A 57671-nucleotide genomic window follows, 5' to 3' on the forward strand; every position below is an offset into this window, starting at 1 on the left:
CTTCAACAAGTTCAAGGTGGCTAAATAATGACATAATTAACAAGTAGATGGTGATAAAAGTGGGCGTTATTAGATCAGAAAAGCGGCGGGTGTTAAAGCCTTTTTACAAAGTGTGATCCCGCCGTGCTACACCGATAGCCTTGAAGTGTGTCAAAGCTGTTCCCTAGCAAAACATCATATAGGAATATACTCAATTACAATCAATGTAGAAAAACAAACCAAACATCTGACAAATCGACTAGTCTACTTGCCTGGCAACAAGGTTCAAGCAATCTAACACGACGCACAAATGTTGGTTAGCGCTGGCCCACGGAAAGCCAGCAGCATAAGTGGTGAAATTTAGCAGTTAAGGAGCATTCAAATCAGACCTTATCTCTGACTAAATAAAATCGATTAATGACGCTCATAATAAACAGGTAATACAGTCTCATCTACATCAATTAAAAGCACCTTCCTGGGAATCTTCAATAGGAAAAACTACCTCTTCCATTATATGCCTACATAAAACTGTTTTAACGCCCCCGATCAAGTCTTTCTTAAAGTTTGAATAGTCTGATATAACAGAATCAGGCCTCTTTTTATATAGAATTAACTGTATCAAACACTCAAGCGAATCTAAGTCCCTTGCTATGCAAGTATTAATATCTGGTAAGTCATCATCTTCGAAAAAATTCCTATTGAATTTTAACCAAGGCTTGTACACCGTTTCGTACGGATCAGCAAGCAACTCCGAACCTCCGCACGTTGTTGTAAGTGCTATTTTTAATACCGCGCCATGCTCTCTCTCATTCGACTCTTCAGTTCGTTCAAAATCAACAACATCTCCGGCATAATACTCTCCCAAATCATGATTTATCAACTGGATAATGATGTCACTTTTATCATAATTTAAGTACTTATTATCTGTGATTTTTCCACTTTTAATCAGTTTTTCCATTTGCTGATTAGAAGGCAAATAAATTTGTGCTAACCTAACGGCAAAGTCTGTATGAGATGAAACAGACTCTGCCCCCCTAATTCTTCGAACAATTTTATCGCTCAAAACCTCTTTATTCCATCCCGTCCTTGGAGTTTCTTTCAGTTTGTACATTTGAACCAGAGATTCTGAAAATGGAGGTAGACTACTATTGTAGTAGAATAAAAAAGCCTTCAAAACACTTCGATTAAAATCAAGTAGCCCATCAATTTTAAGAGCTATTTCAGCAAGCTCTTTTAACTTCCCATTATTGTCCGTTTGACTCAGCGTGCGCCTTTGCAGCCTGCCAAGTGCGAGAGAAAACAGAGTATAAACAACCAGGTTAAATAGAGATTCAGCATTCCCATCTTTGGCAATATAGATTTTTTGTTCTATTTGGCGCAAGGTGTTTTTAAAGCTCTGATTGGCGTCTTTAGCGACCATATCATTATCCTGGATATAGTCCCCATCACCATAATAGGACAAATGAAAACCCTTATTAACAGAGTCAAGCAACTTACTTGAAGCTATCAACTTTATATATTCTTCATCAGACTTTTGATTTAGATATATCAAACTGATATATATCGTTCTATGCAACACTAAGTCTTCATCTTTATAATCACCGAGAACCATTCTTTTTTCGATGTTTTTCAACTGGTTTTTAGCATTTAAAAGAAACTTCGTTGCCTTTTGCTTTAAGTCTACTTTGGTGACTCGACCCAGCAAATAGCACAAAAATGCCTGAAGCCGCTTACCTGAAAAGTCATAAATAGATATAATTGCATCAACAAACTCACTTTGATTTTCTCTGAGAATGATATTTTTGGCATGCTTATTTATTAAGTAAGGATATACATTCTCTAACTCCATATAACGAGAGCCACTTCTTATTCCGTTTAGGCTCTCTTTATACATCTTTTTTATTGCATCACAAATATGACTAGCACATAACCAACCCAGCATTTCAAAGCTCTGTGTGGCTATACGTTTAATGAGTAAATTATTCCTCCCTCTTGATTGACTGGGATCTTTTGTAACCAGAAAGCGATATGCAAAATTGGCAGCATTCTTCATATTTTCATCTGCCGAGTCAAAGTGCTCACCAAAGCGCTCAACATAATCTCTAAAGAAACACTCCAAAAAAAGCGAGCCATTATATTTATCAGAATTATTAAAGTCGTCAAAATCTGAAACCCCAGAATCTTGAACATACTTTATCAACAAGTTGAGCAGTCGAATATTATTTCTACTTTCGAAAAACCAACGAATCAACAGCTGGGCCGCGACAAATACATACTTCTCATTATTAATGTCTTGACAACATGAGAAATCAGTAAGTAAGTTTAACTCCAACTCATTAATCTTATCTATTGGAAGACCAACCTCAAATGGGTAATGCCTGGAAAATATACATTGAAAACCTACTCGATCATTGCAGTGAGATATACCTTTGTAACTTCTTTTGAAAATAATAACATTGCAGATAAAGTCGTTCGATATAAAGTCAAAAACAACTTCTGACAATTCTACTTTTTCATCCACACCGTCAAAGATATAAATAGCATCTTGGGATGTATTACCTAATAAATTTAGAGACCTTTCAAACCTTTCTTTTGTAGTTAATTTTAAAATTATATCCTTCTCGATACTCATTAGATCGATGAAATGAACTTGAGATTCACTACTATTTTTACAGTAGTGATATATATAAGAAGCAACGACTGACTTTCCAACACCGGGAAGACCAGAAAACTCAATTAAGGTCTTACTTGAACAATCATTGTTAATATCAACCAGATTGTGTCGAAGTTTTTTAAAATTTTCACACCCAAGAAGCCGCTTAGAAAGTTCAGCATTATTGTTACTCTCAAACACATTCTTTTCAAAAGTTTTGCCAACTAGCATACATTCTAAATTAGGCTCATCAATCTCATCTAAAAACTTCATCAGGTACTCTGAAGATACACCATATGGGTTAACACTGTTCTCCAAATGTAGATTACAGCTCAGAACCCCAATAACATTTTTCTTGTCTACACAAAAAATAGGGGAGCCACTATAACCAGGCAAAAACTCTTCATTCGATGTCAACTTCAGATAATTAATTTCATGTCCACCATCCTTACATATAACAACATTACTATTAACTCGCACAGTGGAAGAAACTTCTTTTTTTTCTATCTGATTACCATTAAATGAACACCACCCACACACTCTAGCCTCAGCTTCCCCATCAACCCGCGTATGTGCCAACGGAATCGCCCTAATCTTACAATTTGGTAAAAATAATACGGCAAGGTCAACGCCTTTTTCATGAAATGACGAAACCAAATCGCACGCAATACCATTAACAATGGGGGCTAACTGTGATTTTAGTATTTTCTCAACAGTGTGGTAGCACGTGGCGACGTAGCTTCCATTTTCAACCTCTTTTATAGAAAAACCTGTGCCTGTAATTGTTTTGTTCTCATCATGTACCATCACAACTGAGTCATTCATTTTCATGATCACAAGCCTTAAACGTCATTGATACTTTTACGTGTCCTTCCATTGCACTTTTCGCGACAATAAAATTCCCCTCTCCAGTTACTTTCATTCCAACTTCTACAATGGCTGACTCCATTGCTATATCTTTGTTCAACTCTTTGAATGTGTTCACTACGGGGATCATTACTGTCTCAAGAGCATTCTTCAGCTTATTCACTGTACCCACGGAATTGGATTGACTATTAATGTCGGAGAAACCAGATTCTTTTGTGTCCAATTCAAACTCAATTCCTTCATCAAACCTAAGTGTAGTCATTCATCTCTCTCCTTAGCATCGTGTTCAAATATTTGAAATATTTACCAGAAAAACATCTACCCAACACAATGAATGATTAAGTTATAAATCAAAACTTTGTTGGGGTGTAAAAACCAATGTATCACAATTAACAATCTGAAAACTTTTCTGGTTTAAAAATAGACAATTAAGTTCTTAAGTCAAGGGAATAAAAGTTTACAAAGTAGACGGATGATGTATCTCAAGTGGTGCTTTTGAAAAAGCCACTCTGTATAGAGTGTAAGCAAGCAGTAGTTGTATACTTACTGCCTGCAATCGGAAGTTCAATTGTAACTTAACCCTTCCATTTTCGCAGATTACCTGTTGTTGCAAACCCTTGGTATGCGCTGTGATTCATTGCGAATCAGTACTCAGATCCCGTCAAAGTTAAAACTTGATAAATGAGTTAATATAGAATCCACTAGCCCGGTTTCTGGAACCTGATTCAATTGAGAAGCTGCGCGCGAAAGTCGCCATGTAAGCTATGGAGAAACTTTTTGGTCGGTATAACACTGCGAGAGTCATGCCTCGGGTAATCCAAAATGCATTGACGCGAGCTACAGACGCGCTGTGGTAAATCTTGTACTCGCGCCATCGACAAAACTTTGAATATCGGTGCTATATTGTGAGTGCCTGACTTTCAGGCACTCACAAACATTATTGGTATTTGAACACCCATTTCGCGTTGTCATTGCTGGCCTTACCATGACGGTTCAGGTGCAGTTGCTGCGAACTGCTATCAAGCCAGACATATTGCTCCCAACGCGTGCTTTTGAGATTCCACACACCACCTTGATCGATCAGGTCAAACCCCGAGTCTTTTGCAGAATCCCAAAGCTTTACGTAGCCGCTTGAAGAGGCACTGTAACTTAGGAACAGACCTGCATTTTCTCTGGCGCGAAAATACACTTGCTGGTTTTTACCGGTCACACCAATGAATTCGACAGGCGTATTGCCACTGGCCTTAAGTCTGGCATGATTCTCCAGACCTGACTCGCTTGATACCGCCAGCCCTGTCTCTGCACTTTTCAGGATCATGGCCTGGCCCGCATCCGCAGGTAAGTCTGGGGCTTGCCAGCCTTCAGGGGCTGTTTTCCAGAAAGTTGATTTCCATTGCCAGTTGTAAGGTATATCCATCAGAGGATCGTTAAGGTCTTCATAGCCCTCTACGGCTTCAACATTATACAAGCACTGACGGCGCTCTTCATCCAACTGAGCGACACGCTCTAGCTGGCTGACGGTCCCAACATTCAGCTCTGCCATACACTGTTCAAGAGACTTCCCTTTGCCAGATTCCCCCGGTGCCAGTACATAAGTGTTATCGCGACGGCTTTCGTCATCATACCATTGACGCATGGCGGTTTCGTCAAATGATAACCAGGCATCAACCAGCATCTGAGCTTGCGTACGTGCATACGTTTCACGTTGTTCAACCGGCGTTGCCATAGTGCGGATAAATGCTGCCCACAGATCTTTACTGGCTTCCAGTGCCACCAGCGCTACGGGCTTCATATTGCTGGGCCTATAACCATCCCAGCTGCCATCTGTACGCGTGCCCGGGTACCAGATCACATCGCCACTTTCATAACTGATGGCGTCGCCGGTGGCATGGGTATGCTGCTCAGCTCCTTCGGAGCACAAATAGGCTTTTACTTGCCAGACTTTTTCATAGTTGTCTTCAGGCAGACGTACCGTATGCTCAGGGCTAAATGAGTCCTGAAACAAGTGCACAGCCCGACCAAACAGGAAGTAGTTATGATCCACCTCTACCGCGCTGGCATAGCCTCCCCCATCCCACACTTTAATCTGCTTGCTCTGCGCCATGGCAGCATTGACGAAATGGTCAATAAACCGGGCTTGTCCGCGCTTTGCGGCATCTACACCACCCGCTCCACCCACATCGTCATAGCGACGCATAAAGTGATCCTGCTGCAGGTCAGCAGGCTCCTGAGCGACGGCATTAAAACAGTTTGGACCTGTGGGATCGATACTGGCATTGGTGACATTAAAACCGGCAATATCCACCCAGCGCTCACCGACTATCGCCGCGAAGATTGCGTCATATTCTGAGTAATAAGTGTTGTCATTACGACGACTGGCAAGAATTTTTGCGACTTCAGTTTGCGCGATATTGAGCTCTGTTGATTTTGCTAAGCCTTTGTTCCAGCTCAGACGAGGGTCATTGGCATCTTCTACCTGAGTGTTTTGTGACAAAAGCTCAAGAGCTGAGGTTCGGGTTAACCATTCATGGCCAATGGGCATTACCCCGCTGCCGCCCAGCTGGGTAAATGCCGTGACTTGAGCGCTTGCGGCAATGGCAACAAAACAGGTAAGAGATTTTAACTTCATAATTACTCCTTAATTAATTTAGCCGCATCATTGTCACACAATTGAAATATGAAATCTTTAATAAAAACATAAAAAATTCATATAAAGCATAAAAATAAGAATAATTAGTGACCTAAAACTCCGTGTTCAGTATATAAATCCATCAAATAGCGGGAGAAGAAATGGCTTATTATTGAAAGCAGCAATGGTAAGTCACTCGGTCCACCCGTTAGTTGGGAGCCGGACCGATATTAGCGAGTGTCAGGAATATCACACTAAGTGGAGTCAGGAGGTCGGCAACTTTGTGCGTCTTACCAACCTCATGCAGATGGAATCGAGTAAAACCCCGAGGTATCAGCGTAAATCTGCCGGTGTAGGGTAATCCGGGTGTTCAACATTTTGATGAGACCACACGGCTGGGATTGCCGGTTCCCATCTATCTTTAATCAAGTTAACCAGGGTTGTCAGGTCATGCTCAGGTTTACCATAATAGTCCAGCCAACCTGAAGGCACATTTTCCGGCGCAGTCGCCTGAATCACATGTGCCATCCATTGCTTTCTGAGCTCAGCCCATTGTGCAGATTGCTTTTCACTTTCGGCGATGCCGGCAACAGGCCGCAACTCGATATAGATAGTGCGCCGTGGCCCTTCACTTCTTTTCGGTTCAGAACTATGCAGTATCATCATATCCTGCACCAAAATATCCCCCGCCTTCGCCGGTTGCTGCACGACGCCGGGAATGTTCCAGCCATACTGACTTGAAAGCTCATAGATATCTAAAATCTCATGTTGCGAGTCCGGAATATAACGCAGACAGCCATCATCCAAATCCGCATCATCCAGGTAAACGCCAACATTGAGATACGGATAATTTCTGGGATGTGGTGCACCGTGGTGCCAGGAAATATGTGGATGGGGATGCTGATATTTGTATACCAAATCAAGCTGCATAGGCACACAGCCCTCACCCACCATTTGCTCACAAATCGCCATCATAGTTGGGCTGGCAAGCAAATCTAAAACAAGCTCAGGGTCATCAAACAGCAGATCATTGTAACGAAATAGTTTCGGTTCGCCAGATTCAGTAGACAAATAGTACTGATTGCGTAATGCCCCTTTTGCCAAATCTTCCTTTGCCGACGCTTCCAATTTGACAGACAAATCTCTCAAGCGCTGCAACAAGTCTTGTGACAACGCCTGCTCAAAGCGAACAAACCCATTTTGTGCATAAAAGCTCAGCTTTTGTTTTTCTATTGATGCCATAACCTGACTCTTTCTTTGTCCTTTAACCAATAACTTAGCATTACTTATCATCACCAAAATAGCAATTACGCTTTATTACGCCTTTGTACTCGTGTTTTACGACCCTGGGCTATGATTGTTCTGGTTCAAGCGATAAATTAAGCGCACTTCGTACATGCAGACTCGTGGTATCGTAAAGCGGTATTTCCAGATTTTCATCGCCAATAAGCAGGGCTATTTCAGTACAACCCAAAATAACCGCTTCGGCACCGGCGGCTTTCAGTGCCGCGATGATTTTTAAGTACTCGTCCCGAGAGCTGTCGTATATTTTGCCCAGGCACAGTTCCTGATATATCACATCATGAACGCGCTGCTGATCGGCACTATCTGGCACACAGACTTCCAGAGCGTACTTGTCTTCCAGCCGCTGACGATAAAAAGTCTCCTGCATCGTAAAACGTGTACCGAGCAGCCCGACTTTCTTTATGTTATCTCGTACCAGCGCCTGGCCGGTTGCATCGGCAATATGTAACAAGGGGACGGAAATCGCCTGCTGAACCTGATCTGCTACTTTGTGCATAGTATTGGTGCATATCAACACGAAGTCAGCCCCCGCAGCTTCGACAGACTGTGCCGCCTGAGCCAGTAACTCAGCCGCACCGTGCCAGTCACCTTTGTGCTGCTGCGCTTCTATCTCTGCAAAATCAACGCTGACCAAAACAATTTTGGCCGAATGTAAGCCCCCCAGCTGTGCTTTTACCCCTTCATTAAGCAAAGTGTAGTAACTTAACGTTGACTCCCAACTCATACCGCCTATCAATCCGATTGTCTTCATTGTTGCTATCCCATTGTGTTTGTTCTGATATTGCCAGACTCTCACAAATGAACGGAGTAATGCAGCTTTTTTATATCAGCCGCAGCTCAGCCCGTGCCAGCGGTATTTTCTTCAGGCCTGTCTCACCGCTCGTCAATATATCAATTGTTTCAATGCTCTGGCTAAGTCCTGTCATCAATTCGTTATTGTACCCGTTTAGATTGTTTTGTATTCGCCCCAAAACTCAATCAGCCAGAATGTGCAAACTCTGGCGACAATCATTAAAAGGATTCGACAATGAAACCTAGTACAAAACCCCTGCTGGCTTTATCGGTGATATTCGCCCTTGCGGCCTGCGATGGTGATAATGGAAAAGACGGGCAGGCTGGAATTAACGGTGAAGATGGCATCAACGGCGTAAATGGCAATACCGGTGCGAAAGGATTGACCAGCCTGTTAAGTCAGGTATCCCTGCCCATGGGTGATCCCCAATGCTACTTTGGGGGCATAGCGTTGCACTCAGGTGTCGACATTAACAGTGATAACCAACTCAGTGGCGTGGAAGTCACCCAGACTAATTATGTGTGCCAACCATCTCCGCTTTCAGCACAAGGTTCTGCATTGCCTCATACCGCGCTACGCAGTGATCTGCAAAACGGCGATATTGCAGGCAGCACCTTCGAAATCCGAAATGGCGGTTATGGTTCGGATATGGTAGCCCACCCAACCAACAAAACGCAGTTTTATGCTTTGACTGACCGCGGACCCAATGCCACATATACCGGGGAATACGGTAAAGGTAAGAAGTTTCCGACCCCCGACTATACGCCCCGCATCGGCTTATTTGAGCTGCAAAGCAACGGTCGCGTAGTCAAGTTAAAAGAAATTTTACTCAAGCGCCCTGATGGCACACCAATTACCGGTCTGCCTAATAGTTCTGATCTCGGGGGCACAGGAGAAACCCCCTATACAGCAGAAGGAGCGCCCATTTTGGTTGATAACTCTCAGCCGTATCATGAGCAGGATAACCCGCTCAAACTAGACGATTATGGCCTGGACGGAGAAGGCCTGGTTGCCTTAAAAGATGGTAGTTTTTGGGTCAGTGATGAATATGGCCCACATATTGTCCACTTTGATGCCAACGGCGTTGAACTGGCAAGAATTAACGCATTCGCAGAAGATAACCGGGTTGCACTACACCTGCCAGCTGAATTTGCCAATAGACGTGCCAATCGAGGCATGGAAGGCCTGGCAATCACACCAGACGAAAAAACACTGGTAGGTATAATGCAGTCTACCCTGTATAACCCCTCCAAGACTGTCAAAGATTTAGATATCGTTCGTATTGTAACCGTCAACCTGGAAACCAAAGCAGTGGGACAATACCTGTACAAACAGGAAAAGAACCAGAATTCAAATTCTGGTATCGTTGCGCTATCTGACTCTGAGTTTCTGGTTATTGAGCGAGATGGCGCATTTTATGGCACCAACCCGGATGCCATGAAACGCATTTATAAAATCAACCTCAGTGACGCCACTAACCTGGAAGAAATCGCTTCATCGCCGTTGATAACGCAAGATAACGCGCTCGGTTTGGTTATTTCAGGCAAAACACTGGAAGAAGTGATCATGGAACAAGGCTGGGAAGCACTGAGTGACGCTGGGATTGTGCCTGTCACTAAATCTCTGGTACTCGATCTGATTGATCAGGTTGGTTATCCACACGACAAACTCGAAGGCATGTGGCTGATTGATAACACAAGGCTGGGTGTACTAAACGATGACGACTTTGCGACTTGGTCCACCGATGGTGTACTTGAGCAAAAATACCTGGATACAGGCAAAACACAAGTAGACAGTAATCGACTTTTTTTATTTGAAAACCTTACCCTGGTGACCAATTAACTTGCTACCGAATTTACACGGCTCCAATAACGTTAAAAGCCAGGATTTCCTGGCTTTTATTATTTAGTTTTTGAACAATCAGATGCTTGGATCGGGGCAGTTCATAAACTCATTTGAATAGCAGTTTCCATTAGTCGGGCAACCATAAAAGACCGCCGTATTACAATGCGGTTGCATAGTTGGTCCACATAAAGGTGCAAAATCGGTCGGATAACCGCCGGCTACTTTTGGTGTCATATTGTTTGGCAACGACTTGTCGTCAGCTGTCAAACCCTTGAGCTTCTTCTTGTTAAGTGTCAGTTTCATGGCTTATTTTCCTTATACTATATATTGAGTTTATGCGGGGATCCGGCAGTACTGATCTCCATACGCGGTATAGCAGTCACCATTGGTTGGGCAACCCTGCTGTATGTCGGTATTGCAGGCAGGGTCAATCGTTGGGTAACACAGGATCGGATGGTTGGTATACGTACCACCCGCAACCTCAGGTGTCATTTCACCAGGCAAAGCATTGCTGTCAGCTGTCAGGCCTTTGAGTTTTTTCTTGTTGAGAGTCAGTTTCATTACAATGTTCCTTATATTAAAACCCATTGTTAACACAATAAAAACAACTAATCAACAAAACAACCATACAACAACCCAGTATCTGGAGGCTACTGCGCTTTGAGCACCTTAATTAGGGTATCTATATCTGCACGGCTAACACCCAGGTGGGTCACCAGCCTCATCCCCTGATATCCTGGGGTAATTTGGATCCCCTGCTCGACCAGCTTTTTAGCAATCTTATGAATATCAATTTCACTGGCAACATCCACGTAGACCAGGTTGGTTTGCACCTGATAAGCCGAAGTATTGAATCCATCCACTTCATTAAGTCGCTCAGCCAGATAACGCGCATTTTGGTGATCTTCACATAAACGCTCGACGTTGTTTTCCAGTACGTACAAGCCTGCTGCAGCGAGTATACCTGCCTGGCGCATACCACCTCCCAACATTTTTCTCAGGCGTCTAGCCCTGTAAATCAGCGCCTTACTTCCCAATAGTAAAGAGCCAACTGGAGCGCCCAGGCCTTTTGACAGACAAATTGTCATAGAATCAAAATGCTGAGCGATTGCCCGAATGTCGACCTCTAATGCTACTGCCGCGTTATATACCCGGGCGCCGTCAAGATGTAGCTGCAGTTTGTGTAAATCACAAAAGGCACGTGCCTGTGCCAGATAATCCAGGCTGAGAACCTTACCGCCAATGGTATTTTCCAGGCTAAGCAGCTTGGTACGGGCAAAATGAAAGTCATCCGGTTTTATATACGTTGTCAGCTTTTTCAGGTCTAAACTGCCATCAGATTCGTTTTCAACAGGTTGCGGCTGCACCGATCCCAGTACCGCTGCACCACCCGCTTCATAGCGATAGTTATGCGCACTTTGCCCACACAAATACTCATCACCACGCTCACAATGCGCCAAAATGGCCAACAGGTTAGCCTGTGTGCCGGAACTCACAAACACCGCCGCTTCAAACCCGTGGCGCTGCGCTGCAAACTGCTCAAGCTGGTTTACCGTCGGGTCATCGCCATATACATCGTCCCCTACTTCTGCCTCCAGCATAGTTTGAAGCATGTTTTTACATGGTTTGGTCACGGTATCGGATCTGAAATCTATCATTGTCGTTTTTCCTGTTTGCAGCGATAAACTAAAGCGCCAGTAGAAAACATTTTTACCCTTTATACAAGTCAGAGGCTGTTACACAGATCGCTGTAACGCTTTTCTACCCGCCATGGCGGATTAAGGCGATTCTCACCAGCCCAGTATAATTTGATTTTATTACCTGATGGATCTGCCACAATGGCTTCGCGCCAGAGGTATGACTCTTCGGTGGGTGCCTGCAACAACGCAATGCCCCGCGATTCAATCAGTGCGACCCATTCATCCAGTGCCTGATGCTCAAAATAAATGGTGGTGTTATGAATGATTTCGTCTGCACTCAGGGACAAAGAGAAAGTCGCATCTCCCTGTGGACACGCAAAGCGTGCATAATGGGGCGTATCAACAATTTGTATAAAACCCAGCTTAAGATAAAACGTGACAGCATCATCCATATTGTTAACGCTCAATGTGACCTGATTTAAGTTCATATTTTTTATCCTTTTTTATTTTTCATACGCGGTATTGCGCTGAAAGTGCAGCAAAGATAAAACCTCAACTTAGATTTAGGTCAATGACTTTTTATAAACTAAGTGGCTCTTTTATTGATGACCGCGTATGGGGTCATTTCGGAGTTAGATTGGTCGCCAATACCAAAGCGTCCCCATGACGAAGTATGCGCTCATTCCGGTATTAGATTGGCTTCCAGTACCAATTCGTCCCCAGATCCTCACCTTCCCTCGTCATCCCGGCCAACGAGCCGGGAACCATTCGGTAGTCAATTAAAGTGCTACAGATAATAATGCTGACTGTCAGATAACGAGATACAGTACGCTTTTTACTGAGTAAAGATTGCCAAACCGAACCGCCGGTAAGTAGATCCCGCATCAAGTGCGGGATGACAGGGGGTTGTGCGGGATGACCGGGAGTTGTGCAGAATGACCGCGTATGAGCTCATTCCGGTATTAGATTGGCCTCCAATACCAATTCGTCCCCATGACGAAGTATGCGCTCATTCCGGTGTTAGATTGGCTTCCAGTACCAATTCGTCCCCAGCTCCTCACCTTCCCTCGTCATCCCGGCCAACGAGCCGGGAACCATTCGGTAGTCAATTAAAGTGCTACTGATAATAATGCTGACTGTCAGACAACGAGATACAGTACGCTTTTTACTGAGTAAAGATTGCCAAACCGAACCGCCGGTAAGTAGATCCCGCATCAAGTGCGGGATGACAGGGGTTTGTGCGGGATGACCGGAAATTGTGCAGAATGACCGGGAGTTGTGCGGAATAACAGGGAGTTGTGCGGGATGACCGCGTATGGGGTCATTCCGGTGTTAGATTGGCCTCCAGTACCAAAGCGTCCCCATGACGAAGTATGAGGTCATTTCGGTATTAGATTAGCCTCCAATACCAAAGAGTCCCCAGTTCCTCACCTTCCCTCGTCATCCCGGCCAACGAGCCGGGAACCATTCGTCAGTCAATTAAAGTGCTACAGATAATAACGCTGAGTGTCAGATAACGAGATACAGTACGCTTTTTACTGAGTAAAGATTGCCAAACCGAACCGCCGGTAAGTAGATCCCGCATCAAGTGCGGGATGACAGGGGGTTGTGCGGAATAACAGGGAGTTGTGCGGAATAACAGGGAGTTGTGCGGAATGACCGCGTATGGGGTCATTCCGGTGTTAGATTGGCCTACAGTACCAAGTACGGTAATCAAATGAACAACCTAAGCTCTTACCTGCGATTCAGTCAGGTGATGTTGTGCCGCCAGCCCTCGGTCTTCAAGGACCACATACAGACAGGGCAAAATAAACAACACCAGGAAAGACGAAGCCGCAATACCAAAGAGCAAACTCACCACCAGCGGCTGTAAGATTTGCGCCTGCAAGCTGGTTTCCAGTAGCAACGGTAGCATGCCTGCGACTGTGGTTGCGGTGGTGATAAATACCGCTCTGAACCTTTCTAGTGCGGCCTGCACCGCAGCCTGGTGGGCATCCAGCCCCTCCTTTTGATGTTCCTTAATATAGGTGACCAACAAAATGGAGTCATTCACCACAATGCCCGCCAGGGATACAAACCCCATCATGCTGGGAATGGTAAAATCGTAGCCCAGTAACACATGCCCCCAAAGTGCGCCAATCAGAGCCAGTGGTATAGCCAGCATGACCATCACAGGCTCCATATAACTTCTGAACTGAAAACTCAAAATGATAAACACACCGACCAGACCCATCAGGAACTTCTTACCGATAGATGAACCTGTACTGCCCCCTTCTTTCACCTCACCTTCATAGCTTACTGACAGAGACGGATACTTATCCAGCAGCTGGGCAACGACAGTTTTGTCGACCGCGGCAATTATCTCGCCGGTATTGGCAATCGCAGCATCAACATCACCAATGATGGTCACCGAACGTTGACCATCAACCCGATTAATCCGTGCATAGCCCCGGGCCGGGATAAGCTCTGCCACTGCCGATAACGGGATCTGCCTGCCATCGGCCAGTGTGATTGGGTAATTCTGTAGCTGCCACCAGGATGCCTTATCTTCTTTTCTTAGTCGTACGTCCAGTTCAATAGTTTCGTCTCCACGCTGAAACTCATCGGCCTTTTGACCGAAAAAAGCGGTTCTGAGCTGGTTGGCAATCGTTGCCCCATCAACACCCAAAGACATAGCCCCCGGCAACAGACGCACCAGCCACTCCTCCTTACCCGGGCGCAGATCATCCATCAGATTTTGCACACCATCATACTCGGCCAGCGCCTGCTGGATTTCAAACGAGGCACTCGATAACATGGCGAGATCATTGCCATACAAGCGGATCTCTATTGCCCGCCCGGCTGGGCCAACTGCTGGTTGCTTAAAGGCCAGCGCCAGCGCGCCCGGGATTTCACCGACTGCATCACGCCAGCGATCCTGAAGTACCAGCAGGCTGGTATTGCGCGTTTCAGCCGTGAGCAAATCGGCACGTACAGTGGCAACATGGGTCCCTTCTTCACCGGCATCCTGATTGTTGTTGTATTCAACTATCACATTTTGCACCAGCGCCTGCTGCTCAGGTTGCACTGGTGTAAGCTCCTGATTTAGTTTGTTAAGTTCATCTACTGCGTGGGCAACCAGCTGTTCAGTCTCGTATAACGGCGTGCCTTGCGGCATCAGCAGTCTCATTTCAAGAATATCGCCTTCCAGCTCGGGGAACGCTTTGAACTTTAAAAATCCCCCCGCCATTAAAGAAATACTGAGGAAGAACAGCGCCAGTACCCCACCAACTGCGGCATAACGGTAAGTCACCACACGTTCAACCCATTCAACCAGTACCTCTGTGCGAAAGCGTTCAAAGCGCTGATTAAACCGAGCTTTGAATCCAGACTCCGGCTCATCCTGTTTTTTATGCAGTGAATGCAACAGATGATTGGGCAAAATAAGGAAAGCCTCGACCAGACTCACCACCAGCACAGCCAGCAGCATTTGCGGAAACACCTTCATGATTTGACCAATATCACCGGCGATAAAGGCCAGCCCGACAAACACTGATGCCGTGGTTAAAAAAGACGACAGTACGCCAGGCGCTACTTGTTTTACGCCTTTAATCACCCCGTCATCAATGCTTTCACCTCGCTCAACATGGCTGGCAATACTCTCAGCAATCACTATCGCATCATCCATCAGAATACCTATGGCCATGAGCATGCCAACCATAGAGATCATATTGATACTCACGCCCAGCACAGTCATCAGCCAGAATGCCCCAAGAAAGGAAATAGGTAGCCCCATCGACACCCAAAAAGAATAACGCCAGGTGAAAAACAGCCACATTACCGCAAAGACAAGCAGAAAACCTTGCCAGGAGTTAGTCGTCAACATGGCCAGGCGATCAGAGACAATTTTTGCCTGATCAGAGGTCAATGCCATCTCAATACCTGCAGGCAGTAGCCGGCGTTCTGACTCAACAAATTTATACACTTGCTCGACCAGATCGAGCGCATCCTGTGCTTTGGTTTTCTTAATTTTCAGCAGTGCAGCAGGTTTACCATTAAACTCAACTTTCGCCTCATCCAGTTCAAACCGCTCCGTGATCTGACCAAGATCTTTCAATTTTAGCTGGCCGCCAGACTGAGTGCTGGCAATCACCAGCTCGCCCAACTCTTTGGCCGTCACCCCTTGCTGGTCAAAGCGAATTTGCAGAGTTTTTCCCTGAGTCTCTAAATTACCTGCCGGCAGTTTGATATTTTGCCGTTCAATATGGCTTACGACATCATTGATGGACAATCCATATTGACGCAGTAAAGCCAGCGACAACTCAACTCGTAACTGTCGATCTGAAAAACCATGAATTTCTACCAAAGAGATATCGGGTAATCGCTGCAACTTATGCTTAACTGACTCAGCATAATCTTTGAGTTCCGCAGAAGGTAAATCTGCACTGATGGCCAAAGTGATCAGGGACTCGGTACGGCCAAGTTCCTTAATGACCGGGCTTTCAGCCTTGTCCGGAAACGTGTCGATGGCATCTACCTCGGTTTTTACATCCGACATCAGTCGGGTGATATCACCACCTTCTTGCATCTCGACTATCATTTTGGCCATGCTTTCGCGCGCTTCACAGCTGATCTGCTCTATGTCGCTGAGCCCATCCATTGCTTCTTCCAGTGGCACACATAATGCCAGTTCCGATTCCTCCGGATTGGCCCCGGGATATGGCACACTGACCTGAATTTGACTGGGTGCAATTTCCGGAAAAGTTTCCCGCTTAAGCTGTGGCAGTGCGCTCAGCCCAAGTACAATAATGGCCAACATAAGCAAGTTGGCTGCCGTCGGGTGACGGGCAAAGTAGGCAATCATAACGTCTGCTCCTCGCTCACCTGATTTTGAGTGCGCAATGCACGACCCGGCACAGCGGGGATCACATCACTTACGACTATCACTTCACCTTCACGCACACCGCTTCTGATCACAGTTCGGCCATTGGATTCAAATGCCACTTCAACGTGACGGATCGTCAGTTTTCCGTCTTCGAGCAGATAAAGTCTGCGACCATGAAGTGCGTCGGAAGGCACCGACAACAGCGGCCTTGGCGCACCTTTTACTTTAACCTGCACATACATATCGCTGATCAAAGGTGGCCGTTTGCCAGGCTCAAAAGCTTTGTAATCAAACGCTACGTCGACAATCAAGGTGACCGTATTACCTTCAGGGTCAATACTCTCACCCACACTGGTTAACTTGCCCTGCCAGCTATACTGTTTATTACCAATATATAAACTGGCCTCAGCTTCGAGGTCCCAGGTTTGTACATCCGGAAACTCCCCTTTAATCAGTTGAGGAGACAGGTATTGTCCAAAATGCCGCATATCGCTGAGTGCAACCTGTACCGGTATCTCCATCAGGTCCGTTCGGTGCGCTGTGACCAGGCTTTCACGCTCGGCAACCACTTGCTGCATCTCAACGTTCACATTGGCTATTCGCGCGTCAAACGGTAAGGTGATGGTGGTTTTTGCCAGTTTGCGCTCGGCCTCACTCAGCCTGGCCTGTGCCAGTTTAACTTTAGCCTGTGCCACTGCCATATTATCGGGATGCTGGTCCACGGCGTTTTTCACATCCAGGACTTTTTGCTCTTGTGCCCAAACATTAGCCTGCTCGGCATCCACCGTAGAAGCAGACACAGAGCCCGAATTTAAAAGCCCCTGCTTACGTTTCAGCTCCTTTTGCAACACACTCAGGCGCTGCTCTTCCAGTCTCAGCGATAACGCCAGCTTTTCATCGTTAAGCTGAGTACGAGACAGCTCGGCTTCCGCGGAATTAAGGTCGGATCGAGCCTGAGCCAGCTTTAGCTCATAATCAATGGGGTCTATTTTCAGCAGTACGGTGCCAGCGCTAAGCGCTTTACCTTTTTCCAGCTTTGGATGTCGATAGATGACTCGACCACTGACTTCAGACAATGCCTGCCAACGCTCTTTTGGCCGCACCCTGCCAAACCCTGTCACATAAGGTTCGATCAGAGTACTTTTAACTTCAGCCGTCTCGACCAGTAACGCATCTACGCCATTGCGGTGTTTTTGTGGCGGCTTTTTCCCCGACGCCAGGGCCACTAAAATGACAATACCCAGCACAGGTAATACCAACAGCCAGCGTCTTTGTTGCCAGTTAATCTTCATGCTTTTCTCGCTCTTTAAAACAGCCATACTTGAACATATTGGCATTGTGGGTTGCCATTTTTGACAGCTGCTCATCGTTAAATTCAATGCCCATAGCTTTGGCCATGCCTTCACGCATATACCAGGGGAAAATCAACAACCCCATCAGGTTCAAAATGAGTAACCTGTCGTCCAGTTCATCTTTGATCAGCCCTTGCTGCTTAAACTGGGCAAGCATGCCGAAGAAAAACGGCTTGCGGGTATTTTGTAGTTTGTCTATCAGATAGTCGCGGCAGATCCCCTGTTCAAGCACAATTTCCTTAAACATTAAAATAGGAAATGACGGCGACTGTTTGATCACGTCATAAAAGATGTGAAAGATATCTTCCAGGTCAAATGGCTTGTCATCACCAATTGCTTGCTCAATGCCAGTAATAACCTCACCTGTTACCTCCATAAACATAGCCTTGTAAAGACCTTCTTTGTTTTCAAAGTAGTAGCGGATCAACGCTGCATCTACACCGGCTTCCTGTGCCAGCATGCGCGTAGTAACCTGTGAATAGGGTGCCGTGGTAAAGCAACGTCTGGCAGCCAGCACCAGGCGGGCTCTGCCATCTTCATCGTTTTTGTCGGGACGACCTCGGGTTTTCATAATGCTCCTGTATGTCTCTGCTCGCTCCGTACCAGTCAATCGCCAGTCGAATGAGCAGAACGTTAATTCAACACCTGATGAATAAAGTAATTCTAGGGCACTGATAATTTTTGACCACAGAAACAATTCTCCAATTCGCGGTGGTTTGATGAATAGCAACGCTGAGGTTGCCTGCTTGGCGCTTCCTGCTCGGTGATTCGATCCTGAACTTCTCCACGGCTTCCGATACGCTCGTCCTCCAGCTCACCTCTATTCTTCGTCCTGCTAACCTCAATTTTTCATCCAGATCACCTCGTCATCCCGGCCAGCGAGCCGGGAACCATTCGCCAGTCAATTCAAGTCCTACAGATAATGACGCTGAGTGTCAGATAACGAGATGCAGTGCGCTTTTTACTGAGTAAAGATTGCCAAACCGAGCCGCCGGTAAGTAGATCCCGCATCAAGTGCGGGATGACAGGGAGTTGTGCGGGATGACCGCGTATAGGGTCATTTCGGTGTTAGATTGACCTCCAGTACCAAAGAGTCCCCATGACGAAGTATGAGTTCATTCCGGTGTTAGATTGGCCTCCAGTACCAAAGCGTCCCCAGCTCCTCACCTACCCTCGTCATCCCGGCCAGCGAGGCGGGAACCATTCGGCAATCAATTCAAGTCCTACAGATAATAACGCTGAGTGTCAGATAACGAGATGCAGTGCGCTTTTTACTGAGTAAAGATTGCCAAACCGAGCCGCCGGTAAGTAGATCCCGCATCAAGTGCGGGATGACAGGGAGTTGTGCGGGATGACAGGGAGTTGTGCGGGATGACCGCGTATAGGGTCATTTCGGTGTTAGATTGACCTCCAGTACCAAAGCGTCCCCATGACGAAGTATGAGTTCATTCCGGTGTTAGATTGGCCTCCAGTACCAAAGCGTCCCCAGCTCCTCACCTACCCTCGTCATCCCGGCCAGCGAGCCGGGAACCATTCGGCAGTCAATTCAAGTCCTACAGATAATAACGCTGAGTGTCAGAAAACGAGATGCAGCGCGCTTTTTACTGAGTAAAGATTGCCAAACCGAGCCACCGGTAAGTAGATCCCGCATCAAGTGCGGGATGACAGGGAGTTGTGCGGGATGGCGGTGTTTGGGGCTATGACAGTGTTAGTTTGATTACTTGTGCTTATGAGCAACCGATACTAGAGCTCGCGCTTACCGGTCAAAAAAGAAACATTTTGCTAACGTAAAACACGTTAAGCGCGGCCTTTTAGTGCTGGGTAGTAAGTTTCCCGTTAAAAAAGTTACAACTAATGAACACATTAATATTCAATTAGGCTATGATTTAACACTATAACAACATGGTTGCATAACAATCTCTGCAAAAAAACGAACTAAAGGACATAGCAACCAGGTACATAACCCGTTGAATAACAATACTTGAAGGAGCCAAGATATGTTCGAACAATTTAAGTCATGGGCCACGTCGGCGCACAAATCAGGCACAGACATGTTTACTTCCAGCCTGGTAACACTAAGCGATGTACAGATTAAAACCGTTTTTAATCAAGGGGTTCACGATATTGCAAAGTACTCCCGCAACGGCCGCTCGGTCTATATCAAGCATGTTTATCTAAACAGGCTAAACGACACGGTAAAGCCAAACATCAGTGCCAGCGATATCGACTTTTTCCGCTCATTAGACCAAATATTTCAATATTGTTATGTGCTGGTCTATGTTAAATGCCCCCGTTCAAACAAGTATGATACCGCGTTCTTTTTGGATGATTACGAGGCTATCAAAGGGATCAGTAAAAGCGAGGCCATGCAACGTCAGACAGATTTAACCTCCATTGCCCGAATCATACGAAGTGAGCTGCTTTAAACTGCCTCACTTTGCAGTGTTGAGATTTGCCCATTAAGCTTGATTAATTGCTTTGCGTTGGTTGCCAGTTTCTTGGTAATTCCCCCTACAATTACGCACCAAAACAATATCCAATATACAAACTAATTCACCTCAAGCTTACATTGCGCTAAAATACGCAACGACGCTGTTCCTGAGTGCTTTCTCGTACACCTTTGAACATTTTCCGGCCTAAATGTATAAAAAGTAGAAAACCAAAACGTTTACAGAGTGAATAATAGCCGTACAAACCTAAAAGCTGAGAAGTGATGAATGTTTTCATCAATTGCAGGACGCATGGTATTAAACATTGCAGCAACGTTACAATAAAGTAAAATATAATCAATATACCTCTTACAGGAAATAATATGAAGAACAGTCCAGGGAAGAGAAAACGGCAAATTGACAAGTTTAAAGTACAAATGCAGCGATCTATCCGGCAAATGCGCATTGAGGTGGGCTTGAGTCAGAGGGAATTAGCTGCCAAAATGTCCTCAAAAGTTGACCAATCCACTGTGAGTAACTGGGAAAGTGGAAAAACAGAAATGACCAGTGCCCAATTACTGGACTTATTTCTGATCTTTGGTAAAGATATGGTGGCGATGTACTTCGGCTTCTTGAATAACGCAGAAAAAGAGTCAGACACCAAAAAAGAACAAGAAGAGAAGGAGTCTTAGGATGGATTTTGGTACTTTTATTACGTATGCCCCACTTCCGATAATCATATTTGCTTTGTTAGCTACGTGGAAATATGAGTGCTCGCGTTACTTTCTCTTCCTGTTATTAATAGTAGAGCTAATTGACGAAGCGCTGTATAAGACCAGCTTAACATGGACTACACACCACTACTTGTATTGCATGATTTTAGATGTCATGTTTGTGGCTCCCATTCTATATCGAAAAGCAACATCTAACTGGCTGTATAATAAGACAGGTTTGGACTTTTTTAGAAGGGTCTATGAGTCTCATCACTATTCCTTGCAGGAAATTGGTTTACTGTTGATCTTTAGTCTCAACTTCGTGATTAACTTCATTGTTTATATAGAGATATGGCTCTATAAGCTTTATGTAATCGACAACCCTTACATTAAGCTTATATTCAGAAACCCCATTCAAATTGGTTTACATTTGTTTGGTATATGTGCACTACTTACTTACGTTGTAAAAACACCTCTACGGGAGAAACACTATCATGATTAGAATACCAACAGACTTATTAAGAAAAATTCATGCAGGTTTGGGCGGCGGTGGTGGTGGCGGTGGTCCTGGCCTTCCAGACCGTACCGCTGTTTACATACCACCTGTTCCAAAGAATAAATGCGGCTAGCCTCTAAATAGTCTCACGTTTGCTAACTTTTTCATTAGCTACACATATTGAAAAACGCCTTTAAGGATAGATATTATCATGGCTAAAGTTCCAAGAAATTCACTTGTAAAAGTTTATGATGGCGGCGGCACCGGTGGTCCAGATCTACCGGATAGGACGGCTGTTTATACGCCACCCGTTTGCAAAAAGAAGCCTGGATAGCAACTGGCTCTTTTCTAGAAGCACCGTTGGAATAGTAATACACAAGTGGCTAGCATCACATTAAAGTAATAGTTGCTTTCCTTGCTGTAATTCCTACAGCGCGTTTTCTATTACATATCTATATCCTCATCTTTTAGAGCTCTTAGCTTTATCGGTTATAATTTTTCTAAATAGCTAAAATTATTGACTATGAGCTCTATTCGTTGATGAATATATTCATCACATGATTCCTAGCCATAAGACTTCATCCTTCCGCTATAGTTAGCCCCATTAATATATTCATTAAAAGTAGCTAACCCATTCTTATTTATTGATACATAGTATCTGTTGTGTAAAATTCTTCTCCACATAAAACTTGCGGATATAAGAATGACAACAACAACAGGGAAGCGCAAAAAGGAAATTGATAAGTTCAAGCTGCAGTTACAACGCTCTATTCGACAGATGCGCCAGGAGATGGGGCTCAGTCAGCGAGAGCTCGCCGCCAAAATGACCTCAAAAGTAGACCAATCCACCGTCAGTAACTGGGAAAGCGGTAAAACCGAAATGACCAGTGCACAGCTACTCGACCTGTTTCTAATTTTTGGTAAGGACATGGTCAGTATGTATTTTGGCTTTGTTACGAGTAGTGAAGCTAAAGACTCCGATGAAGAGCAAGACGAGGAGGATAAATAGAATGGACATCAGCATATATGACTTCGTCTATTATCTAACATTTATTGCGATGATAATTGCACTTGTTTCGACCTGGAAATATGAGTGCTCTCGCTACTTTTTACTATTTCTTTTTGGTCTTGAGGCAATCGATGATGCCATACTCCCTATAACCTTGACCTGGACAACACACTTTTACCTTTATTGCATCGTGTTCGATTTGATATTTTGTATTCCTATCATTTACAGAAAACATATCGCGTACTGGATATATCAAAAAACACACTGGGATTTTTTCCGCCGAGTCTATAACAATCACCACCTCGCACTGCAGGAAATAGGACTTCTGATGTTGTTCGGGGTTGACATAGCAATTAACTTCATTGTTTATATCGAAGTTTGGTTATATAAATGGAAGTTTCTGGATCAGCTCTTCATAAAGAACAACATCCGATTAAACGTTGTACTGTTTATAAACTTTTTCACGCTCTGTGCACTCGTCACCTACGCTGCTAAAGCAAGAGCCAGAGAAGAGTTCTATCGTACGAATAAGGCACCGGAATCGTCGACAATATAAAGATAACTAGCCGTCATCCCGGCCAACGAGCCGGGAACCATCCTACATCCAGCTGGAATGCCACATATAGCTGTATGGATTTTCAGATATCGCTCAAAATTTCTAAACCGCGTCGCCTGTACGTAGATCCCGCATCAAGTGCAGTATGACAAGGAGTCGTGCAGTATGACAAGGAGTGGTGCAGTATGACAAGGAGTCGTGCAGTATGACGAGGATTGGTGCAGGATGACGGAGTGTAGAGTTAACGCAGAGTCATTTTATCGCCTGTGCCAGCGTTCCCCCAGCTCCTCACCTGCTCTCGTCATCCCGGCCAACGAGCCGGGAACCATCAACAACCTTTAGAGCTGCCAGCCCAACAACCGCCTAAAATCGATGTGCTGTTAGCCTTTGTCTTGCCAATTGTGCGTAACTGTTCTCAAACTGCCCTGCTCCGGTCTCAAAAATGGACTGGATCTGGTTGTATTCAAGCAGATCACAGGGGTTATCCTGCTCCAGCCGCATATAATGCTTTAACTGGGAACGTCCGCGTTGCGAGCTCATAAGGTAATAGATAAATGCCCAGCTACTTTTGTACATTCGCCTTTGTGCTTTACCTCTCCAGGAACCGGCCGCCTCAAACAAGCTATTGGGATGCACCAAAGTACCTACCAGATAATCGTTACGCACCCAGGTTTTATTGGGTTTTAACTTGCTCAGGTTCATAGACGTTTCTATGTACTCAAAATATTCTGCTACTCCCTCGTTAAACCAACGTGGCGAATTACCCAGCACAGCCTGATTAATCGCGTGAACCGCTTCATGGACAGCGGTACGCATGGCCTGTGCTTCGTTACGATATTCCACTACAGCGATATTGTGCTTAGACACGTAAATACCCTGATTGCCGTGCGGGCTGGCATCTAATACTTCAAGCATTTTAATATAGGCGCTGCGATTATTAGCAACGACTATGCGCAGCTTGACTTTACGCATCGCTTGCAGGCCAATCATCCCGGCATAGGTACGAAATACAGCATTCAGCTTTGCCTCAAGGCGATTACGAAAGCCGGTACTCTGCGCGCCCGGATCCAGTTCCAGCTCAAAATAGTCCAACACCTGATTTGCTTTAAACCGATATTGCATCGCGCCCTGCTCTGGCGGCCGGTCGCTAAAGTGCGTGATCCCTCTGTCGTCCTGCCAGGTGTATATACCGTCGGCGTTTTGCATTTTCACTTTACCCAGTGAAGCACTATCGCACTGGTACAGAGCCGGTGTGCCACATGAAGAATGCTCCGAATGTTCAGCTTCTTGATCGTTGGCGTTATATCGTGTAGTAGTTTGGGTGCTGTATTGGGGCTGACTTGCCTCATAAACGGTTTTATTTTGTATAGCAGGCTCAGTAAAGATGTTCACACCCAGCAGATCGGCGATAAGTACACGATTCATATACAGCGCAAACATTACGAATACCAGCAACAGCAGGTTCGATATCCAGTCTTTCATTTATTAAAGCGCCTCCTTGGCGACTGAAGTAGATCTGTAGAAGATGATACACTATGCGTAATCGATACAAATAATTACTCTATTGGGTTAGCGCTATTTTGCAATTGATAGAAGCATAGTTGTTAATCTAAAGAGTTTATAGTCCCCGCACTTACCTGCCTTTTGCCACACTATTCCAGTGTTCCCTTATTTGCTGATATCGACCAGTCTGTACCAGCTTTTTAAGACTGACATTAAACTCATCTCTTAACTGAGGGTCAGCAAATGCAACATAAAACCACAGCGGATTGCTCTCAAAAGGTAATAGCACTTTGCCCCATTGCCTATTAATGACGACAGAAGGCGATTGATTAAGCTCAGACAGGTGCCAGTGCAGTAGCGTGTCGTCAATCAAAATCACATCACACTTGCCGTTCAGCCAGTCAATAACCTGATCGCGCTGCTTTGAAAATTCCAGATAATCTTCTTTACCGGCCACTATTTCATTCAGTTTGAGGTGCTCAGACGCATTTTGCCATGCGCAAATGCTGTGGCTGGCCAAATCTTGCATCGAGTTCAGGGTAAAGTCCGGGTTGCGACTGTGTATTGCATAATTACTGTAAGAGATAAAAGGAATGGAATAATGCAATCCGGGTTGAGCGCGAGACATTTCAACAGCTACGTCAATATCCCCGCGCTCGACCAGACGTTTCATCCGTTTGATTGATACAAACAATGTTTTGTATTGCCACCCCAGAGGCTCGGCTGCCTGTTTAAATAACTCAACACTGATCCCGGAGCCACTTCGCTCATCCACATAAGGCGGGCGGCTAAGACCAAAAGCCACCGTAAGCTCTTTTGCAAATGCATCATGACAAACGAGTAACAGGTTTGAAGTGATAAGTAATTTAATCAATAACTTAAAACCGTCAACCATATTAAAAAGGTGCCTTTTTAGAACTTATTCCAAGCTTGAGTTTAGCATAGAATTACCCAACACTCCGCCAGCACCCGCTGTTTGGGTTTCCTGTTCGCCTGCCATAAACTGCGCAATAAGCCAATTTCTGAATGCCTGAACCTTTGGCCATTCAAAATGAGCAGCAGGCGCGACCAGATAGTACTTGTAACGACACGGCCACGAAAAGTGCGGATAAACATCAAGCTGGCCTAAAGATACAGCCAGTTCTAACAAGCTTTTACGTAGCATGGCTGCCCCCTGTCCGGCAACGGCAGCCTGTAGCACCAGAGCAGCGTTATCTATGCCCATTTGGCTGGGTTTCGGCTCACGATTTCCCAAATCATGATTCAGTGCCGTCCAGGCCTGCTGTGCGTCAGGGCAGATATCCTGAATAAACGGCAATGACGCCAGCTGCGCTTTTAAAGATTTATCAGGGTCGATCAACCCGGGTTTATACACCAACAGTACCGTGTCTTCAGCGATTAATTCGCTTTTTAACCCCGGATATTCGCCCAGCCCAAACCGAATACCAATATCGGCATCGCCATTTCGAAAGTCGGCCTGAGCATCGCTGGGGTCTATACGCAGCTGCAGGTGCGGATTCACCTGATTGAACAATGGCATTTTGGGTAATAGCCAGCAAGTTGCAAATGACGACAATACTGACAAGTTGAGTACATTAGGCTGAGGCTCAGCCTGAAGCGCCTCTATCCCCTGCTCTATTTGGGAAAATGCCTGCGTAAGATGTGGCAGCAATGCCATCCCTTCACGGGTAAGCGTGACTTTTCTGACCTGACGGTCAAATAGTTCGCACCCCAAAGCCGATTCCAATGCCCTGATCTGCTGGCTTATCGCCGCCTGAGTCACAAACAACACCTCTGCCGCGAGCTTAAAGCTCCCCAGCTGCGCGGCAACATGAAAGTACCATAACCCTTTAAATGGCGGCATTTTGTACGCCATCACGCACCTCATAATTAAGTTTTTCTTAACTATAGAAAACAATTACTCGTTTGTCAGCTCAGTGTCGCAGGGTAATACTTGCAGCTGTAAAACACACAACAGGAGCAAAACAATGAGAACCTATTTACTATTAACGCTAGCATTATTGGGCTTATTGGTAAGCAACGCCGTATATGCCCGGTCAACCGTTATGGCAGACAAAGTCTACACCAGCGAAGGATACCCATACAAAAACTTAATTATGAAAGCCGAACGTGTAGAGCTGATCTACAGCGAAGAAGGCAGCACAACCAACTGCCGTGTCAAGGTGCATTCCAACAACCAAGTGTTGGAAAGCAAAAACGTCAACGTATCCCAACAGGACTTTAGCAGCGCCCCGATCACCCACTGTCTGGCACGTAAAACAGCAAAAGCGTTTCTCGGTCAGCTTTAGGTTGGACTAGGCCGACACGCAGATTTACAGAAGACTGAAAAGTCACACCACTCCGCCCCCCACTCGTCATCTAACCTAATCTCCTTTCGCCATCCCGGCCAACGAGCCGGGAACCATCCAACGGAGTGAAGAGTTAATGCGAGGTCGTATACTCACCTGTGTCAAAGGTGCCCCAATTCCACAACTCCTCTCGTCATCCCGGCCAACGAGCCGGGAACCATTCAACGGAGTGAAGAGTTAATATGGTGTCGTTTACTCACCAGTGACAAAACTCCCCGGTTCCACACCTCTTCACGTCATCCCGGCCAATGAGCCGGGAACCATTCAAAGTACAACTCGAACCGCACAGATATTCAGATATGGCGCTAACTTTGCCAAACCGAGTCGCCGGTAAGTAGATCCCGCATCAAGTGCGGGATGACGGAGTGTGAGGTCACTTTATTGACGGAATGTGGGCACTTCAATAACGGCAATGAATTAATTTCTACCTTTAAAACAATCACTTATTATCATAGCAAGCTCCAATCCTTAGGTCATCTAAACATAGGTCAAAGCGAAGAATACAAATCTCGCCAATCCAGATTCCTTTTTTCTATTAGCTCAATTTTCCAACGTCGTCGCCAACGTTTAAGCTGCTTTTCTCGTTTAATTGCACTTTGGATGCTTTGGCTCACTTCATAATAAACAAGGTTTAGTACTTCATACCTAGCGGTAAAACACGATAAATCAATTTTACTCTTGTGCTGCCATACTCGTTGCTTCAGGTTAGTCGTGACACCTGTATATAAAGTGCCACAGGGAGCCGAAGCCATGATGTATACATATGCTTGCATCAGGATATCCTTTCCTTCTTTTCGTATAAAAATTTTAGCCTACAATCTCATCCTCTGTTTCGTATTGTCATAAAAACTAACTCAGTCATCTCGGCCAACGAGCCGACTCGAGCCACACAGATATTCAGATATGGCGCTAACTTTGCCAAACCGAGTCGCCGGCAAGTAGATCCCGCATCAAGTGCGGGATGACGTAGTGTGGTGTCAATACGGTCGTTTGATCACTTGTGTCAAAGGTGCCCCAATTCCACAATTCCTCTCGTCATCCCGGCCAACGAGCCGGGAACCATCCAACGGAGTGAAGAGTTAATATAGTGTCGTGTACTCACCAGAGACAAAGATCCCCAATTCCACAATTCCTCTCGTCATCCCGGCCAGCGAGCCGGGAACCATCCAACGGAGTGAAGAGTTAATATGGTGTCGTGTACTCACCAGTGACAAAGAATCCCAGGTTCCACACCTCTTCTCGTCATCCCGGCCAACGAGCCGGGAACCATTCAAAGTACAACTCGAACCGCACAGATATTCAGATATGGCTCAAGATTGCCAACCACATTGTCGGTAGGTAGATCCCGCATCAAGTGCGGGATGACGGAGTGTGGTGACAATACAGTCGTTTGATCACCAGAGACAAAGATCCCCAATTCCACAACTCCTCTCGTCATCCCGGCCAACGAGCCGGGAACCATCCAACGGAGTGAAGAGTTAATATGGTGTCGTGTACTCACCAGTGACAAAGAATCCCCGGTTCCACACCTCTTCTCGTCATCCCGGCCAACGAGCCGGGAACCATCCAACGGAGTGAAGAGTTAATATGGTGTCGTGTACTCACCAGTGACAAAGAATCCCCAATTCCACAACTCTTCTCGTCATCCCGGTCAACGAGCCGGGAACCATTCAAAGTACAACTCGAACCGCACAGATATTCAGATATGGCTCAAGATTGCCAACCACATTGTCGGTAGGTAGATCCCGCATCAGTGCGGGATGACGGAGTGTGGTGTAAATACGGTCGTTTGATCACCAGAGACAAAGATCCCCAATTCCTCTCGTCATCCCGGCCAGCGAGCCGGGAACCATCCAACGGAGTGAAGAGTTAATATGGTGTCGTGTACTCACCAGTGACAAAGAATCCCCGGTTCCACACCTCCTCTCGTCATCCCGGCCAACGAGCCGGGAACCATCCAACGGAGTGAAGAGTTAATATGGTGTCGTGTACTCACCAGAGACAAAGATCCCCAATTCCACACCTCTTCTCGTCATCCCGGCCAACGAGCCGGGAACCATTCAACGGAGTGAAGAGTTAATATGGTGTCGCTTACTCACCAGTGACAAAACTCCCCAATTCCACACCTCCTCTCGTCATCCCGGCCAACGAGCCGGGAACCATTCAAAGTACAACTCGAGCCGCACAGATTTTCAGATATGGCTCTAACTTTGCCAAACCGAGTCGCCGGCAAGTAGATCCCGCATCAAGTGCGGGATGACGGAGTGTGGTGTAAATACGGTCGTTTGATCACCAGTGCCAAAGAACAACCCCCGGTTCCACACAGCCTGATAGCCGCTTCCCTATCAAATCCGGAAAAAGAGATATTTAAAAAACAATCGCTGGCTATATTCGAAGGGCTGAACAGCCCAGCACTTGGATTTGGTGAAAAACATGCCGGCCAATACCTGTCGGAGTTTACTGAACATGCTCTCTGTTCAGTCTACTTCTGCCTGAGCCAGAACAAGCTACCCTCTACACTCAACCAGGCTTTTTTACCGCCCGCTTCGAGGTAGTAATCGACTTCCTCTTCACTGCCAGGAGAATAGGTATCCAGATAAGGTTTTGCTTTTTTCTGCCCCGTAGCAACCATCTGAAAATGGCTGTTATAGTCTTTCAGTGCTCTTTTGGCCTCACGGCTATGTGCAGAGTCACCTTCGGTAGCATACAGCATCAGCGCATGAGCGGCCTGAGTAAAGGTAGAGCATTCACTGAACTGGCCAAGATAGTCTCTAAGCTGTGCCCAGTCTTTCATCACAATCAGGCAATTGAGTAATAAATAGCGATTTCCCTGGTTATCATTTGGGTTGAGTTGCAATAAATCCTGAAGCTCTTTTGCTGCCTTATCTGCATGCCCGTAAGACAAATTTAAATGCGCCCGCTTAGCCCGTAACATCATATAGGGCCGGGTTTCGTGCATTTTCCAGAATACCCCCATGTTTTCGGTCACGAAATCCGGGGTGATCATATTGGCCTCAAACTTTTCAACCAGACCATCAAACTCTGTAATCGCAGCCTCATCGTCACGGTCCAATACTTCTGCCAGCATCTCATTGAATACTTCGTTGGCCTGCTCCAGCATTTCCTCATCGGTAATGCCATATTCGCCCAGTACTTCGACCATATCGTCGGCAAAGCGCATCGCATAAGCGGTGTTTGCAACATAGGTTGGGATCATTCGACGCTGCTTGATTAGCACTTTTTCAAAGTCGCTCTCGCCATCATCAAACTCTTTTTTGGCCTTATCATAACTGGTGAAGCCCCGCAGTACCTCTTTGAGCCATTGTAACTGCTGGCGCTGTTCCGCATTAATATGCTCCATATTAATCCAGGTCAGCGAGCGCAGCATACCCATGCAATAAAGTGGCAGAGGCTTTCCCGCCTGCAAACTTTCTTTCGGATCGGACTTAGACAATACACAGGACTTGGGTAAGGCGTTTTCGTCTCGCATCATTTTGCGCATACAAATAGCCTGAAAGTCCATAACGGCTTCCAAAGGTTTCGTATTGTCGAGCTCATAGTGACCAAATAAGTGCTCTAGCCATTCACTTGGCAAAGGAGGTTGCAAAGCAACACCCAGCCCCATTAAATATCCTTCAATGTAAAGAATATCTGGTTGGAGCTCACTATTTGCCGAGAGGGCTTTAACAGCCTTTTTAATCAACTGAATAGACATAGAAATTTGTTTTTGCATAAGTTTAGAGTGTTATACCGCCCAGCAGCGCGAAGGTAAAGGCATTAACCATTAAATAACAGCTGTTATACAAAAAAAGCGTCTATTCGGTCATTAAGTATGCACTTATGCAGCAATAAAGATGGCTAGCCTTGTATAACCTTGTGAACATTAAAAACAGAAAAAAGAGCAATGCCACACAGGGAGCCTGACATTGCTAAAAAGGCCATCTGAATACAGATGGTTCACATGAGACAGGAATTAACACACACCTGTTTTCAACATGGTGTACATTGAGCTGACCAGGCCACCCGCAATTAGCTTAGTCGCGGGTTCACCCAGCTCAGAGTCATCCAGTTTTTTGATGACTTTTTTATTCAATTTAATCTGCATCCTTAACCTCCAAAAAATCGATATAACACCTGAGCTCACAAATTGTACTGACAAGGCGGTTATAAACACCGACTTGCGCTTATTACCTCTGAGTTCAACTCACTTCAAACACATTAAACAACGCTGTCATTCAAGCAACAAACTTAATGTACCCTAGCAATAACGCTGGGATGTTGCGGGTGTATAACAAGGTCCGTTATAGCTATTAGAACCACCACCAGTGCCGCCCGCAAATTTATATGTAAGCGACTTATTAAGTGCCACATTGTCTAGATTTTTAATGACCTTTTTGTGCAGGTTCAGCGTCATTTTTTTGGTGTTCATTGTTTGTCCTTAGTTATCGTGATGAATAAATTCATGGTTGATGAAATGACATACACAGTGTTTGGCTCAATTTGCATCCTGCTCGCTATACACGCTATGGTTTCACAAAGCTGATGCCACCTCAATTACATGAGGTTACAATATAACCACATTACAGGTACATGAAAAAGCCTGCCGATATTAGATTTTGGTCTTATATCAACCGGGGACAGGACCAGGCACAAAAATCAGAAAATGAAACCAAACTCAAAACAAGTAGTAAAACTGAGGATAACAAGAGGCCTAAAAAAGGCCGCAAACACGGCCCAATATCCACTTAAAAAGTGTGACTAAAATTCAGCTGGCGGGCAATGCCACCAACTGCGCAGCTATTAGTAGTTAACACAAGTCACTGTATCAAGCAGTGCATAACACTGATTCTTTGAGCCGCTATCTTTTTGCACCCACTTAGTGCCACCAGCATAACGTGCAAAAGTAGACTCATCTTCACCACACTTAGTGGTAAAACGCACTGCATCGTCAAAACCATTTACATGGCAGTAGCCATATGCATTGTAGGCACTCGCCCATACATCCAGCTTTACAGAACTATTTGCATAGACGCCTACGTTATCCAGTACTACCTCTGCTGCCACAGAAGAAAACGCACACGTACTCAATGCCGCAGCAATAATCAGCTTTTTCATTTCTTAATCCTTTTACTTATTTTTAGAGTTTAGTAAGCGGGTAATTTGCTACCCAAGCTGATGGTAAAGTGAGCAGATTTAATTTTTGCTGCATAAATATGAATAAAGAGTTACCCACTTTAAAAATGGCCGCTATCCTCGCTACTAATTTAAGCGAGCTTTGCTATGATGTTAAAACACATAGGAGCAACCCATGACACACAAAGGCCACTGGCTCACCAGCAAACAAACACAAAAGCATTTAAAGGTCAGCGGCTGCGAACTAATGCATCGCCGCGAACGTGGTGAACTTAAATTCGAAAAGCGTGGCAGGGCTTACTATTACTATTTTGAACATGTCGACCTCTCTCAGCTTTCCTGAATACAAGGCACAAATCAAAGCGCTTAAAACTGGCAAGGTATTGCCCAGCGCCATTTACCTCCACAAGAGTGCGTTAGAATCAGCCCTACCTGCCCCATTAAAAAATTTGGTGTTTGAGGCGATTGAATTCCTTCAGTTAGATCAGCCCTGGAATGTGCTCAAGCTCTTTAAACGAGACTTTAAGTTCACCTTGTTACATTATCCAGACTTTGAGCGCTACGCTTATCCGGCACTATGTGCCAGCACAACGGTAGATGTCATAGCACAATCCGTAAAATGCACCGACTATACCAAGTCTGCAAACCCACCTATTTTGCACCGTAAGGAAACCTTTGTGCTTCCATCGCACCCTGATGTTGACACATTCAAAGCCATCACTATGGAAGGTGAAGCCATTGGCCTGTATGAAAACACCAAAACTATTGGCTTTAAGCAGCAATGGGAAAAACTCATAAAGCGAAAAGGCTATAAGCTGGACGAGCAAGGAAGACTTCAAGCAATTCAAGAGCCAAAAGAATGTGCAGAGCAAGCGTCCAAAACCCCTACAAATGGCATTCAGCGCCACCTAACCGCAATTAACCGAGATCGCTTATCAGCTCCTTTCCAAAAACTAGCCAAATTTGGCTATTTAACTGGCGATCACAGCATCTTAGATTTCGGCAGCGGCCTTGGTGATGATGCAGCTGAGCTCGAAGCACATGGCCTAAACATTAACGCCTGGGACCCGGTTCACCGGCCAAATGGCAACAAAGTACAAAGCGATATTGTAAACTTGGGCTTTGTTTTAAATGTGATTGAAGACTACCCTGAGCGGGTAGATACCCTGCGCCAAGCCTTTGAGCATTGTAACAAACTCCTTGTTGTGTCTGTGATGCTGACCAATTCCTCGGTGCTTGAACAGTTCAAGCCTTTTAAGGATGGTGTGATCACCAAACGCAATACCTTTCAAAAGTACTACAGCCAAGCGCAGATCCGCGAGTTTATAGAAGACACTTTGCGCGTAAAAACAACGCCCTTTGGCCAAGGGATCATCGCGGTATTCAAATGCCCGGAGCTTGAAGAACAACATCATGCGGAGCTACAATTTCAAAGCCATAACTGGCAGCATATTACCCAGCGCCCGGCCCTAAAGAGCTTACCCACCGCAGCAAAGCAATCTCTGTTTGAAAAACACCAGCCGTTATTCGAAGAGTTTTGGCAGCACTGCCTACACTATGGCCGCATACCAGCGAACGAAGAGTTTGAACAAAGCGAAGCACTGCGCGCACTTATAGGCAGTCACAACAAAGCCTTTGCACTATTGCAATCTCAGTACGACCAACAAGATATGGCGCTTGCCAAAGACAAACGCAAGCAAGATGTCCTTGTGTACATTGCACTGAGCTTGTTTGGTAAACGCCAGGCCAAAAGCCACTTACCGACTCAATTAATGCGAGACATTAAAAGCCATTTCGAGAGTTTTAACCAGGCAATTGACGCAGCCAAAGCACTACTCTTTTCAGTATCTGACACACACCAAATAGGACAAGCCTGTCATGATGCCTATACAGAGCTGCAATTAGGCGAACTCATTGATAGCCATAGTTATATTTTGCCACGAAGCCGCTTAAACCAACTGCCCGCCATCTTGCGCGTGTATGTTGGCTGCGCCGCCCTGCTGTACGGCGATTTAGACGACATAGACCTCATTAAAATCCACATGCGCTCGGGCAAAGTCACCCTACTTAAGTACGACGACTACAGCAAAAAACTCCCGCTACTCACAGAGCGCATTAAAGTAAAACTACTAGAGCAAGATATAGACTACTTTAACTACGGCACCGACTATCCGCTGCAACCTTTGTACAACAAAATTGACTTTATGACACCAGGCACCAAAGAGCACAAAGCCCAACAACGCTTTGATAAAAAACTAGCAGATATGCTCAAAGGCGTACCAAAAGCAGAATGGCCCAACTGGGACATTCTGCAAAAAGTGTTTGAGTATTGGGGGGTTGAATTAAAAACTGGCAAATTTTATATGAGATCAAGCTCAACATCATAAATCGGGATGTTGTTTTTGGTAACACCGATTTCTCTGTCAATCATTATCTCAGCCAGTGTTTGTCCATCAATTAATACAATAGGTACGCAACCTCTTTTAAACGCAATTTCTTGCGCTTCTTGGGTGAATTCACTCGTAGTAATGAAAATACCCTGCTGATATTCTCCTTGAATATCGCCACGAAACTGAGAGATATCAGGTCGTGATACCTTGTTTCCCCGTTTGTACCTTTTACACTGTGCAGCGACATGCAGCTGTGAAATACCCACCTCAAGATACCCGTGCACATCGATGCCACCATCACGTCCACGCTGTGTGACAACCATATCTTCAAACCCATAGCGGGTAAGAAAACGCTGGCAAAATGATTCAAAATCATCAGGCTCGAGGCTATATAAACGTTCAAGAATTTGATTTATGGTATTTTGGCGCAAGTTTTTAGCTAATTGCTGAACGAGTAAGAGGTTGTCCACTGGACTTTCAGAAATTAGATTATCAAGACTAGGTTTCATCCGGTACTCTAAAAGCGAGTAAAACCCATTGTCATCCTTTGAAAAAACTTTATCTTTTGCAGCAGCTGACCAGTTGGTTTCTTCGCAATGACGCTCAATCTGCACCCTGAGCACTGACAAAGGATCTTTAGCACCGAATTGATACAAAGAACGCTCGAGGATTTTTCCATAAATTTGCTTCAGGTTTGCTGGTCTGTCAATAAGCTGCAACGCAATTTTTGCAGCTTCTACAATTGTGGGCTTAGTCATATTCTGACTTGTTCAATCCTTTCTATAATTTCTTGAATCGGAAGCGACTCCGTCATACATCCCCATGATATCCTGATCGCCCCATCAATGCGACTCTTGTTTAAGCCCATTGCAGTCAACACATGTGACGGCGTATAGCTACTTGATGTACAAGCAGATCCGTTGGAGACAGCAGCAACTCCTTTCAGCATCACCATGGCAGCCTCCGAACTAACGTTTGGTACAGAGAAGTTGAGTACAAAAGGCGAAGTGTGCTCACCATTGTACTCAGTACCGAGTTTATCAAGTTCAGCTTTGAGTTGGCTTTTCAGCTGTTGCGCTTGTAGTTGCCACTGCTCTGCATTTTTGATTGCAATTTCACACGCTAAACCAAATCCAGCTATCAAAGGCACAGGCAAAGTCCCTGGGCGGAGCCCTTTCTCTTGCCCACCGCCATACTGTATTGGCTTTAGTGGGGGTTTTAAAAAACCTCTCTTGCGCGCTATTAATGCACCAACACCTTTTGGAGCATAAACTTTGTGCCCACTTGCACTGATCAAATCGATGCGTTCGTGGTTCAAGTCATCACTCAACTTGCCGAAACTTTGCGCTGCATCAACATGAAAGTAAGCTTCATGCTCGCTTAGTACTTCACTAAGCGCTTTAATAGGCTGAATACAACCGGTTTCATTGTTTACATGCATGATGGATACAAGAACTGTATCTGCTCTCAATAGTGATTTGAGTTCATCTGGGTCAACTTGACCACTTTCACCAACCTTCAAATAGCTGACCTCAAAACCACAATTAACTAGATACTCAACAGGCTCAAGCACTGCTTTATGCTCAATCCGTGTAGTAATAATATGTTTTTTGTTGTGCTCTTCCGCAAACTCTCTTAACCCCAAAATTGCGATATTATTACTCTCAGTTGCACCGCTTGTGAATATAACTTCAGACTTGTCGGCAGCTACCACCTCTGCAACTTGTTTACGAGCTGCTTCTACAGCTTGTTTAGCTTTTACACCAAATTCGTGAGTTCGGCTACCAGCATTGCCATACTCTTCTACCATCAGCTTGTAGACCAAATCAGCCACTTCTTTTAAAACTGGGGATGTTGCACTGAAGTCAAGGTAAGTAGACAAGTTGGCTCCTTTTAGATTTTAAGCGAGACTTTACATCAAATTTGATTTATCATGGTCAATTATTTTTGTACGTACGTACAATAAATTTAAACGTACGAACTTTAGAATTGTGTTATGAATCAGATTATATCTGGAATTTCGTTTCCAGCAATACGCGGTACACAAGCAGAGAAAGAGTATTTCGCTGTCATGTGCCCGCTAAAAAGGCTAAAGCGAATATTTACATTCGATGAAACAGAGCTTCTCCCAGAAGACAGAGCGCAAAGAAGCCTTAATCCTAACAGAATCCCACAGATCAGTAACTACATACATGAAAATAGAAGTAGTTACACTTTTTCTTCATTGACAGCCTGTATCTCGGGGAAATGCACCTTTCTTCCCACGGAACATAGCGGTCCAGGAAAGAACATAGGAACATTATTAGTCGATGAAGACGCAGAGTTTTACATCACTGATGGTCAACATCGAACAGCGGCGATTAAAGATGCGCTAGAAAGAGATCCTTCTTTGGGGAATGAACATATTTCTGTAGTTTTTTATATAGGGAAAACACTTGAGCAAAGACAAAAGATTTTCCGAGACCTCAACTTTTTTCCTGTTAAGACCGGTAGAGGTTACGGTGTTCTTTTTGGTAATTCACCTGAGGAAGTGCTAACGAATGAAGTCGCAAAACAGTGCCGTTTTTTTAACGGTATTATCAGTTTTGAAGAAGGTAACTTAGGACCTCGTTCCTCCAAGCTTTTTAAGCATAGCTCCCTTCACGCAGCCAACCTTGAGCTATGTCCTAATGTAAACGAAGAAAACCTTAAGCAATGCATTAACGAAGCAGTTCAATACTGGGACTGTGTTGCGGAAAACTTAAATACTTGGTACTTGGCAAAAAACCACGAGTTACCAGCAAAAGACCGAAAAGAGTATGTAAACTTCTCCGCTATTGTTCTCAAATGCCTTGGCATCATAGGGAATCAGCTACTTGAACAAAAAAGCTATAAACGAGTTATTAAGAAGCTAAAGCAAATTGATTGGCGACGAACAAATAAACAGAACTGGGAAGGACGTTGCATTAATCAAGGTCGTATGATGCATAACAATGCTGCAGCACTGCTCACTGTTGCCACGATCAAAAACCATCTTGAGTTGCCGCTAACTCCGAAAGAAAAAGCGGAAGAAACTAAATTCAAAGGGGCAAACAATGACTGATAATGTAGTACAGTCACAGTCTGCTTTTGCTGGCGGGCTTAAACAGGCCATTAGGCAAAGTATTGACCATATTAAAATGCTTTACATGAGCGACAGTATTCCATGGGTACTTGGTTACAGTGGTGGTAAAGACTCAACAGCTATTTTGCAATTAGTTTGGTATGCCCTGCAAGAGCTAAAAGACGAAAGCAAAGCAAACAAAAAAGTACATGTAATTAGCACAGATACTCTAGTTGAAAACCCAATTGTTGCTTTGTGGGTTGAGAAATCACTCGATAGAATGAAAACGTCTGCCGATGAACAACAATTACCAATCGTGCCACACCGCTTAACGCCAGAAATCAAAGATCGATTTTGGGTTAACTTGATTGGTAAAGGCTACCCCGCCCCACGTATGAAGTTTCGTTGGTGTACTGACCGTTTAAAAATATCGCCATCAAACACTTTTATTCAAAACCTTGCTAACAAGAGTGGAGAAGCCATTTTAGTACTAGGTACACGTAAGGCAGAAAGTACAGCGCGTGCCGCTGTGATGGAAAAATACGAAAACTCAGCCACCAATACCCGTAAAGCGCTTGGCTTGACCGAAAACGGTTCGTTAGACCGAGTTTGGGTATACACACCTATTTCAACATGGAGTAACGACGATGTTTGGGTTTACTTAAACAGCATTAAAAACCCATGGAACTTTCCAAATCACGACTTAATGGGTATGTACCAAGGTGCGACAGAAGGCGGTGAATGCCCGCTTGTAGTAGACAAGTCAACGCAAAGTTGTGGCGATAGCCGTTTTGGTTGCTACGTATGCACTATGGTAACCGAAGATAAATCAATGAATGCCATGATCTCAAACGACGAAGAAAAAGAATGGATGTACCCGCTTGTTTCACTTCGTAACGAGCTTGAGATCAATGATAGTAATAAAGACAAAAAGCTCGTAAAGCTGCGCAAAGATCGTGACAACCGTGATTTTAGGCGCATGAATGGCACACTCACCGTGCATGTATCCAAACACGGTGCAGACGTAGTACATGGACCTTACATTCAATCATTCCGTGAACACATGCTTAAAAAAGTACTGGAAGCACAAGTTGCCGTGCAACACATGGGTCCAGCGGAAGTCAAAAACTTAGAGCTACTACCAATTGAAGAGTTAGAAGCCATTCGTAAAATTTGGCTTGAAGATAAACACGAAATTGAAGACAACTTGCCAAAAATATATGAGCAAGTAATTAAAAAGCCATATCCAGGTAAACGCCGTGCGCACCACCCTATTTTAAACAATGACACCTTAAGTAAATTAAAAACTTATTGTGAGCAACATGGCGATAAAGAAGGCTTACTGTATCAGCAAATTCGCGCCACCATGAGCGTTGCAAATAAATACCGCAACCAACTTCGAAGAGCAAAACTGAGCGATGAACTCAATGATGTGCTCGACAAAGGTGCATTCAACAACATGTTTGAAGCAAAAGAATTTGCCCTAGAGCGCGAACGTCATCGTTTACACATTAAGCTAACAAACGATCAAAGCCTCACACCAAAAGAACAAGAAGAAATTAAAGACAAGATCCAAATGATCACCAAGTGTATTAAACAAAAAGGTTATAGCTCCCTCCCACCAGTTGACGTAGTGGAGGTAGATTAATGTTATTGCAGTCTCTTACATTACATAACTTTGGTATTTACAAAGGCACTCACACGGTTGATTTATCTGTTTCAAACTATAAACCCGTTATACTTTTTGGCGGCTTAAATGGTGGTGGTAAAACCACGTTTTTAGATGCGTTACAGCTCGTTCTTTACGGCAAACATGCCAAATGCTCTAACCGAGGAAATCTAGCCTATGGTACATACCTAGCCAATACACTGAACCGTTACGTCGCTAAATCTGAGCAAGTATCATTAGAGCTGACATTCAGCCACACCACAGACACAGAGGCACAAAAATTTACTGTTCGCCGCGAGTGGAAAGTAGCAAAGCAGGTTGAAAACTCAAAAGACAAAGTTACAGTAAGCTGCAATGGCGAACACGACCAATATATCAGCGAACACTGGGATGAATTTGTAAACGAATTTATTCCTATGTCACTTTCTGATTTATTCTTTTTCGATGGTGAAAAAATAGAAAACCTCGCCCACCCAGAGCGCAGTAATGAGCTAATCAAAACAGGCATAGAAAGCCTACTAGGGTTAGATTTGCTCAGTCAATTACACCTAGATTTGAATAACATTGAGCGCAAACGCAAAGCAGAAAATCTAGATACCGGCGTAATTGAAAAGGTCGAAACTTGTGAAGCTGAGATAGAAACCAATAACAGTATTATTGAAGAGTTAAGCGTTGAGCTAGCCAAGCTACAAAACCAGCAAGGTAAGACCAATATTGATATTAACAAAGCAAGGCAAAAAGTGCGTGATTCAGGCGCACACCTGATTGAAGAGCGCGATCAAATCAGCTTTGAACTCGGTGCCATTGCACAAAAGTTAAAAGACAATCAACAACAACGCGTCAAGCTTGATTCCGGCATTGGTCCGCTTGGTTTAATTAGGCCGCTACTTAAACAAACACAAAGACAAGCGGAATTAGAAGAACAAGCAAGCGAAGCCTGCGCGCTTAATAAGGCCATTGAAAGCTACGAATCTACTTTACTAAAATCGCTTGAAGGACAAACTTTGCCAGATGCTACGCGCACTGCTCTTGAAAACTCAATGGCAAGCATGGCTACTGAACGCCAAGCCCTTGCCAATGTTGAAAGCTATGTGGGCTTACCTGGTAATTTGTTTAATGGGCTTGAAGAAAAGCTTGAGGTTGACCAACTAGAGCGCGAGGCTCTTATCAAAGAGCGTGAACTACTGCTTGAGAAAAAGGCTCTGTTCGAGAAAAAGGAAGAATCAATCCCAGATTACGAAACCGTAAAACACGTACTGAGCGAACTGGCACAATTTGAAGCTGAGTTTAAAAACGCGCAAACACTGATTAAAGCCAAATCAGCTGAACTTGAACAAGTGCAAGCAAAACACGCCGTGCTAAACCAGCGTTACACCAACCTTCTTACACAACAAAGTAAAGACACCTTTGAGCAAAAACGTTCACTCCAAGTGGTTGACCATATTGATAAGTTAAAGAAGACCATGCAAGGTTTTGCTAAAAGCTTAATAAAAGAAAATATCGAACTACTACAAGACAAAATTACTGAAAAATTTATTGCCCTTACTCGTAAAGATCAGTTAATCAGTGGCGTACATATCTGCCCTACAAGCTTTTCACTTACGCTTCTTGCACAAACCGGTGAAGAACTCTCCCCCAGCCGGCTTTCAGCAGGTGAACGCCAGCTCCTTGCGATTGCTATTTTATGGGGGCTTTCAGAAGCGTCGGGTAAGGAATTACCAACCGTTATCGACACTCCACTTGGGCGATTAGACGGCAAACATCGTACCCGCTTAATTGAAGGCTACTTCCCGTTTGCAGCAAACCAAGTGCTGCTACTTTCTACCGATGAAGAAATCATGGGTGATTACTACAGTAAGCTCAAACCTGCCATCAGCCGCGAATACCACATTAGCTATAATGAGCAGGCAACGACTTCGACTATTTCAGAAGGGTATTTTTAATGTTACACACTATCGACACCATCAAACTTTCTGAAAAACAAAAGCAACAGCTCATTCGTCTAAAAAGCAAAACAGGTATCGAAAATTGGAATGTACTGTGCCGTTGGGCACTGTGCATGTCACTAGCGGAAAAGTCAGCACCACCATTTGAAGAAATCCCGAGTGACAGCAATGTTGAGATGACGTGGAAAGTATTTGCTGGCGAATATGCCGATGTGTATTTAGCAGTGCTCAGAGAAGCTTATCAAAAACAAAGTGCACACCTTTCTCCTGTGCACTTCACTGACTTTGCTAGGTTACACCTAAATCGAGGTATAAGTTACCTAGACATGAAATGGGTCTTGTAGTTCGCTTCTCTTTACGTAACGCCCTGCCCTTGAGTCATGCTTTTTACATACAACTTTCATGCTCACGGGCGTTATAGCTTTGGAGCTCCCCAGGTTAGAGCAAACTGTAAGCTCGGAATTTTCAATTGAATTACCGCACCCTGGAACTTCGCATTTACGCTTAAGCCCCAGGGTTCGAATTACCCAATAGTAGAAACTATTAGGAAAAAGTTGATTGCGGCCCGTTACTTTTGTGCCTGTGCTGTAACCTGTAATATGATTGCTTTTGACTTTATTAGCCCATCCACATATCAATCGGTAATTATCAATTTCATCTACACCACCTAGTGAGAATGGATGCAAGTGATCTACTTCTATTGACAAATCTCTGCTTTTCGTTCCTATAGGCCGGTATTTGTCGATATATACAGGTAAGTCAAAATTTACTTTATCTTCTTGTTTCGCAGTAAAGTTATATATTGCTTCATCTGTAAATTTCACTCCTGTTAACCAGCACCTAGGTTCTGGGCCGTAAATAGCAAGTAAGTCTTCTTTCATATTCTTTGAAATGGATTTACGCCGTTTTGAATCCGAAATTAAAAACTTAATTCTTTCTTCAACCATCTCGCTGACCAGCCGAGCTATAGATAACTTATCATCTGAATCTTTTTGACCACCAACAAGAATATCCACGCTTTCCTTGACACTTTCGTAAATTTTGAAGAAGTTAATATCTTCCTCAAAGAAACGGCTATCAACAAATTGGTCAACTATCCATTTAAACCACTCTCTAGAGATATCCCCTTGCAATATATCCACTCGAGGACCGATGAGATAATCAGGCGTTTTCAGTGCAGATAGTTCCTTTTGAATACTCATGTCCCAGTTGTTATTTGGCTGGCATATTGAGCCTTTCAATTGCTTCTCAACAATTAGATTCATGACTTTCTCGGATTTCTAAATGTTCTAGCTTGAGGTAATTGATCTGGACTTTCCCGATACTCTGCCCAGTTTTCGGACCATCTCGCACGTATACCAGGGCTATCCTTCTTAATTCCTGACAGCTCCCACTCTTGATCAAAATACTGCCTATTTACGTCTTCCAACCAATCATCGACTAATTCCGGTATGTCTTCTGCATTGTTAATAGTGACTTTTTTTGTTACCAAATACTTAAAAAAGTCTGAGGCCAAAATAGTTAGTGATATTTTATTAAATATATTTGATTTTCTTGGATTTCCCCAAAAATTATTCCTGCTGGGGTTTGTATCTTGTGCAAACTCTTGTTTTATTTTCACCCAAAACTGTATGAACACTTCTTGCCATGGCCCTTGAAGGGCACTCCACTCTTTGTAAGCATCCAGCAAACCATTGCTCTCAATCAGGTCACTCGACTCTAGAAACTTTTCCTTCCAACGTTTAGCATAATCATTCTTTGCATGAAATAATTTTCCTCCCTTCAACTCTCTAAAAATCTGAATTAAAGATCCCATAACATTCCACTGAAGAAGATCTTTTTGATCACTCGAAGTCCCTCTTTCAACAAGTCCGCAGAATGGACTTTGAGGATTCCTCGCAGCCCAAGTAATTGCTCGAGCATCTTCAAGCGCGATCCCAGAGTCAAGGAGTCTATCATTTACGTCCTCCATTTCAGAAGTGGTCAGTGTAGTCGATATGATTGTTCCCAATAAAGACTTTCCTATCGGTGTCGCCTTTTGGTTTATGACTACAAATTGAAAGACTTGTTCTTTTGGCTCATCCTCCATTAGCAAAGAAACAGGGAGCTCCCTGGAATATTTTTGCTTCAGCTGATTAAACACTTGATCTGCTTCTATACCACTTTCAAGTAGCTGTATGCCTTCATGCTTATTCTCATTTGCTTTTTCTTCTGCTGCTATCACAGCTCCTTTTAATCTATGTTGGCCGTCGACTAAAGTTACTGGCAATAGAAAGGACATTAACGACGCTCTATCGAAACCAAGAAATTTGTCACCTTCAATGTTTTCACTGCCCAGCTCTTTTATAAGCTCATGTCTTATTGCGACGTCTTCAAGAAAGTCGTTCAAATGGCTTTCTTCATAAATTGCAGCTTCAATATCCTCTTCAGCTTCCAACTCTAACTCATCACCGGGTTCATTATCACTCTCCAAACCGATTTGAGACTTTAATTCCAAGTATTTTGGAGAGGACTTGTTAACATCAAAGCCACCAACCCTTGACTCGAGAGAACTTCTTAAAAGGGCAAATAACGTCTCCCAGCTAGAACTATAGAAGTCAGGGAACTCAATTATTACCTGTCCGGTATTTCCTTCTCGTACATTTGGAATAAAATCAACACTACAACCTTCCAACTTTCTAAGGCTACATATTAAATTATTTTGAACCACATTATCTTTATTCTTATAGAAGTTGCTAAGCTGTCTCAATCGAGAAGGGCTTTCTGACCTCTGAAACCCTGTTGTTTCGGCCGCTCCAGGATCGAGGGTTTTCTTTTGAGGAATACCAGCCCACTTTTCTATATCAACGGCCTTGGCCCCAAATAAAATTAAAGGTTTACTTTCTTTTGTTTGTACGACCTTAATAGCATCGTACTCAAATTTAACTTTATTCAAACTATTCCCCCAATAACTAGTTATTTCATAAGTAAAATATAATACACCATATAAATGGATGAAAGTCGAATCACTCCAAGCTATAAGGAATATTGAGTGCGTTTGAGTAGTATGTAAAACTATTCACCACTCACCCTTTCCAACAAAGCATTGAGCCAGCGTTCGTGTTCGCGGCCGGGGCGTTGGTCGCCGGTTTGCCAGGTTTTGCAGGCTTTAAGGCCGGTGTTTTGTGCAAGCAAAGTGTTCAGGCTTTGCTCTGTGAGATCGGTGAATGCTCGGCCGTCCGCAGTGCGTTCGCCGTCGCCGTATTTAAATGAGATATAAATGATGCCATTTGGTTTGAGTGCGTTTTGCAGGCGCTGAAATACGTCTGGCAGCTGTGCCATTGGCACGTGCAGCAGGCTGGCGCAGCACCAGATTGCATCAAAGGTGTTGGTTGCTCTGAGTTCATCAAAGCTGAAGCAACCGACAGGTTGTTCCAGGTGGAAGCTGGCGATGTTAGCAAGCTCTGCGCAGGCGTCGAAGGCATCGACCCGGTAGCCTCGGTTTTTAAACGCCAGTGCGTCGCGGCCAGAACCGCAGCCTGCATCGAGGATTTTACCACCTTTGGGTATGGCCGGTAAAAACTCGTCATACAGAGGCTGCATGTTCACTGCAAAGGTTGCCTCGGCAAAGCTGACGGCATTGCGGCTGTAGTATTCTAATGTGGAGTCTGACATCACTCACCCGTTTGCTCTGTGGTGTAGCTGGTAAGGAGGTGATGCATGGGACAGGTTTGGTGCCAGAGTGTTCTATGGCTCCTTGCTGCTAATCGGCGGTTACAACTTCCTTTGCGCGACACTTTAAAACTGTTCTTGTTGTGTGCCTGCCCTTCTTTTGACGGTTACGAATTAAATGGCTATAAGTTAGACCGTAATCAGGTGGACCATCATTTGGTGCAGACGCATGGATAATTTACAACACTTTTTTCTGGTTGAGTAGCTTTTTGTCCGCTGTTGTTAGCGATTTTAAAACAATTGCTCAACTTTTGATTACATATTGGTTTAGATGCCTGAGTTGTTTGAGGATTGGCGTACGGTATGGGCATTTGGCTGATGTGAATAGCGCAGGCTTACGGTGGTGCCGGTTAGTAGATCCCGGCTCGTTGGCCGGGATGACCGTGTGAGCATTTGGCTGATATGAATGTCGCAGGCTTACGGAGCTGTCTGTTAGTAGATCCCGGCTCGTTGGCCGGGATGACCGTGTGGGCATTTGGCTGATATGAATGTCGCAGGCTTACGGAGTCGATTGTTAGTAGATCCCAGCTCGTTGGCCGGGATGACCCCGTGTGGGCGTACTGGCTGATATGAATGTCGCAGGCTTACGGAGCCGTTTGTTAGTAGATCCCAGCTCGTTGGCCGGGATGACCGTGTGGGCATTTGGCTGATATGAATGTCGCAGGCTTACGGAGCCGTTTGTAAGCAGATCCCGGCTCGCTGGCCGGGATGACTGTGTGGGCGTTTGGCTGATATGAATAGCGAAGGCTTACGGTGGTGCCGGTTAGTAGATCCCGGCTCGTTGGCCGGGATGACCGTGTGGACGTTATGGCTGATATGAATGTCGCAGGCTTACGGAGCTGTCTGTTAGTAGATCCCAGCTCGTTGGCCGGGATGACCGTGTGGGCGTTTGGCTGATATGAATAGCGCAGGCTTACGGTGGTGCCGGTTAGTAGATCCCGGCTCGTTGGCCGGGATGACCGTGTGGGCATTTGGCTGATATGAATGTCGCAGGCTTACGGAGTCGATTGTTAGTAGATCCCAGCTCGTTGGCCGGGATGACCGTGTGAGCATTTGGCTGATATGAATGTCGCAGGCTTACGGAGCCGTTTGTAAGCAGATCCCGGCTCGTTGGCCGGGATGACCGTGTGGGCATTTGGCTGATATGAATGTCGCAGGCTTACGGAGCCGATTGTTAGTAGATCCCAGCTCGTTAGCCGGGATGACCGTGTGAGCATTTGGCTGATATGAATGTCGCAGGCTTACGGAGCCGTTTGTTAGCAGATCTTGGCTCGTTGGCCGGGATGACCGTGTGGGAGTACTGGCTGAGATAAATATCGCAAGCTTACGGAGCCGTTTGTTAGTAGATACCGGCTCGTTGGCCGGGATGACGGACTGGGGCTTTTGAGGCAGTTCTATACTAGGATAGTCGCTCTGCGTTTGGTGGCTGCTTGTGCCCTCTATGGTATGAGTGAACTTATCTTTGCACAACACATGGTTTCTGAAAAATGTGTACTCCCCAAATGGGGGTAATACGAAGTACCTGTTTTGGTATTTTGGGCGTTTACAATCATTAGATAAAGTGTAAAAGTGACCCTCGGTGACATAACAAAACGGAAACCATTATGAAACTTACTCTAAAAACAAAAAAAATGAAGAATCTGTCGGCAAATCACGCTATGCAGGCAAGGCTAACACCGCTGGTACAAGGAGGAGTGATTGTAGACGTTGGAGGTCATAGCAAGCCATGTGCAACAGGGTCAAATGTAGTGACTTGTGAAAACAACTGATCGAACCTACCACTCAGACTGATCAGGATTTGTACCAAGAAAAAACATACCAGGCACGTTCTCCGTGCCTTGTATGTTTTTGTCACTGTGATTCAGGCTCACACTGCTTTGCATAGTGTTGAGGCGAAATATTAAACTCTGCTTTAAAGCAACTACTGAAATAAGCAGGGGATGAAAACCCAACCTGATAAGCAACATCAGCCACCAAACCGCCCGCTTGCAACTGGATGCGTGCTTGCTCTAAGCGATATTGCCTGAGCAAAGCATTTGGCGATAGCCCTGTCAGATTTCGGGTTTTGCGTTGCAACTGCCGCACACTCAAAAACACGTGACTGGCCATGCACTCAGTATCAAACTTGGGATCCTGATAGTTTTGCGCAATCACTTGTTGAATTTTATCAATAAAGGGGAGCCGCTTTGTCGTGCTGAGCACATCAGCCTGCGGGGGGCTGTGTAGGATCTGATCAGCGAGTAGCCGCGCCAGTTTCTTGCGCCCTTTAATCAAGTTTTCCACTCTATGCCTTAGTACATCAAGATCGCAGGGTTTACCCATGTAATCATCGGCTTCTGCCTCAAACCCCAAAATACGACTGTCGTCGTCCTCTTTTGCTGTCAGTAATATCACGGGGATATGGCTCGTTGTATCATCCTGCTTGAGTTCTCGCAGCATTTCCAGTCCCGACATTTTTGGCATCATCACATCGCTGATAATAAGGTCGGGTAACTCGGATTTTGCTTGTGACAGGCCTTGCTCTCCATCACAGGCAACTGAGCAATCAAACCATTCAGACAAAGTCTGCTGAAGCATCATTCTTAGCTGGGGGTTATCCTCTACAATTAACACTGGGGCGTTGGGCCCGGGTTTGTCAGTCATCTGGGACTTAGCCTTTGCTTTTGCTATGGCTTCTGTGTGTACTCTGCTACCTATATCTTGCGCTGACGCTTCACAGTAAAGCGGGATTGTCAGGGTAAACCGACATCCCTCTCCGGGCTCGCTGCTCAGCACTATTTCTCCTCCACAGTCGCTGATGAGCTGATGCACCACAGACAGGCCAATCCCCTGCCCGCCTATTTCACTGTGCTCTCCACGCACATACCGTTTAAACACGTGTGCCTGTAAAGATTTACAAATACCGGGCCCGGAGTTACTAAACATCAATTGCAGAAAGCCACCACGCTGATTCGCTTCCACAATAATCTCGCCTTTTACAGGAGTATATTTCACGGCGTTAGACAAAAGGTTTGTGATTATCTGTTCAAAGTCCGCCTCATTAAGCAACACTTCCTGTGCATCCAGAGTATGAGTTACTTCATAACGGATCTGTTTTTCACTGGCGAGCAGCTCAAACGCATGAGCCTGTTTTAGTAATACCTCTTTGGCAGTAAAGTGATGATTCTCAAAAGGAGAGACATCGTCTTTTCTGGCATAGCGGATCAGGTTGTCGATGAGCTTTTCCAGCCTCAAAGCCTGTGAATACGCTGTATGCCATTTGCTGTTACCGTCATTATTTGCTTGCTTCAACATACTTTTAATTGGCAGCATGATCACTGCCAGAGGCGTTCTCAGTTCATGAGATACATTACCAAAAAACACGTTTTTACTTTCCATTAAACTAGCTATTTGAGCACGCTTTTGCTCTATTTCTTCGGTGCGCGACAGCACGAGTTCTTCCAGATGCAGATTGCGTCGCTTTAGCTGATGTGTTCTGGCGAATAGAATTAGCCCAATCAACACAACAGCGCCAAAAACATAAAGTGTGAAAGCCCAGCCGGTTAAATACCAGGGGGTTGCAACCTCAAACTCAAAGCGCGATTCAGTCCAGTCACTCGAAATCGCCCGACTTCTAATCACAAACTCGTATCTGCCCGACGGCAAGTTGGTGTAAGTAGCGCTACGCTGCGTTTGCTCTGCCTCCGTCCAGTTCGTATCAAAACCCAGCAACCGATACTGATAATAGACATCGACATTCCGATCCCGCTTAATATTAACGAACTCAAACTTAAAGTTCCTCTGCGCACTATTAAACCATCTGCCGGGCATAATCGCGTTCACCGAATGCTGGGGATCCTGGTACACAGCATAGCGCTCCCCTTGCACATAGACTCTGCTTATATGTACTCCATATGGCTCCTTGGCTTGTACTTTTGATAAGGCAGCAATCCCGCTTATTCCACCTAGGTACAAAACTCCAGAGCTCGATTCATCTACACTGTCATAAGTTTTTGCACCAATATTCATGTGCTTAACTGGCATTGAAAATACCACTTGCATGGTATCTGGCGAGAGTTTATACAGATTAGTCATATCAGACACCCAGATATGCCCTGTACTAACCCGATATACAAAGCCAAATGCGACGTTGGGATAAACGCCATTGACATCAAACTGCTGTGATTGTTTGGTTTTCAAGTCATGAAGTAACAATCCATAAGAGGTTGCCGCCCAGAATCGTCCTTTTGGATCGATGTCAGCGTCATAAACAACCAGTTCATTACTGCTTTTCGATATCTGGAATTGCACCCTTTCCGGTTCGCCCTGGCCCAAAATGTATGTCTCAAAACCACACGCCAAGACAGTATCGTTACTGCCTTTTTTCAGGTTTTTAAAATTCCCGGGTAAAAAGGATACCCGCCGGCCAGTTTGTGGATCATATTCTATAACTCCCTGATAGGTCAGTAACCATAAATGACCGTTATTCGATTGCTCCATGTCTCTGATCGTAAGTTCAATACCTGCGTTTGAGGGTGGCACATTGACCCTGGTTGCAGAGGATGCCCCCTTATCAAGCCGATATAGGGCTGATGATGCACCAAACCACAGTGTCCCATCTCGCCCGGCATAAACAGTGTAAAAATCGCGCTCCGGCTGAGCCGGGTCCAAATATACGGGCTCTGGCTCTGCATGGCCTTTATACTGCACGTATACTCGGTTCAGGCTTACAAACCAGAGGTTATCGTTTTCATCAAACTGCAAGCCGTCAATATTAGGCTTTTGGGTCACGACAGAAATTGTGTTAGCTGAACCACTGGCATGCTCAGGCTGTATAAGCTCTACCTCAAATATGGAGTGGCTGCATGCGAGCCAGACCGTTCCCTGATCGTCAAATACACTACGTATCAGAAATATTTGCTGCGAACGGGCGTTGGTATGGTACCTGCTGACTCGACTTACTCTGTCATTGGAATCTAATACAAGGAGCTCAGAGGCAGTTCCCACATAAACTGCTTGGCCGCCTGAATGCACAGAAGTAACCGCATGATGATCAATATCACTTAAATGGATCAGCAAAGGTTGCCCTGAATCAAGCTGTTCGAGCCTGAAAAAACCTTGCTCAGACACCACATATAAGGTGTCTTCAGGTCCGGTCGTTACAATTCGGGTATCGGCAAGGGTACTGTTTTGCCACAGTTTGATAAAAGTGCCGGTGGGTTTTTCAAACCAAAATACTTCGCCAAGTTTAGAGATAAACAAAGGGGCATCTTTATATAAGGTGACACTAAAACGAAGATTATGTTTGACCCCTGAGCTGTCAAGGTCATATAACTGATAGATATCCTCATCGGCAGAAAAATAGACTAACTGACCATCATCGCCCACAAGCCAAAACATATCCTGACTATCCTGATATAAGGCAGCTGGCCTGAAGGCGTCATTCTCCATGGTACGGACAGATAAAATGCTGTTCTTAAAAAGATTTGTGTCCTGTGGAGCCTGTTGACGAAGCGAGTCCATATAGGACGTAAAACTGTCCTGCTGGTCATTATGCAAATACAAACCATGGTCTGTCAGCAACCACCTTCGTCCCTGAGCGTCTTCAACGACTTCTCTTGCTAACGGGTGCGGATAAAATATGGACTGATACCCATCAAACCTCAATACACCAGACGTACCACTGATCCACAAATAACCCTGACTGTCTTGTGAAACAGAGTTAATAATGGTGACCATATCGAGTTTGTCGATGGATTGAAGATGCAGCCTGAGCTCGGCTACCTCGCGCGCCTGTACATGACACTGAATGATAAAGAATAAGATAATTGCCAAGGTCCATTTTAGCATTATTGCCCTTACGTCCTTACTGTAAAATGCGTAGTTACTTTCTATAACCTTTAACAGGTACAGTCAACCTAAATGTTAAAAAATTGACAATACTTTCAGTATTTTTAATCCTTCCACTTTCAATTTGCACAACAATCAACCAGGTCGCATAGTGAGAGTTAAAACCAAGCTCGAAGCAACATTATGATTTATATGCTAATAATTTTACATGTCGCTTTTTCAGTATCAGGTGTCGCTTTTTTTATAACGGATAAACCACAAAACTCTCTAATTTAACGATGCAGACCCAAAAACGAATCTGTAAGACAACAAAAAGCACACAGGAGTTTATATGGACTACTCAGGTAACAGGATCGAGCATCCAGACGCATTTGCACTTTATCCGGAAACAGCCATTACAAGCGCATTAAGCAGATTCTCAGAACCACTGGGCATGGACCGGTTTCTTATCGTAGGTGTGAATGGTACAGAGCCGACTTTCAGATACCTTTCAACCTGCTCAGAGCAGTTTTTGCACACTTATTTTACTGAGGGTCACTGCTTCTCTGACGAATTAATGCAGTACTGCCAGCATACACTGGCTCCCAGATACTGGTGCACCGACGACTATCATCGCGCAACTCTGGGCCCGCAAAGTCTGGGCAACCTCCTGCAACAAGAAAGTATTAACGGCGGTATTGTCATACCTGTTCATTACAGCAGTGCCATTGTGTTTGTGAATTACTTTTCAAACCAGAGCGCAGAAAAGATAAAGTTCCTTTATAAACAACATGGCACACTATTGAGTGATATCACCCTCACCCTGGTACCGAGAATAATCAACGAGTGCCCGGACTATTTGTTTATGCGCCCATCACTGACGCCAAAAAGCAGCGAGTGTTTACTGTATATGGCAAAGGGCATGACAAACCCGGAAATATCTGAGCTGATGCAGGTCTCAAAGGATAGAGTCAAAGAACTCGTAAGCCAGATCCTCATTCAACTCGGCGCAGCAAACAGAACAGAAGCAGTATTAAAAGCAAAACAAAGCCTGCTTATCCCCTAACGAGGCCAGCCCAGAGTGAGCGCTCAGGGAATGGCTTCTCACTGATGGTTTATTTACCTGAATACTGATTACAAAGCCGCACGAATGTCAGGAAACAGCGCCTTCGTGTTTCGTATATAGGCTACTCGTTACATGCCTTACACACCACTCCCTGAACAGGGAGGCAGCAAAAATTGCCAATAGTCATTGGCCTACAACCCCACACATAGGTAGTGGATTGAATTAGAAAAACCTCGTTATAACAAGGACAACCTGTGAAAATGGAGCGTATAAAATGAATTACAAATTTCTCATAATCTCTGGTGCATTACTTGTGGCAAGCACACGTGTACATGCTGCGACCCCAGTTTATAGTGACGTAGATGGCTCCGGGCGCATTCACATGCAAGTATGGAAATACACACTGGATAGTAACAACAGCAATCACACTACCAGGCTCACGATTCCACATGACTGGGTAGTCGTAGGTGGTGGTGTTGACTTAAAGGTTAATAATTCAGCGCTGATTGCGGCCTCATATCCAGATATAGAAACACAGCAATCATGGATTGTATCTACGCTAGCTGATAAAAGCTCAGCGGATCATGCGCTAACAGCTTATGCTATTGGTATTAAGATAGAGGGTATCTCTCGCAGCGATATGGGCAAACACAGCATTGTTAAATCCTGGTGCAAAAATGAGGTGCAAAATGACAGTGCAGACGTGGCCTCATCTGCCACTATTCCCGACAATGGCTACCTTATGATAAGCGGAGGTGCAAAGGCTACCCAAAATGCCGAGCGTGGAAGTGCTCCTGTGTATGCTTCCGCACCTGGAAGGTGGGATCAGTGGATCGCGGCCAGTAAGAAAGCGAGCGATATCAACAGCCCTGCGCTTACCAGCTGTGTTGTCGGTATTCGAAAGGATCTTGCAAGCGCACAGTTAGGCCACAATCTGGGGTATGTTGATACCATTCACCGAGTGAGTGCGGTCAATAAGTTAAGTAGTTCCAGAATCGAATCTGAAGTATTTATGGAGAATGATTATATTCTAACCGGGGTTGGCGCAAAGTTAAGTGCCAATAGGAACAAAGAGTCAGAGCCAAAGGTTCTGCTATATAGCATCATGCCCAAAAAATTTGGTGACAGCTCCAAAGTCGTCGCCAAGGCAAAAGAGTATTTGTACCCTGCGGGTGCGTTTCTGAAAACCTATGCTATTGGGGTCAGGCTGATTAAGCAATAGAAACGCAACATCTCAGAATGAGACATGCCTTTTTGAGTTGCTAAGAAAAGGCACCTCCAGTGTGCCTTAATACAAGTACTCTCATTACAGTCGTTTCTCTCTGACCACCTTTTCAGGCTACCCTGATCAGAGACTGTCGCTAATTACATATTTCATCCGTCAATACAGACTGATAACAAACATCAGTACCCAGCCATCTGATAATTAACGCGTGGAGTGGGCCACATTGGAATAACCCGGAGCCACCTCACTAAGATAGTTACCAAACAACAAAAGCCCGAATAATAAGCAGACAGTAATTCCCTTAGACCGTCCCGAAAGGTTACCCAATAAATAAGAATAAAATATGGATGCGTGAAATCCTTATGCCAGGCCCAGGCTAAGGCCGTACTCACCGGGTAAAATTACATCACAAACAGCCACAACCAACTTGCACTTTACTTTGGAGCAGATTCAGAGATCCCTGATAATGGCACATTAAATTCTTTCAATTTACACCAGCAACATTGTGTGCAAAAAATAACCACGACTATCAACATGTAAAAAAGGAAATATATATGAAATTACATCTAAGCAAAAAGAACCTCAAAAACTTATGTGACAAAAAGACCGTGGCCGAAGAGCAGACGCCGATGATTGCAGGTGGCGCCAGTGCTATCCCTCCCACCAGAGTACAGCAAGGTTGTCCCTATTTCTCTTATTATCCATTGAATACGTGTAACCCGCGTTAAAGCAATTACAGCCAGGGTGCTCTGAGCGCCCTGATGTTTCTGTGTATTCCGGATGGCAACCCCCGGCAAGAAACCTCTCTGCGAATAAAATAAAAAGCCAGTTCAAACCTCATAAAAAACACAATAAATTTACAACCCCCTTTAAATGTGACATAAATACAAATGGCACACTGCCAAACCTATCATAAGGAGATTAAAATGAAGTTAAGTTTAAATAAAAAGAAATTCAAAAACTTATCTAGCAGTAAAAGCGTCGGTTTAGAACAAACACCTCAAGTTGCCGGTGGTGGTGATATCGCATTCCCGCCAACAAAAGTAAACAAAGGTTGCCCGTGGCACACTTATGTTCAGGTATACACCTGTAACATGCCACTTTAAACACAGGCATCAGCGAAGGCACATCTTGTGTGCCTTTTGACAAGTTTAACTCCCACTCTATTGCACAACCCCTAGATCTAACTTTGGCTTTTTCCGTGTAGCAGACCATCATGTTTTAGTTGACCTGGATAGCCTCGACCTGATTCTACCTCTCTGGACTAACTCATATACTTAACATCAGCTTAAACAAGCCAAAATAATATACAATATATTGTTGACAAAAATACTTGATGGGGTTAATTTTTAATCACCACTTATCAAGGACTCGTAATATGAAACTAAAACTACAGAAAACTAAGATAAAGAACCTTTCTTCAACGCAATCAGTGGATCACAAGGCTACTCCCATGATCGCAGGTGGCGGCCCCCGCCCTACCACAGATATTGAAACTCGCTTTGACAGAGGCTGCCCATTTTTTACTGACTGGTATGCAAATACCTGTGGGATGGGATGGACTTGTCGGGGTGTAAACTAGTTAATCATTACTTTCTTTATAATCTAAGCGTCGTCCAGGCGCTTTTTATGTTGTAAAGCCCCTTTACAACCACTTTGCCACGCACATTTTTATTTGAAAAAATACGCTTTAACTTCCCGATAAATACGCAGCTTTATTACGGCGTAAATAAACTCACTAATTCGCCATGCGCAACCTATCCCTGTCTCTGGTGTGATATATCAATCTGGCAGAAGTAAAAACGCGGGCTGGAGCTGAACTGTCGTTCAGTATGCAGAAGTAAAGAACAAATGAGTAGAAGTGACCAATGTTGTAGCAGACCCCAAAACTAAAAACGCCTCGTCAAACTGACAAGGCGCTTTACGCATCAAGGCACAGTTATAACTGCGCCAGACTATTGATTATTAACGAGGTACGTCGTTACAACCGTCACCCAGACCACAAGAGTACTGCCAGTCAAAAGAGTGACGATCGCAGCCTTCAAGGTAACGTGTAGGTGTATTATCAATGATACCGCCACCAGCAACTGCTGGGGTTGCATTCATTTGCAGCTTAGAGCTTTGTGATAAGTTTTTCATTTTTGATTTTTTTAATGTCAATTTCATTTTCTTAATTTCCTTTTATTGACGAGCTTGTCAGTAAGCTCAGAAACAAAGTAACGTAACCCTCATTGCCCGTCAACATCAAAACACTCTAATTTAATGTAACAAAATTTTATAAACATTTGTTTTTTAATCAATATTGTTCATTTAGTTGATGGAGAATCACTCAACTTCGTTGTTGCCCCAATGCATTGTGATAATGCTCTGTGTACAGATTAAACTCTGACACTGATGTTATTTATGCATTGGCTCACCCGATTTTGCCGAGCTCATATGGTGCGAACTCATCGGCTCCCCGGGCTTAATGATACTTTTTGTGTGTTCGCTCTGGGGCAATGATGTCTCCCCAGCCGTCACTAATGTCGACGTATCTTGTCCCAACGTCGGGGCTGGCCCACTTAGGCTGCTTTCGGTATTAAGGATCAAGGGTAAACCATCTTTTCCGCTGCCAATAACCACAACTTTACTGTTGTTTGACTTCGCCAATTCAATCGTGGCTTCAATGCCTCGCCACCTCAGGTAAGTTTCAGAAATACCACCAGCAACCGTTTCCTGAAAGTCTGCGATCCCCTGCGCTTCGGTTTTCTTTCTCAGCGCTTCTTTCTTCGCAACTTCCAGACGCATCGCATATTCTTCGTTCAGATAGCTTTGGTTAACTTTAGAGATGATGGCTTCATGCACTTTATCCGGCACATCCACTCGTTTTATCAGCATATCGTCCAGGTTGACTAAAGTATGGCCGTCTTTGAGTTTTCCGCTCTGTTCTAAAATGGTTTCTTCCTGAAGATGCAGTTCGTGTAATACTTCCTGAAGTAGCTCTTTTTGTACTTGGATCCGCTGATGACTGTACACTTGCTCAGCACGATAACGTGAAACTATCATACGTACTGCTGATGCCACTTCAGGCAAGACCATTTCTTCAAGATATTTTGGCCCCACAAGTTGATGCAGATAGGGAACATGGTTGATAACAGGCCGATACCTCACGGTGACATTTAATGTGATCCTCAACCCTTCATTGGTTATCGCATCAATGTTCTCGTGTGCGGTCTGAAATCGCCCGTTATAGATAATCAACTTGTCCCAGGGCATGACGAGCACGGTACCTTCACTAAAGTGCTGATCAAGATAAGTACCTCCACCGAAGCGTTTCCACAATACAGCAACCTCACCCGAATCTACCCTAACAAAAATGAAAGGCACTAGTGCCACAATTAAGAACAAGCAGATCAGTAAAGTCAGGCCGGCTCTGAAACGCCAGGATAATATACGTTTACGCCAGCTGGGTTTGTAGCGCCTGAGGCCTCGCATTACCAGGCTGGCGATCAGGATCAGCAGGCAAATACCCGCCAGTGCCATCAACATCAAATCGGGCGGTAAGATTATATTCATGACGGCACTCCATCAGTGTTTACTTCATGATGTTCCATTAGTTGTCCTTCTACCATCTTCAAATGTACGTCCGCCAGATGGAAATAGGCGTCGTCATGCGTAATTGCTATTACCGTATTGCCCCGAGCCTTTAATCTGGGCAGCACTTGTTCGTAGAATTTCTTTCTGAATATCGGGTCCTGATCCGCCGCCCACTCATCAAAAATATAGATGGGCCGGTTTTCCAATATGGTGCTCAGTAACGCCAGGCGTTTTCTTTGCCCGGAAGAAAGCTCTATGGTACTAAACTCACCGTCCACAACACTGACCTTGGTGTTCATTTCTAAAAAGGCCAGCCACTCGTCAATTTCCTCCTGAGAGGTTGCGCGAATACCATATAGTTGTTTGAACAGGTGAAAATCCGCAAACACCGATGTGAATATGCTGCGGAAACTTGCTCGTTCAGCGTCGCTGATTGCCTGTCCATCAAGGAATATCTGCCCGGCCTGAAGTTCATATAAACCGGTCAGCATACGAATAAATGTGGTTTTACCGCTACCGTTTCCGCCAGTAATAAAGGTGATTTGACCCTTCTTCACCGTCAAATCAACAGGCCCAACAAAGAAGGGTCTGTCACCAGGCTTGCGGTTGTGCTGATAATAAGCGCCTTCCAGGCGCAGTTCATCGAAACTGTCAATTTGGGTTACCTGATGATTGCGTCGTGCTACGGATTCAGCCTGCTCCTGCTTGAGGTCGGCCTCGAGCGCCAGTACGTTTTGTGCCGCCTCCGTTGCTGTGGTGAAGATTGGAATACCGCCCACAATACTGGTGATCGGGCCGATTAAAAACAGCGATGCGGTGGTGACTTTTATCACCACTTCCGGATACACATCGGATAACACGGGAACAAAGAACACCATCGCACCGGTCGCGGCAAAAAAAGTAATTTGTGATAGCACAAAGTCGGTAGCAAATAAGGTTTTGGTGACGGTTTGAGCGCGTCGGGCTTTGCCCGAGGACATAGCAAACTCATGCTCCAGATCTTCTGCTCTTGGTGTGCTCAGTTTTACTTCCTTAAAACCGTCAAGCAGGTCTGACAGGCGCT

The 57671-nt window shown here is 44.8% G+C and carries 44 protein-coding genes (1 of these 44 running past the window's edge); 15 read left to right on the top strand and 29 right to left on the bottom strand.

The window, feature by feature from the left end; genetic code table 11:
• Positions 1 to 436 precede the first annotated feature (436 nt).
• The 5 genes from NH568_RS13840 to NH568_RS13860 form a co-directional block, all read right to left on the bottom strand.
• Positions 437 to 3463, bottom strand: coding sequence for a trypsin-like peptidase domain-containing protein (locus NH568_RS13840; protein WP_253048212.1), 3027 nt, complete (start codon positions 3461 to 3463; stop codon positions 437 to 439).
• Entirely contained in the window at positions 3450 to 3761 is a 312-nt protein-coding gene (locus NH568_RS13845; RefSeq protein WP_253048214.1) for a CU044_2847 family protein, read from the bottom strand. Before NH568_RS13845 ends, NH568_RS13840 begins: the two co-directional genes overlap by 14 nt.
• Positions 3762 to 4436: 675 nt before the next feature.
• Complete coding sequence (locus tag NH568_RS13850; protein WP_253048216.1) at positions 4437 to 6128, bottom strand: hemolysin D; 1692 nt, start codon at positions 6126 to 6128, stop codon at positions 4437 to 4439.
• A 333-nt stretch (positions 6129 to 6461) separates the two neighbouring features.
• The gene (locus NH568_RS13855) at positions 6462 to 7370 is read right to left on the bottom strand and encodes a phytanoyl-CoA dioxygenase family protein (protein WP_253048218.1); all 909 of its coding nucleotides are present in this window, start codon (positions 7368 to 7370) and stop codon (positions 6462 to 6464) included.
• A 109-nt stretch (positions 7371 to 7479) separates the two neighbouring features.
• The gene (locus NH568_RS13860; RefSeq protein WP_253048220.1) at positions 7480 to 8184 is read right to left on the bottom strand and encodes an aspartate/glutamate racemase family protein; all 705 of its coding nucleotides are present in this window, start codon (positions 8182 to 8184) and stop codon (positions 7480 to 7482) included.
• A 276-nt stretch (positions 8185 to 8460) separates the two neighbouring features.
• Between NH568_RS13860 and NH568_RS13865 the strand changes: the two genes are divergently transcribed.
• A complete protein-coding gene (locus NH568_RS13865) occupies positions 8461 to 10068 on the top strand; it encodes an esterase-like activity of phytase family protein (RefSeq protein WP_253048222.1) in 1608 nt (535 codons plus the stop codon).
• A gap of 78 nt (positions 10069 to 10146) precedes the next feature.
• Here the strand turns inward: NH568_RS13865 and NH568_RS13870 are convergent, their stop codons facing one another.
• The 7 genes from NH568_RS13870 to NH568_RS13900 form a co-directional block, all read right to left on the bottom strand.
• Positions 10147 to 10374, bottom strand: coding sequence for a hypothetical protein (locus NH568_RS13870; protein ID WP_138552014.1), 228 nt, complete (start codon positions 10372 to 10374; stop codon positions 10147 to 10149).
• A gap of 30 nt (positions 10375 to 10404) precedes the next feature.
• Positions 10405 to 10632 carry a hypothetical protein gene (locus NH568_RS13875; protein ID WP_253048224.1) on the bottom strand — a complete coding sequence of 76 codons (228 nt, stop codon included), beginning with the start codon at positions 10630 to 10632 and terminating at the stop codon, positions 10405 to 10407.
• 89 nt (positions 10633 to 10721) lie between these two features.
• Entirely contained in the window at positions 10722 to 11729 is a 1008-nt protein-coding gene (ltaE, locus tag NH568_RS13880; protein WP_253048226.1) for a low-specificity L-threonine aldolase, read from the bottom strand.
• Positions 11730 to 11797: 68 nt separating this feature from the next.
• Positions 11798 to 12199, bottom strand: a complete 402-nt coding sequence (locus tag NH568_RS13885) for a VOC family protein (RefSeq protein ID WP_253048228.1) — start codon at positions 12197 to 12199, stop codon at positions 11798 to 11800.
• A gap of 1238 nt (positions 12200 to 13437) precedes the next feature.
• Positions 13438 to 16554 (bottom strand): efflux RND transporter permease subunit, encoded by a 3117-nt coding sequence (locus NH568_RS13890; protein WP_253048230.1) that lies wholly within the window; start codon positions 16552 to 16554, stop codon positions 13438 to 13440.
• A complete protein-coding gene (locus NH568_RS13895) occupies positions 16551 to 17867 on the bottom strand; it encodes a hypothetical protein (RefSeq protein ID WP_253048232.1) in 1317 nt (438 codons plus the stop codon). Before NH568_RS13895 ends, NH568_RS13890 begins: the two co-directional genes overlap by 4 nt.
• The gene (locus tag NH568_RS13900) at positions 17857 to 18498 is read right to left on the bottom strand and encodes a TetR/AcrR family transcriptional regulator (RefSeq protein ID WP_253048234.1); all 642 of its coding nucleotides are present in this window, start codon (positions 18496 to 18498) and stop codon (positions 17857 to 17859) included. Before NH568_RS13900 ends, NH568_RS13895 begins: the two co-directional genes overlap by 11 nt.
• A gap of 1426 nt (positions 18499 to 19924) precedes the next feature.
• Between NH568_RS13900 and NH568_RS13905 the strand changes: the two genes are divergently transcribed.
• The 3 genes from NH568_RS13905 to NH568_RS13915 all read left to right on the top strand — a co-directional run bounded on the left by NH568_RS13905 (position 19925) and on the right by NH568_RS13915 (position 22574).
• Positions 19925 to 20353: a hypothetical protein gene (locus tag NH568_RS13905; protein WP_253048236.1), complete on the top strand. Its 429-nt coding sequence runs from the start codon at positions 19925 to 19927 to the stop codon at positions 20351 to 20353.
• 386 nt (positions 20354 to 20739) lie between these two features.
• A complete protein-coding gene (locus NH568_RS13910; protein ID WP_235577151.1) occupies positions 20740 to 21048 on the top strand; it encodes a helix-turn-helix transcriptional regulator in 309 nt (102 codons plus the stop codon).
• A gap of 1220 nt (positions 21049 to 22268) precedes the next feature.
• Positions 22269 to 22574 carry a helix-turn-helix transcriptional regulator gene (locus tag NH568_RS13915; RefSeq protein ID WP_253048238.1) on the top strand — a complete coding sequence of 102 codons (306 nt, stop codon included), beginning with the start codon at positions 22269 to 22271 and terminating at the stop codon, positions 22572 to 22574.
• Between the two features lie 919 nt (positions 22575 to 23493).
• On the opposite strand, the gene NH568_RS13920 is transcribed toward NH568_RS13915, so the two are convergent.
• The 3 genes from NH568_RS13920 to NH568_RS13930 form a co-directional block, all read right to left on the bottom strand.
• Positions 23494 to 24612, bottom strand: a complete 1119-nt coding sequence (locus NH568_RS13920) for a DUF4124 domain-containing protein (protein ID WP_253048240.1) — start codon at positions 24610 to 24612, stop codon at positions 23494 to 23496.
• A 151-nt stretch (positions 24613 to 24763) separates the two neighbouring features.
• The gene (locus NH568_RS13925) at positions 24764 to 25528 is read right to left on the bottom strand and encodes a transporter substrate-binding domain-containing protein (protein ID WP_253048242.1); all 765 of its coding nucleotides are present in this window, start codon (positions 25526 to 25528) and stop codon (positions 24764 to 24766) included.
• A 24-nt stretch (positions 25529 to 25552) separates the two neighbouring features.
• Positions 25553 to 26509, bottom strand: coding sequence for a LysR substrate-binding domain-containing protein (locus tag NH568_RS13930; RefSeq protein ID WP_253048244.1), 957 nt, complete (start codon positions 26507 to 26509; stop codon positions 25553 to 25555).
• 112 nt (positions 26510 to 26621) lie between these two features.
• Between NH568_RS13930 and NH568_RS13935 the strand changes: the two genes are divergently transcribed.
• Positions 26622 to 26942, top strand: coding sequence for a hypothetical protein (locus NH568_RS13935; RefSeq protein WP_253048246.1), 321 nt, complete (start codon positions 26622 to 26624; stop codon positions 26940 to 26942).
• 548 nt (positions 26943 to 27490) lie between these two features.
• Here NH568_RS13935 and NH568_RS13940 read toward each other — a convergent pair.
• The 5 genes from NH568_RS13940 to NH568_RS13955 form a co-directional block, all read right to left on the bottom strand.
• A complete protein-coding gene (locus tag NH568_RS13940; protein ID WP_290444246.1) occupies positions 27491 to 27775 on the bottom strand; it encodes a GIY-YIG nuclease family protein in 285 nt (94 codons plus the stop codon).
• Positions 27776 to 29484: 1709 nt separating this feature from the next.
• Positions 29485 to 30717: a hypothetical protein gene (locus tag NH568_RS13945; protein WP_253048248.1), complete on the bottom strand. Its 1233-nt coding sequence runs from the start codon at positions 30715 to 30717 to the stop codon at positions 29485 to 29487.
• 258 nt (positions 30718 to 30975) lie between these two features.
• Positions 30976 to 31107 carry a hypothetical protein gene (locus NH568_RS24000; RefSeq protein ID WP_268795181.1) on the bottom strand — a complete coding sequence of 44 codons (132 nt, stop codon included), beginning with the start codon at positions 31105 to 31107 and terminating at the stop codon, positions 30976 to 30978.
• Positions 31108 to 31260: 153 nt separating this feature from the next.
• A complete protein-coding gene (locus NH568_RS13950) occupies positions 31261 to 31431 on the bottom strand; it encodes a hypothetical protein (RefSeq protein ID WP_253048251.1) in 171 nt (56 codons plus the stop codon).
• Between the two features lie 371 nt (positions 31432 to 31802).
• The gene (locus NH568_RS13955) at positions 31803 to 32117 is read right to left on the bottom strand and encodes a hypothetical protein (RefSeq protein ID WP_253048252.1); all 315 of its coding nucleotides are present in this window, start codon (positions 32115 to 32117) and stop codon (positions 31803 to 31805) included.
• A 193-nt stretch (positions 32118 to 32310) separates the two neighbouring features.
• Here NH568_RS13955 and NH568_RS13960 point away from each other — a divergent pair, with 193 nt between their 5' ends.
• Positions 32311 to 32478 carry a hypothetical protein gene (locus NH568_RS13960; protein WP_253048253.1) on the top strand — a complete coding sequence of 56 codons (168 nt, stop codon included), beginning with the start codon at positions 32311 to 32313 and terminating at the stop codon, positions 32476 to 32478.
• On the top strand, positions 32453 to 34522 hold the full coding sequence (locus NH568_RS13965; RefSeq protein WP_253048254.1) for a DNA phosphorothioation-associated putative methyltransferase: 2070 nt from the start codon (positions 32453 to 32455) through the stop codon (positions 34520 to 34522). The genes NH568_RS13960 and NH568_RS13965 overlap by 26 nt, the downstream gene beginning before the upstream one ends.
• Here NH568_RS13965 and NH568_RS13970 read toward each other — a convergent pair.
• Positions 34495 to 35283, bottom strand: a complete 789-nt coding sequence (locus NH568_RS13970; RefSeq protein ID WP_253048255.1) for a restriction endonuclease — start codon at positions 35281 to 35283, stop codon at positions 34495 to 34497. The two genes, NH568_RS13965 and NH568_RS13970, sit on opposite strands and share 28 nt — an antisense overlap.
• A complete protein-coding gene (gene dndA, locus NH568_RS13975; protein WP_253048256.1) occupies positions 35280 to 36407 on the bottom strand; it encodes a cysteine desulfurase DndA in 1128 nt (375 codons plus the stop codon). The genes NH568_RS13970 and dndA overlap by 4 nt, the downstream gene beginning before the upstream one ends.
• A 114-nt stretch (positions 36408 to 36521) precedes the next feature.
• Here dndA and dndB point away from each other — a divergent pair, with 114 nt between their 5' ends.
• The 4 genes from dndB to dndE are packed head-to-tail and all read left to right on the top strand — an operon-like array spanning position 36522 to position 41566.
• Positions 36522 to 37607, top strand: coding sequence for a DNA sulfur modification protein DndB (dndB, locus tag NH568_RS13980; RefSeq protein ID WP_253048257.1), 1086 nt, complete (start codon positions 36522 to 36524; stop codon positions 37605 to 37607).
• Entirely contained in the window at positions 37600 to 39255 is a 1656-nt protein-coding gene (gene dndC, locus NH568_RS13985; RefSeq protein WP_253048258.1) for a DNA phosphorothioation system sulfurtransferase DndC, read from the top strand. Before dndB ends, dndC begins: the two co-directional genes overlap by 8 nt.
• Complete coding sequence (dndD, locus tag NH568_RS13990) at positions 39255 to 41219, top strand: DNA sulfur modification protein DndD (protein ID WP_253048259.1); 1965 nt, start codon at positions 39255 to 39257, stop codon at positions 41217 to 41219. Before dndC ends, dndD begins: the two co-directional genes overlap by 1 nt.
• Positions 41219 to 41566: a DNA sulfur modification protein DndE gene (gene dndE, locus NH568_RS13995; RefSeq protein WP_253048260.1), complete on the top strand. Its 348-nt coding sequence runs from the start codon at positions 41219 to 41221 to the stop codon at positions 41564 to 41566. Before dndD ends, dndE begins: the two co-directional genes overlap by 1 nt.
• Here the strand turns inward: dndE and NH568_RS14000 are convergent.
• The 4 genes from NH568_RS14000 to NH568_RS14015 form a co-directional block, all read right to left on the bottom strand.
• Positions 41543 to 42487 carry an HNH endonuclease signature motif containing protein gene (locus tag NH568_RS14000; protein WP_253048261.1) on the bottom strand — a complete coding sequence of 315 codons (945 nt, stop codon included), beginning with the start codon at positions 42485 to 42487 and terminating at the stop codon, positions 41543 to 41545. The genes dndE and NH568_RS14000 overlap by 24 nt on opposite strands.
• The gene (locus tag NH568_RS14005; protein WP_253048266.1) at positions 42484 to 44157 is read right to left on the bottom strand and encodes a hypothetical protein; all 1674 of its coding nucleotides are present in this window, start codon (positions 44155 to 44157) and stop codon (positions 42484 to 42486) included. The genes NH568_RS14000 and NH568_RS14005 overlap by 4 nt, the downstream gene beginning before the upstream one ends.
• 119 nt (positions 44158 to 44276) lie before the next feature.
• The gene (locus tag NH568_RS14010; protein ID WP_253048267.1) at positions 44277 to 44876 is read right to left on the bottom strand and encodes a class I SAM-dependent methyltransferase; all 600 of its coding nucleotides are present in this window, start codon (positions 44874 to 44876) and stop codon (positions 44277 to 44279) included.
• Between the two features lie 1908 nt (positions 44877 to 46784).
• Positions 46785 to 50762, bottom strand: a complete 3978-nt coding sequence (locus NH568_RS14015) for a response regulator (protein ID WP_253048268.1) — start codon at positions 50760 to 50762, stop codon at positions 46785 to 46787.
• A 331-nt stretch (positions 50763 to 51093) separates the two neighbouring features.
• On the opposite strand from NH568_RS14015, the gene NH568_RS14020 reads away from it, so the two are divergent.
• The 4 genes from NH568_RS14020 (at position 51094) to NH568_RS14035 (ending at position 54138) form a co-directional block, all read left to right on the top strand.
• On the top strand, positions 51094 to 51807 hold the full coding sequence (locus NH568_RS14020) for a helix-turn-helix transcriptional regulator (protein WP_253048270.1): 714 nt from the start codon (positions 51094 to 51096) through the stop codon (positions 51805 to 51807).
• Between the two features lie 274 nt (positions 51808 to 52081).
• A complete protein-coding gene (locus NH568_RS14025) occupies positions 52082 to 53029 on the top strand; it encodes a hypothetical protein (protein WP_253048272.1) in 948 nt (315 codons plus the stop codon).
• Positions 53030 to 53586: 557 nt separating this feature from the next.
• On the top strand, positions 53587 to 53760 hold the full coding sequence (locus NH568_RS14030; RefSeq protein ID WP_253048273.1) for a hypothetical protein: 174 nt from the start codon (positions 53587 to 53589) through the stop codon (positions 53758 to 53760).
• 198 nt (positions 53761 to 53958) lie between these two features.
• Positions 53959 to 54138: a hypothetical protein gene (locus NH568_RS14035; protein ID WP_054017220.1), complete on the top strand. Its 180-nt coding sequence runs from the start codon at positions 53959 to 53961 to the stop codon at positions 54136 to 54138.
• 859 nt (positions 54139 to 54997) lie between these two features.
• Here NH568_RS14035 and NH568_RS14040 read toward each other — a convergent pair.
• From NH568_RS14040 to NH568_RS14050, 3 genes are all read right to left on the bottom strand, one after another.
• Positions 54998 to 55198, bottom strand: coding sequence for a hypothetical protein (locus tag NH568_RS14040; protein WP_253048275.1), 201 nt, complete (start codon positions 55196 to 55198; stop codon positions 54998 to 55000).
• Positions 55199 to 55429: 231 nt separating this feature from the next.
• Positions 55430 to 56587, bottom strand: a complete 1158-nt coding sequence (locus NH568_RS14045) for a prohibitin family protein (RefSeq protein ID WP_253048276.1) — start codon at positions 56585 to 56587, stop codon at positions 55430 to 55432.
• Positions 56584 to 57671, bottom strand: the 3' portion of a protein-coding gene (locus NH568_RS14050; RefSeq protein ID WP_253048278.1) for a cyclic peptide export ABC transporter. 574 nt of this gene lie beyond the right edge of the window; 1088 of the gene's 1662 nt are visible here — the last part of the coding sequence; its start codon lies off the right edge, out of view; the stop codon is at positions 56584 to 56586. Before NH568_RS14050 ends, NH568_RS14045 begins: the two co-directional genes overlap by 4 nt.

It is taken from the genome of Pseudoalteromonas sp. XMcav2-N (assembly GCF_024124545.1).
Classification (GTDB): Bacteria; Pseudomonadota; Gammaproteobacteria; order Enterobacterales; family Alteromonadaceae; genus Pseudoalteromonas.

Bases quoted from the DNA above. Each gene is read 5' to 3' on its own strand.
- NH568_RS13890 (WP_253048230.1), bottom strand. From the start codon at position 16,554: ATGATTGCCTACTTTGCCCGTCACCCGACGGCAGCCAACTTGCTTATG.
- NH568_RS13955 (WP_253048252.1), bottom strand. From the start codon at position 32,117: ATGAAAAAGCTGATTATTGCTGCGGCATTGAGTACGTGTGCGTTTTCT.
- NH568_RS14035 (WP_054017220.1), top strand. From the start codon at position 53,959: ATGAAGTTAAGTTTAAATAAAAAGAAATTCAAAAACTTATCTAGCAGT.
- NH568_RS13960 (WP_253048253.1), top strand. From the start codon at position 32,311: ATGACACACAAAGGCCACTGGCTCACCAGCAAACAAACACAAAAGCAT.
- dndC (WP_253048258.1), top strand. From the start codon at position 37,600: ATGACTGATAATGTAGTACAGTCACAGTCTGCTTTTGCTGGCGGGCTT.
- NH568_RS14040 (WP_253048275.1), bottom strand. From the start codon at position 55,198: ATGAAATTGACATTAAAAAAATCAAAAATGAAAAACTTATCACAAAGC.
- NH568_RS13845 (WP_253048214.1), bottom strand. From the start codon at position 3,761: ATGACTACACTTAGGTTTGATGAAGGAATTGAGTTTGAATTGGACACA.
- NH568_RS13900 (WP_253048234.1), bottom strand. From the start codon at position 18,498: ATGAAAACCCGAGGTCGTCCCGACAAAAACGATGAAGATGGCAGAGCC.
- dndE (WP_253048260.1), top strand. From the start codon at position 41,219: ATGTTACACACTATCGACACCATCAAACTTTCTGAAAAACAAAAGCAA.
- NH568_RS14015 (WP_253048268.1), bottom strand. From the start codon at position 50,762: ATGCTAAAATGGACCTTGGCAATTATCTTATTCTTTATCATTCAGTGT.
- NH568_RS13850 (WP_253048216.1), bottom strand. From the start codon at position 6,128: ATGAAGTTAAAATCTCTTACCTGTTTTGTTGCCATTGCCGCAAGCGCT.
- NH568_RS14030 (WP_253048273.1), top strand. From the start codon at position 53,587: ATGAAATTACATCTAAGCAAAAAGAACCTCAAAAACTTATGTGACAAA.
- NH568_RS13840 (WP_253048212.1), bottom strand. From the start codon at position 3,463: ATGAAAATGAATGACTCAGTTGTGATGGTACATGATGAGAACAAAACA.
- NH568_RS13895 (WP_253048232.1), bottom strand. From the start codon at position 17,867: ATGAAGATTAACTGGCAACAAAGACGCTGGCTGTTGGTATTACCTGTG.
- NH568_RS13930 (WP_253048244.1), bottom strand. From the start codon at position 26,509: ATGGCGTACAAAATGCCGCCATTTAAAGGGTTATGGTACTTTCATGTT.
- NH568_RS13905 (WP_253048236.1), top strand. From the start codon at position 19,925: ATGTTCGAACAATTTAAGTCATGGGCCACGTCGGCGCACAAATCAGGC.
- ltaE (WP_253048226.1), bottom strand. From the start codon at position 11,729: ATGATAGATTTCAGATCCGATACCGTGACCAAACCATGTAAAAACATG.
- NH568_RS14010 (WP_253048267.1), bottom strand. From the start codon at position 44,876: ATGTCAGACTCCACATTAGAATACTACAGCCGCAATGCCGTCAGCTTT.
- NH568_RS14025 (WP_253048272.1), top strand. From the start codon at position 52,082: ATGAATTACAAATTTCTCATAATCTCTGGTGCATTACTTGTGGCAAGC.
- NH568_RS13865 (WP_253048222.1), top strand. From the start codon at position 8,461: ATGAAACCTAGTACAAAACCCCTGCTGGCTTTATCGGTGATATTCGCC.
- NH568_RS14045 (WP_253048276.1), bottom strand. From the start codon at position 56,587: ATGAATATAATCTTACCGCCCGATTTGATGTTGATGGCACTGGCGGGT.
- NH568_RS13860 (WP_253048220.1), bottom strand. From the start codon at position 8,184: ATGAAGACAATCGGATTGATAGGCGGTATGAGTTGGGAGTCAACGTTA.
- NH568_RS13965 (WP_253048254.1), top strand. From the start codon at position 32,453: ATGTCGACCTCTCTCAGCTTTCCTGAATACAAGGCACAAATCAAAGCG.
- NH568_RS13870 (WP_138552014.1), bottom strand. From the start codon at position 10,374: ATGAAACTGACACTTAACAAGAAGAAGCTCAAGGGTTTGACAGCTGAC.
- NH568_RS24000 (WP_268795181.1), bottom strand. From the start codon at position 31,107: ATGCAGATTAAATTGAATAAAAAAGTCATCAAAAAACTGGATGACTCT.
- NH568_RS13885 (WP_253048228.1), bottom strand. From the start codon at position 12,199: ATGAACTTAAATCAGGTCACATTGAGCGTTAACAATATGGATGATGCT.
- NH568_RS13935 (WP_253048246.1), top strand. From the start codon at position 26,622: ATGAGAACCTATTTACTATTAACGCTAGCATTATTGGGCTTATTGGTA.
- NH568_RS13855 (WP_253048218.1), bottom strand. From the start codon at position 7,370: ATGGCATCAATAGAAAAACAAAAGCTGAGCTTTTATGCACAAAATGGG.
- NH568_RS13915 (WP_253048238.1), top strand. From the start codon at position 22,269: ATGACAACAACAACAGGGAAGCGCAAAAAGGAAATTGATAAGTTCAAG.
- NH568_RS13945 (WP_253048248.1), bottom strand. From the start codon at position 30,717: ATGTCTATTCAGTTGATTAAAAAGGCTGTTAAAGCCCTCTCGGCAAAT.
- NH568_RS14000 (WP_253048261.1), bottom strand. From the start codon at position 42,487: ATGAATCTAATTGTTGAGAAGCAATTGAAAGGCTCAATATGCCAGCCA.
- NH568_RS13910 (WP_235577151.1), top strand. From the start codon at position 20,740: ATGAAGAACAGTCCAGGGAAGAGAAAACGGCAAATTGACAAGTTTAAA.
- dndD (WP_253048259.1), top strand. From the start codon at position 39,255: ATGTTATTGCAGTCTCTTACATTACATAACTTTGGTATTTACAAAGGC.
- NH568_RS14020 (WP_253048270.1), top strand. From the start codon at position 51,094: ATGGACTACTCAGGTAACAGGATCGAGCATCCAGACGCATTTGCACTT.
- NH568_RS13920 (WP_253048240.1), bottom strand. From the start codon at position 24,612: ATGAAAGACTGGATATCGAACCTGCTGTTGCTGGTATTCGTAATGTTT.
- NH568_RS13875 (WP_253048224.1), bottom strand. From the start codon at position 10,632: ATGAAACTGACTCTCAACAAGAAAAAACTCAAAGGCCTGACAGCTGAC.
- NH568_RS13950 (WP_253048251.1), bottom strand. From the start codon at position 31,431: ATGAACACCAAAAAAATGACGCTGAACCTGCACAAAAAGGTCATTAAA.
- NH568_RS13925 (WP_253048242.1), bottom strand. From the start codon at position 25,528: ATGGTTGACGGTTTTAAGTTATTGATTAAATTACTTATCACTTCAAAC.
- NH568_RS13940 (WP_290444246.1), bottom strand. From the start codon at position 27,775: ATGCAAGCATATGTATACATCATGGCTTCGGCTCCCTGTGGCACTTTA.
- dndB (WP_253048257.1), top strand. From the start codon at position 36,522: ATGAATCAGATTATATCTGGAATTTCGTTTCCAGCAATACGCGGTACA.
- NH568_RS13970 (WP_253048255.1), bottom strand. From the start codon at position 35,283: ATGACTAAGCCCACAATTGTAGAAGCTGCAAAAATTGCGTTGCAGCTT.